The following is a 57256-nucleotide window of genomic DNA, read 5'->3' on the forward strand; positions in this document are numbered from 1 at the left end:
GGATCTGTTCGAAGGCGGCGCCGTAGGTCAGTTCGCGCCAGCCGCCGGTCTGGTCGCGCTCGGCCAGGAACACCCGGTGCGGCGTGACCTTGGCCCAGTGTTCGAGCCGATCGACCAGCGAGGCGGAATAGTGCGGCAGCGGCTTGGCGGAGCGCACGACGATGATGCCGTCGGGGCGGCTCTCGACGACGGGGTCGAGCCTGCCGAAGAGACGCATCGGCGCGATCGCCGGTATCATGGCGTTCATGGTTCCCTCCCCGGAGCGCGCGGGTCCCCGCGTCGGCTCCTCGTTTCCTCGTGCCCCGTTCGGGCATCGACGGCCGGTTCGTCCGGCTCGTCGGGTGTTCCTCCGCGTCCGGTCAGTCCGGACGGGAAACCTTGGCGGCGCGCTTCTCGAGGAAGTCACGGACGCGGCCCTTGGCCTCGCGGTCGCCCTGGGCGACGGCGGAGACGAGACTTTCCATCAGATAGCCGACGCGCGGATCGGCATCGGCGATGCGCGGCAGCGCCTGGATCACCGAGAAGTTGGTGAGGGGGGCGTTGGCGCACATCTTGGTCGCGAGTTCCAAACCGCGCTCGAAGCCCGCGCCGTCCTCGACGAGATACTGCGAGAAGCCGAGCGGCACGCCCTCGGCGGCCGAATAGGTACGGCCGGTCAGCATCATGTCGGCCATGCGGGCGACACCGATCAGCTTGGGCAGGCGGACCGAACCGCCACCGCCGACGAAGATGCCGCGCTGACCCTCGGGGAGCGCGTAGAAGGCGTTCGTCTCGGCGACGCGGACATGGGCGGCGCAGGCGAGTTCGAGGCCGCCGCCGATCACCGCGCCCTTGAGGACCGCGACCACAGGCACGCGGCCGAACTCGATCTTCTCGAAGCAGCGATGCCAGGCACGCGAATGGAACACGCCCTCGGTGACGTCGCGCTCGGAGATCTCCGAGAGATCGAGGCCGGCGGAGAAGTTCGGGCCGATGCCGTGGATCACCACCGAGCGGACGTCGGGGGGAACCGTCGAGAAGGTCTCGTCGAGCGCCTCGATCGTCTCGTCGTTGATGGCGTTGCGCTTGGCGGGGCGATCGAGCCCGACGACGAGCACGTCGCCGCGCCGCTCGACCACGATCGGCGATCCGGCGGCGACCGCCGCCGCCGCGGAGGATTGGGTCACGGGCATCTCGCTCCTCGATGTTCATTTTTGTAATAGTTATTTTCTATAACAATCTCGATCTGTCAAGCGATCCCATCCGGCAAAATGCGGAGAAACACGGATGAGCCCGCGCGAGCCGCGTCAACCGGTACGAGAGGCCGTGCGCGACGACACGCCGCACCTTCGTCCGGACCGGAAAAGGACCGAAGAGACGCTCCGAAGCCCCCGGGCAGCGGGCGAGGACGCCGCCGGCGCGGCAGAGCCGTCGGCGGCCAGCGGATCGGAAGGCCGGGGCAGAACGGACGGACGCCGCGCCGCGAGGGTCGCGCGTGCGGCGGCGCGACGGATCGTCGACGTACGGGGCGGCCTACTCGGCGGCGCCGCGGACCAGCCCGCCGTTGCACAGGGCATCGCAGATCGCCGCCCAGGCGCCACGGTCGGCGGGCGACTGGCCGAGGCCCATGGCGGAGGCGAGAAGGTCGAGCGCCTCCCAATCCCGGCTGCGACGCGCGGCGGAAATGGCGGATTCGGCCGCGATCGCACCACGGCGCCACTCGCTCAGATCGCGATCGTTCATCGTATCGACTTCGTCGTGCATGGCACGCCTCACTCAGTCGTATGGCCGGTGGCGTCGGCAGGTCGGGCGAGAGGTCGCTCGCTCCGGAGATGTCGGCGACATCGACGGAAGGCGATCCGCGTCGGCGGCAATTCGTCGGCGAGATCGGAGACTGTACGAGCGCCCAATCCGCTCGATATCGTACACGATCGCCTCACGACGATCCTTGTCGGCACCTGCGCGTCCGAGCAAGAGCCGATGAATAATACGATCGTATAAGAAACATCGTGACGGCCGGTCGGAAGTCGTCCGCGCCGTCTTCGACGGCAGATCTCGCACGCACGTGTGGCGGACGGCGATCGCGTCCGGGAAGACCTTCGTCCGATGGTCGCAGTGCGCTGCCGCCGGTCGTCGAGCTGGAGTAGACTGACGAGGCGCGACGATCGACCGACTCGTCGGCGACGAGAGCCGTGACGTAGAACGTGTCGGCCGCGAGGGTCGCGCGAGAGAATCCATGGGCCGATCACCCATGGGCCGGGCCGCTGCGCCGCCGCGTGTCGACCGATGCCGGCTGCGACATCCCCGGCCATGGGCGGAGAAGCCGTCGAACGCATGGCCGGCCCGCGAAAATGGCGTGGCCCGTGGCCTTCGTCGAGACCCCGACTGGGGTCTTTACTGATACCAAAGTATTCCTACTTTGGTATCACATTGGCCAAGTCATATGATGAGTAGCGACCCGCTCGGTCGCCTGCCCGAAAGGCCTGTCCATGTCGCAGACGTCACGCCTCGTCCTCGTGGTGAACTCCGGTTCGTCGTCGATGAAGTTCACGCTTCTGCCGGCCGGCGGCGGCGAAGCGCTGGTCTCGGGCATCGCCGAATGCCTCGGGCTTCCCGAGGCCCGCATCGTCGTCAAGGAGAACGGCGCCAAGACCATCGCCGACCTGACGCGCGGCGACCACGCCGGCGCCATCGCCGCCCTCTTCGCCCACCTCGACCACGAGGGCCTGCTCGATCGCATCGCCGTCGTCGGCCATCGCGTCGTCCAGGGCGGCGACATCTTCAAGGAGAGCGTGATCGTCACGCCCCGGGTGATCGCCGACATCGAGAAGCTCGCGCCGCTGGCGCCGCTGCACAATCCGGCCCATCTGATCGGCCTCAGGGCCTGCATCGAGGCCATGCCGAACGTGCCGCAGGTCGTCGTCTTCGACAGCGCCTTCCATCAGACCATGCCGCCGGCCGCCTACACCTACGCCGTGCCGCGCGTCTATGCCCGCGAACACGCAGTGCGCCGCTACGGCGCCCACGGCACGTCGCATCGCTACGTCTCCGCCGAGGCGGTACGCGTCCTCGGCCTCGACCCCGTCGATCACGGCATCGTCGTCGCCCATCTCGGCAACGGCGCCTCGGCGACTGCGGTCGTCAACGGCTGCTCGGTCGACACCTCGATGGGCATGACGCCGCTCGAGGGTCTGGTGATGGGCACCCGTTCCGGCGACATCGACGTCGGCGCCGTCGCCCACATCGCCCGCGTCACCGGCAAGGACATCTTCCAGCTCGACGCCATGCTCAACAAGGAGAGCGGGCTCCTCGGCATCTCCGAACTGTCCAACGACTGCCGCACGCTGGAGGCCGCCGCCGACGAGGGCCACGAAGGCGCCAAGCTGGCGCTCGACGTCTTCGTCCATCGCCTCGCCCGCTACGTCGGCGCGCTGGCGACCTCGCTGCCGCGCTTCGACGCCCTGGTGTTCACCGGCGGCATCGGCGAGAATTCGGCGCGAATCCGTGCGATGACGCTGAAGCATCTCGCGGTGTTCGGCTTCGTGGTCGACGAGGACGCCAATGCGGCGACCTTCGGCGGCAAGGCAGGGGTCATCGGTCGCGGTCGCGCCACCCTCGCCGCCGTGATACCGACCGACGAGGAAGGCCTCATCGCCGCCGACGCCGCCCGCCTCGTCGGCCTCGACATCGAAGACGAAGAGCCGGAACTCTCCGCCGAAGCCGTCTGATCCCCGGAGCCAACCATGAACGCCGCCACCGCCCGTCACACCTTCTACCTCGTGCCGGTCTCGAGCGAGCCGGGCCTCACCTCGATGGCCCTCGGCCTCGTCCGGGCGCTGCAGCTCGCGGGCGTCAAGGTCGGCTTCCTCAAGCCGATCGTGCAGCCCGAGGCGATCGTCGGCGACACCGACCTCGCCTCGCACTTCGCCCGCACGCTCTGCGGCACCCAGACGCCCGAGCCGATCCCCTTCGACCACGCCGCCCAGATGGTGCGCGCCGGCCGGCTGTCGGACCTGATGGAAGAAGTGGTGGCGCTGGCCGAGACGGTGCGCGCGACCCACGACGTGGTGATCGTCGAGGGCCTGATCCCCGACGCCGACTTCCAGATCGCCACCCGCCTCAACATCGAGATCATCCGCTCGCTCGGCGCCGATCTGGTGCCGGTGATGATCGGCCACTCGCGCGATCCCGCCAAGCTCGCCGCCAAGACCGCGGCGGCGATGGAGCAGTACGGCGACGACGGCCGCCGGCCGATCGCCGGTGTGCTGATCAACCACTGCACCACGGCCCATGCCGCGACGCTCGCGTCCGCCCGCCTGCTGAAGCTCGACAGCGGCGCCGAGGTGCCGATCATCGCCGCCGTGCCGACCGCCTCGAAACTGTCGGCGCCACGCATCCTCGACATCGCCGAAGCGCTCGGCCTCGAGGTCTTCCATCGCGGCGACATCGCCACAGCCCGCGCCCAGGCGCATCTGGTGGCGGCGCGCTCCTGCGAGAAGCTGATCGGTCATCTGCGCCCCGACACGCTCGTCGTCACGCCCGGCGACCGTTCCGACGCCATCCTCGCCACGGCGCTGGTCGCCCAGCGCGGCATGCCGCTCGCCGGTCTGCTCTTCACCTGCGGTTCGCGCCCGGCGCCGGAGATGGAGGCACTGCTGCGTCTGCCGCCGCTCGATCGCCTGCCGCAGCTCGGCACCGAGGACGACACCTTCACCACGGCGACGAAGCTCGCCAACCTGTCGAGCCACGTCGGCCGCGACGATGCGGTGCGGATGGAGCGCGTCATCGCCTTCGTCGCCGAGCAGATCGTCGTCGAACCGTTGCTGTCGCGGATGAACCTGCCGGTCGAGGCGCTGATGCCACCGCCGGTGTTCCGCCATCGTCTGGTCGAGGCGGCGCGCGCCGCCGACCGGCGCATCGTCCTGCCGGAAGGCGACGAGCCCCGCACCATCCGGGCGGCGGCGATCTGCGCCGAGAAGGGCATCGCCCGCTGCGTCCTGCTGGGCAAGCCGGAGACGGTGCGTGCGGTCGCCGCCGACCACGGAATCGACCTGCCGGACGGCGTCGAGATCCTCGACGCCGAGACGGCTCGCGGCGCCTATGTCGCCCCGATGGTCGAGCGCCGTAAGGCCAAGGGGCTCACCGCCGTCCAGGCCGAGAAGGGCCTCGAGGACACCGTCGTGCTCGGCACGATGATGCTGGCTGAAGGCGACGTCGACGGCCTCGTCTCGGGCGCCGTCCACACCACCGCCAACACCGTCCGCCCGGCGCTGCAGCTGATCAAGACCGCGCCCGGCTCGTCGATCGTGTCGTCGGTGTTCTTCATGCTGATGCCGGATCAGGTGCTGGTCTACGGCGACTGCGCCATCAACCCCAACCCGAATGCCGAGGAACTGGCGGAGATCGCCATTCAGTCGGCCGATTCGGCCGCCGCCTTCGGCATCGAGCCGCGCGTCGCGATGATCTCCTATTCGACCGGCTCCTCGGGGGCCGGTGAGGACGTGGAGAAGGTGCGCGAGGCGACCCGTCTGGTGAAGGAGCGTCGCCCCGACCTCGCGGTCGACGGCCCGATCCAGTACGACGCGGCCTCCGTCGAGAGCGTCGGCCGCCAGAAGGCGCCGGGCAGCCCGGTCGCGGGACACGCCAACGTCTTCATCTTCCCCGACCTCAACACCGGCAACACCACCTACAAGGCGGTGCAGCGTTCGGCGGGTGTCGTCTCGGTCGGCCCGATGCTGCAGGGCCTCCGCAAGCCGGTCAACGACCTGTCGCGCGGCGCTCTGGTCGACGACATCGTCTACACGATCGCGCTGACCGCCATCCAGGCGGAGGCCGGCGACGGCGCCGCCAAGCGTGCCGCCACGACGCTCGACGCCGCGGCGGAGTGAGGATGGGGATCTCGACTCGCGATCCCTTCTCTGCGACGCTCTTCGGCCGGCTCGCGCCGGCCGACCTCACGACGGAGCGCCCATGACCACGCCCGAGGCCACGGCGGCCGACGCCGATCCCGATCCGTCGGTGCCGGCGCGCCATCGCGATCTCGAGCAGATCGCCAACGCGGCGCTGCGCCTCGGTCGGCTGATGATGGAATGCGGCGCCCGCGTCGGCGTGGTGCGCGAGGGCATCCGCCTCGTCGCCCTCGGGCTCGGCGCCGAGAGCGTCGGGGTGCGCTGCGGCTATGCCTCGCTGGCGGCGACCGTCGGCGTCGGCTCGATCACCATCACCCGCATGTCCGAGGTCGGCCGCCACGCGGTCAACCACCGGCTCGATCTGGCGCTGCGCCGCTATGCCCTCGAGATCCGCGAGACCGGCGGCACCGCCGCCGACGTCCAGGCGGGCCTAGACCGGCTGGTGCGCGAGACGCCGCATCATTCACCGATGGTCATCGCGCTCGCCACCGGCCTCGCCTGCGCCGCCTTCGGCCGGCTGCTCGGCATGGACTGGCTCGGCTTCGTGCCGGTGTGGGTCGGCGGAACGATCGGCCAGCTCGGGCGCCATCATCTGTTGCGGCGTGGCATCAACCTTCACGTCATGGCGGCGCTGGTCGCCTTCACCGCCGGCTCGATCGGCGGCTGGGGCGCGAAGTTGCTCGGCTCCGGCAGCGTCGAGATGGCGCTGATGGCCTCGACGCTGCTGCTCGTCCCCGGCGTGCCGGCGACCAACGCGCAGATGGACATCATGGAGGGCTTCCCGACGGTCGGCTCGGCCCGCGCCGTGGTGGTCGCCATGATCATGGTCTTCTCCACCACCGGCATCTGGTGCGCCAACGCGTTGATGAGGACCTTCTCGTGACCGCGATCCCGCCCCTTCTCCTCACCATCGGCCATCAGGCGTTCTTCGGCGCGGTGGCGGCCGTCGGTTTCGGCGTGCTGTTCAACTTCGGCCGCGCCAACCTGCGCTGGTGCGCGGGGGCGGGCGCTCTGGCGCTCGCGGTGCGCACGGTGTGCCTCTCGGCACAGTGGAGCCTGGAGGCCGCGTCCTTCGTCGCGGCGCTCACGGCGGCGAGCCTCGTCGTCTTCTTCGTGCGCGAACGCGGCGAAGGTGCCGACGCGATCGGGCTGGCCGGCTGCATTCCGATGGTGCCGGGCGCCTTCTTCGGCAAGGCGCTGCTCGGCTTCTTCGCCCTGACGACGCCGGGTGCGGCCGACCCCGGCGCGCTGATGGTCTCCTCGTCGGAAGCGCTGCTGCGCGTCGTCTTCACCCTGGGCGCGATCGGCGCCGGCCTCGCCGTGCCGACCCACATGACGCGCAATCGCGGCTTCTGATCACACCCGCTCGAGCGCCACGGCGATGCCCTGGCCGACGCCGATGCACATGGTGGAGAGCGAATAACGGCCTCCGGTGCGCGCCAGTTCCAGCGCCGCCGTGCCGGTGATGCGCGCGCCCGACATGCCGAGCGGATGGCCCAGCGCGATGGCGCCGCCGTTGGGATTCACATGGGGCGCGTCGTCGGCGATGCCGAGGGCGCGCAGGGTCGCCAGCCCCTGCGAGGCGAAGGCCTCGTTGAGCTCGATCACCGAGAGATCGCCGACCGAGAGACCGAGCCGGGCGAGGAGCTTCTGCGACGCCGGCGCCGGGCCGATGCCCATGACGCGCGGCGGCACGCCGGCCGCAGCTCCACCGAGCACGCGGGCGATCGGCGTCAGACCGTGGCGCTTCGCCGCCGCATCCGAGGCGAGGATCAGTGCCGCCGCGCCGTCGTTGACGCCCGACGCATTGCCGGCGGTGACCGATCCACCCTTGCGGAATGGTGCCGGCAGGGCGGAAAGTGCTTCCAGCGTGGTGGCGCGCGGATGTTCGTCGCGATCGACCACCACCGGATCGCCCTTGCGCTTCGGGATGGTCACGGGCGTGATCTCGGCGGCGAGACGGCCGTTGCCTTGGGCCGCTGCGGCCTTCTCCTGCGAGCGCCAGGCGAAAAGGTCCTGATCGGTGCGGGAGATGCCATGATCCTCCGCCACGTTCTCCGCCGTCTCGGGCATCGAATCGACGCCGTACTGCGCCTTCATCAGCGGATTGACGAAGCGCCAGCCGATGGTCGTGTCATGGATCTCGGCGGCGCGCGAGAAGGCGGTCTCGGCCTTGGGCATGACGAAGGGTGCGCGCGACATGCTCTCGACGCCGCCGGCGATCATCAGATCGGCCTCGCCGGCCTTGATGGCGCGGGCCGCCATGATCACCGCGTCCATGCCGGAGCCGCAGAGCCGGTTGACCGTCGTGCCCGAGACCGCGACGGGAAAGCCGGCGAGCAGCAGGCTCATGCGCGCGACGTTGCGATTGTCCTCGCCGGCCTGGTTGGCGCAGCCGAAGATCACGTCGTCTACGCCGTCGAGATCCAGCCCGGCGTTGCGGGCGGCGAGCGCCCTGAGCGGCACGGCGCCGAGATCGTCGGCCCGAACGGAAGAGAGCGCCCCGCCGAAGCGGCCGATCGGCGTGCGGACGTAGTCACAGACGAAGACCTCGGCCATGTGATGCGTTTCCCTCCTCGGTGGCCGTCCCGCCGGCCTGATGCCGCGCCCCGGTTCGCCGGGGTCGAATGTCTGGTGCAATCGGCGGCGGTCGGAGCGGTCGCGACGGTCGGGCGTCCACCCGATCCGACGCCTCGCGCCTGCTGCCTGCCGGCACCGCCGCGGCGAGACGCCGACGGGCCGCGCCTGCCGATGCCGAAATGGTTCCATGACCGCCGCCCGGCGTCCAATGCGATGTTCGCATCGACGATCAGAGTTCGTATTTCGAACAGCGTGAGGGGACGACACGGGTGGGAGCGGGGGGACGGGGGAAGATTGAGATGGGGGCCGCGGGACGCCGAGCGAGGGGCGCAGGACGCGGAGCCGTCGGACGAGACGCGGGAGGGCGGAAGATCGGCGGATAACGCGGTGAAACCGGGTTCGATGCCGTGCGCGATGCTTCGAGACGGACGCCCGCTGGGCGCCCTCCTCAGCATGAGGCGTTTGTTTTCACTCGGAAATTCAGAGCCTCATCCTGAGGAGCGCCGCAGGCGCGTCTCGAAGGATCGCGCAGGGCATCGATCCGCATCTCTTCCGGGTTGCGCGGAGGTCGAGTCGTCGCGGGATGCCGCCACGACGGGCAGGACTCCGCCTGCCGATCCCCATCCGAAACGTCGAAGGGGCGACACCCTTCCGGGTGCCGCCCCTTCGCATGGTCCCGTCCGACCGATCTCAGCCGAACAGTTCGTAGAAGCCGAGCTTGCGCTGCATCGGGGCGTCGTCGACGACGAAGAGATGGGCCGCCTTGGTGGCCGAGGCGTTCTCGATCTCGACCTCGGCGTGGGTCGGCACGGCCATCGTGTCGAACTGCTCGAAGGCGAGCTCCACCCCGTCGATCCGCGCCGTGCCGGCGCCGTCGACGACGTTGATCACCCCCGAGGCCGAGTGGCGCGGCAGGCGCAGCGTCTCGCCGGGGCGCAGGCGGATCGCCGAGAAGCCGAGGATCGGCATGCATTCCGCCCCCGTCTCCGGGTTGACGTAGGCGAGCCGCACCGCCTCGCCGCGCGGCGTGACGCTCTCCAGATCGGCGAGCGCCGCCTTCACCTCGCGCCAGGGGAAGCGCACCAGCGGATAGTTCGCCCGCGGCCGCGTCACCGCCGAGTACGGCAGCAGGCCGGCGCGGCGATAGCGGGTCTGCGAGCCGTCGGCCTCGTTGCGCGGGGTCTGCGGCGCGCCTTCGGTGCAGTAGGAAGCCTCGAGCGCATAGACCATCGGCAGATCGAGCGCGTCCATCCACACGACCGGGCCGGTGCCGGCATGGCCGTGCTCGTGCCACAGGCCCGAGGGGGTGAGGATGAGGTCACCCGGCTCCATCGGGCACTTCTCGCCCTCGACGATGGTGAAGCCGCCCTCGCCTTCCACCACGAAACGCACGGCGGAGGGGGAGTGGCGATGGTTGGGCGCGGTCTCGCCGGGCAGGATCAGCTGCATGCCGATGTAGATCGACGGCGTCGCCTGCATGTTGTCGAGGCCGAGGCCGGGATTGGCGAGCACCAGCACGCGGCGCTCGGCCTTCTCGATCGGGGTGAGGCGACCGGCCTCCAGCAGTTGCGGCCGCACGTCGGCGTAACGCCACAGGATCGGCTTCGTCCGCCGCGACGGGATGCCGTAGGGCAGTGCCGCCCGCAGCGCCGGCCACAGCGGCACCAGATTGCGCGCCGTCAGGCCCTGGCGGTAGTCGAGCGGCAGGTCTTCCAGCCTTCCGAGTTCGGACATCGTGCGTTTCCTCCGGAGTCTCGTCGTTCTTTTTTCGTTGATCAGCCCGACAGGCCGTTGCCGCCGTAGAGCCAGGCGAGGCTGTCGTAGAATCCGTCCGGCGTCTTGTCGCCGAGCCACTTGTTGCGCACGAGGCGTTCGACGCCCTGCGCGTGGTAGACGCGGCCGAGCTCGCGGCTCGACAGGATGACGCGATAGGCGCGCGGGATGCGCAGCGTCTGGTAGGCGAGGAAGGCGGTGGCGAAGTCCTCGTGGCGGGCGAGCGCGTCACCGAGGCAGACCGCGTCCTCCAGCGCCATGCAGGCGCCTTGCGCGAAATACTGGTGGGTCGGATGGGCGGCGTCGCCGACCAGCACGACGTTGCCGTCGGTCCAGTTCTCGATCGGGTCGCGATCCCCCAGCACCCAGCGCCGCCATGTCTTCGGCACTTCGAGCAGCTTGCGGGCGCGCGGCACGATGTCGCCGAAGCGCGAGAGCACTTCCTCCGAGGTGCCGGGCTCGTTGGTGCCGACATCGGCGATGTCGGTGACGAAGGTGGCGACCAGATTGAAGGTCTTCCAGCCCTGGAGCGGATAGTGGACCATGTGGCACTTGGGGCCGGCCCACAGCGTCGCGGCGTTCCAGCGCAGGTCTTCCGGCATGTCCTCGATCGGCAGCACGGCGCGATAGGCGACGTGGCCGGAGAGCTTCAGCGCGTCGCCGCCGGTCAGCTGTTCGCGGATCTTGGAGCGGACGCCGTCGGCGCCGATCACCGCGTCACCCTCGAAGACGGAGCCCTTCTCGGTCACCACCTTGGCGCCGGTGGCGGTGTTCTCGTAGGCGACGACGCGCTCGTTGTTGACCAGCGTGACGTCGGGATGGGCGACGCAGGCGTCGTGCAGCACGCCGTGCAGGTCGGCGCGATGGATCACCGCATACGGATTCTTGAAGCGGTCGCGGAAGGGCTGGTCGACCGGAATGTGGGCGATCTCCTCGCCCGACATGCCGTCCATCATGATCAGCTTGTCGATGTAGACCGCCTTGGCACGGCCGGCGTCGCCGACGCCCAGCCAGTCCATGGCGTGGAAGGCGTTGGGGCCGATCTGGATGCCGGCGCCGATCTCGCCGAACTGCGCCGCCTGCTCGAGGACGGTGACGCGGAACCCGGTCTTGGCCAGCGACAGCGCCGCCGAGAGACCTCCGATACCGCCGCCCGCCACCACGACGGACCTCTTCGCCTTGCTCATGTCGTTTCACTCCCGGTTGCCGGCCGTCTCGCGCGGCCTCGTTCGATTTTGATATGATGAATAATCATCAGTATACTGTCAATCTGGTGTGCGATCGGCCCGCCGAGGTTTCTTCCATCCGCCGGCACGTCGCGGATCGCACGGCCGATCCGGACGGCGGATCGCGATGCCGCCTCTCTCAAGCCTCCGCGTCGGGCTGCTTGCCCGGCACGGCATTCGCGAAGGCCGGCAACGCGTTGCAGGCCGCCTCGACCTCGACGAGACGCGGATAGGCCGCAAGATCGACACCGAAGCGCCGGGCGCCGCCGAGTTGCGGCGCGAGGCAGATCTCGGCCATGCCCGGCGTGTCGCCGAAGACGAAGCGTCCCTTGCCGGCATGACGCCGCGCGATCGCCTCGAGCGCCTCGAGGCCGAGGACGTTCCAATGGCGATACCAGGCGTCGACCTCGTCCTGGGAATGGCCCATCAGGCCCTTGAGGTGGTTCAGGACCCGCAGGTTGCAGATCGGGTGGATGTCGGCGGCGATCACGAGCGCGAACGCGCGGACCTCCGCCCGTTCGAACGGGTCCTTCGGCAGGAAGGCCGGCTCGGGGATCACCTCCTCGAGCCATTCGACGATCGCCAGCGACTGGGTCAGCGCATGGCCGTCGACCTCGAGGGTCGGGACCAGCCCCTGCGGGTTCAGCGCGCGGTAGGCGGGCGTCTTCTGCTCGCCGCCGCCGCGTCTCAGATGCACCGGCACGAAGTCCGGCGTCACGCCCTTGAGGGCGAAGGCGATGCGGCAGCGCCAGGCCGCGCCCGAACGGAAGAAGCCGTGGAACCGCATCGCCCCCTCCCTCAGACCGCTTCTGCCGGGCCGATCTTCAGTTCGATCGCCGGCAGGCCGTCGATCGAACCGGTGACCGTGTCGCCGGAGACGACCGGGCCGACGCCGGCCGGCGTGCCGGTGTAGATCAGGTCGCCGGGGACGAGGTGGTAGTAGCGCGACAGGTGCGAGACGAGCTCCTCGACCGACCAGACGAGGTCGGAGAGATGGGCGTCCTGCTTGGTCGCGCCGTTGACCGCGAGGGTGATGCGCTGCGGGCCGACGGCGCCGAAGGCCGCCTTGGGCAGGATCGGCGTGATCACGGCGGACTGTTCGAAGTCCTTGCCGAAGTCCCACGGCCGCTGCTTGGCGCGCGCCTCGAGCTGGAGGTCGCGGCGCGTCATGTCGAGGCCGCAGGCATAGCCGAAGACCGCGTCCATCGCCTTTTCGACCGGGACCTGCCAAGCCGGCGCGCCGATCGCCACGACGAACTCCATCTCGTAGTGGAAGTTCGACGTGCCCGGCGGATAGGGGATGGTCGCGCCGGTCGGCACGATCGCGCCGGCCTGCTTGAGGAAGTAGAAGGGCGCCTCGCGGTCGACCTCGACGCCCATCTCCTTGGCGTGGTCGGCATAGTTGCGGCCGACGCAGAAGATGCGGTTGACCGGATAGCGGGCCTCGTCGCCCACGACCGCGACGGTCGGAGCAGAGGCGACGGAAAACAGGAGCTTGGTCACGTCGGTTCGTTCCCTGTGAAGTGGAAGGAGGCATTCGCCGCCCAGACTACCGCATGAGGCGGAGTGGTCGAGACGAAAGTTTCATGTATGATGCACTCATTAATCAGTATACTGATTGATCGATCCGAGTCAAGATGCGGTTCGATTCGCAGAATGGACTTGCGCGCGGAGACACGAGACCGATGATGACCGAGCCCGTTGCCGTCGCTTCGCGCCGACGCACCCGACGAGATCCTTCCATGAGCCTCGACCACGACATCGCCATCTATTCCATGCCGGGCCACGTGATCCGGCGCCTCAACCAGGTCGCCGTGTCGCTGTTCCACGACGAATGCGCCAAGGCGGGTCACGACCTGACGCCGGTGCAGTACGCGGCGCTGAAGGCGTCGCAGAAATATCCCGGCATCGATCAGGTGTCGCTCGCCGGCGCCATCGCCTACGACCGCACCACCATCGGCGGCGTCGTCGGCCGGCTGGAGGAGAAGGGCTACGTCCGCCGCGCCACCGCGCCGGAGGACCGCCGGGTCCGCCGCATCTTCCCGACGCCGGCGGGCGAGGCGCTGATCGCCGAGATCGATCCGATCGTCGCGCGCATCCAGGTCCTGATGCTCGACGGGCTCGACGACGACGAACGCGCGACCTTCGTGCGACTGGCGTCGAAGGCGGCGGAAGCCGGCAACGACCGCTCGCGCGCGCCGCTGCGGCCCTACGAGCCGAAGTGAGGCGTGCGAGGCTCCATAGGATCGGGCGAGGCTGCGTCTCGTCATCGTCGCCTCACACCGAGAGATAGGTTTCCTGGATCGACGCGTCGGCCAGCAGCTCGGGCGTCGTGCCGCGCCAGGCGACCTCGCCCTTCTCCAGCACGACGTGACGATCGGCGAACTCGGCCAGCGCCTCGATCTCCTTGTCGATGACGATCATCGCCAGACCCGTCCCCTTCAGGACGTCGAGCGCCTTCCAGATCTGCTGGCGGATCAGCGGCGCGAGCCCCTCCGTCGCCTCGTCGAGGATCAGGAGATCGGGGTTGGTCATCAGCGCCCGGCCGATCGCCAGCATCTGCTGTTCGCCGCCCGAAAGCTGGTTGCCGCCGTTGGCGAGACGCTCGGCGAGGCGGGGGAAGAAGGCCAGCACGCGGTCGAGCGTCCAGGCCTCCCGAAGACCCGCGCCGGGGCGACCGGCCATCACCAGATTCTCGCGCACCGAGAGATTGGGGAAGATGCCGCGGCCTTCCGGCACCAGACCGATGCCGAGGCGGCAGATTCGATGCGCCGCGGACCCGCCGATCGCCTCGCCCTTGAAGCGAATGGTGCCGGCGGTCGGCTTCAGGAGGCCGGTGATCGACTTCACCGTGGTCGACTTGCCCATGCCGTTGCGGCCGATCAGCGTGACGACCTCGCCCTCGGCGACGTCGAAGGAGATGCCGAACAGCGCCTTCGACGAGCCGTAGCCGGCGTGGAGGTCGGTGACTTCGAGCAGCATGTCCCGCCTCCTCAATGCGAGTGGCCGAGATAGGCGGCGCGGACGTCCTCGTCGGCGCGCACCTCGGCGGGAAGGCCTGTCTTGATGACGCGGCCGGCGACGAGAACCGAGATGCGGTCGGCGAGGCGGAACACCGCCTCCATGTCGTGCTCGATCAGGACGATCGTCGTCAGCCCCTTGAGGCGGGCGACGAGATCGGTCATCGCCGCACCGTCCTGACGGCCCATGCCGGCCATCGGCTCGTCGAGCAGCAGCAGACGCGGCTTCATCGCCAGCGCCATGGCGAGCTCGAGCTGACGGCATTCGCCGTGCGAGAGATCGGCGACGATGGTCGATGCCTTGTCGGCGAGCCCCACCGTCTCCAGCGCCTCGCGCGCCGGCTCGACCAGCGCCGGATCGGTCCAGGCACGGCGGAAGAAGCGGAAGGAATGACCCTCGCGCCCCTGCACCGCCAGCATGACGTTGGCGAGCGCGGTGAAGGAGGGGACGAGCGAGGTGATCTGGAACGACCGCGCCACGCCGCGCCGGGCGCGCAGATGCGCCGACATGCGGGTGACGTCCTCGCCGTCGAGCAGGATGGAGCCGAGGTCGGGCAGGAGCTGGCCCTGGAGCTGGGAGACGAAGGTCGTCTTGCCGGCGCCGTTCGGCCCGATCACGCCGTGGATCTCGCCTTCCACCAGATCGAAGTCGAGATGGTTGGTGGCCATCAGGCCGCCGAAGCTCTTGACGAGGCCCTTCACCTCGAGCAGGCGATGCGCGCTCATCGGGCGGCCCTCCCGTTGGTGGCGAGCTTCACCAGATCGGCGAGGCCGCCGCGCAGCGTCAGCACCACGACGACGATGATCGCGCCGAAGGCGAGCTGCCAATATTGCGTCCACGACGACAGCACCAGTTCGAGGATGACGAAGGCGGCGGCGCCGACGATCGGACCCCAGATGGTCGAGAGCCCGCCGAGCACCGCCATGACGACGAGATCGCCCGATCGCACCCAGCTCATGTCGGCCGGCGAGACGAACTGCTGTCCCGCCGCGAGCAGCGCTCCCGCGAGGCCGCAGACGACGCCGGAGACGACGAAGGCGGTGAGCCTGTAGGCATAGGGCGGGATGCCCGTCACCGTGACGCGGCGCTCGTTCTCGGCCGAGGCGCGCAGCACGATGCCGAAGCGGCTGGAGACGACGCGGCCGAGCAGGAACACCACGAGTGCCAGCACCGTCAGCGCCAGATAGAAGAACGGCGTGCGGGCGGAGACGTCGCGGCCGGCGAAGGTGATCGAAGACAGGATCTGCAGCCCGTCCTCGCCGCCGTATTTCTGCAGCGCCACGGCGCCGTAATAGAGCATCTGGTCGAAGGCCAGCGTGATCATCAGGAAATAGGGGCCGGAGGTGCGCAAGGAGACGACGCCGGTCAGGAGCGCCACGAGGCCGGCGACGAGGCCGGCGAGCGGCAGGGTGATCGCCAGATCCGCCGTGCCGTCCCAGACGAAGGGGCCGAGCGCCAACGCCTCGCCGTTGAACTCGTGGAAGGCGGCGATGCCGACGACGTAGCCGCCGACGCCGAAGAGGCCGGCATGCAGCAGGCTGACGAGACCGGCGAAGCCGACGATCAGGTTGAGGCCGATCGCGGCGATCGCAAAGACCACGACGCGGGTCGCCAGCTTGATCAGGAAGGGGTCGCCGAGCGCATTCGCGACCGGCGGCACGGCGGCGAGGAGCGCGATCGCGACCACGGGCGCGAAGCGGTCGATCGGGGTCGGGCGGTGCGGGTCGAGCTCAGCCATGGACGGGGAACAGTCCCTTGGGTTTGAAGGCGAGGATCAGCGCCATCAAGAGGAAGATCGCCATCGAGCCGAGCGCCGGCGGCAACATGACGCGGCCGAAGGTGTCGACGAGGCCGACGATCAGCGCGGCGACGAAGGCGCCGCGGATCGAGCCGATGCCGCCGATGACGGTGACGACCAGCGCCAGGATGAGGATGGGCTCGCCCATGCCCACCTGCACCGCCAGGATCGGCCCGGCCATCAGCCCGGCGAGCCCGGCGAGCGCCGCACCGAAGGCGAAGAGGCCGGCGAAGACGAGAGAGACGTCGACGCCCATGGCGGACGCGATGGCGCGGTTCGACGAGCCGGCCCGCACCCACATGCCGAGCCGCGTCTTCATCACCACGAGCCACAGGAGACCGGCGACCGCGAGGCCGACGGCGAGCACCACGAGGCGGAAGGTCGGATAGACGAGGCCGGGCGCCAGTTCGATCGATCCGGCGAGCACCGGCGGCAGCGGCATGCGCAGTGGGACGGGGCCGAAGATCAGCCGTGTCGCCTCGTTGGCCATCAACACGATGCCGAAGGTGACGAGCACCTGATCGAGATGGTTGCGGCTATAGAAGCGGCGGAAGAGGCCGAGCTCCAGCACCGCGCCGAGCGCCGCGGTCGCGGGGATGGCGACGAGGATGCCGAGCACGAACGAGCCCGTCGCCGCCTGTACCGACGCGGCGAGGAAGGCGCCCGCCATGTAGAGCGAGCCGTGCGCCAGATTGATGAAGTTCATGATGCCGAAGACGAGCGTCAGCCCGGAGGCCATCAGGAACAGGGTGACGCCGAACTGGATGCCGTTGAGCAGTTGTTCGGCGAAGAGAGCGAAGGTCATCGCGAGGCTCCGGCGATCGGTCGGCTTTCACGAGGGGAGAGCGTCGGGCGAGGCCCGACCCTTCGCCCCTCGCGGGAGAAGAGAGGGACCGCCGCCCCGCGCCGCCTCACTTCATCGCGCACTTCGCGACGTAGGAATCCTGGTGATCGGCAGCGATCAACGAGCGCTTCGCCATCACCGGGCGACCCTTGGCGTCCTTGACGATCTCGGCGAGCCAGAAGTCCTGCACCGGATAGTGGTTGGTGTTGAAGCGGAAATGCCCACGGAGACTGTCGAACTTCACCGTCTCCAGCGCCTTCTGGAAGCCGGCCGCGTCTTCGACCTTGCCGCCGACGGTCTTCAGCGCCGCGTCGAGCGCCATCACCGTGTCGTAGGCCTGCGCCGCGTTGGGCGACGGCAGGCGGCCGTACTTGGCCTCGAAGTCGGCGCGGAACTTCTTCGACGCGGCGTCGGCGGCGTCTTCCGCCCAGTGGGTGGCGGCGAAGGCTCCGACCGCCGCGTCGCCCATGGCGGGCAGCACCGTCTGGTCGAGCGAGAAGGAGGGGCCGTAGAGCGGCACCGTCTTCTTCAGGCCGGCCTGATCGTACTGCTTGACGAAATTGATGCCCATGCCGCCCGGATAGAAGAAGAACACGCCTTCCGGAGCGGCGGCGCGCAGCTGAGCGATCTCGGCGGCATAGTCGAGCTGACCGAAAGCGGTGTAGACCTCGCCCACCACCTCGCCCTTGAAGGTGCGCTTGAAGCCGGCGAGGAAGTCCTTGCCCGCCGGATAGTTGGGTGCCATCAGATACATCTTCTTGATGCCGCGCTTGGTGGCCTCGAGGCCCATGGCCTCCGGCGACGTGTCGTTCTGGAACGAGGCGACGAAGAAGTGCGGATGGCACTGGGTGCCGGCGTATTGCGACGGGCCGGCATTGACCGAGACGACGAAGGCACCGGCGTCGAGCGCGGGCTTGGCCACCGCCAGCATGACGTTGGAGAAGTTCACGCCGGTCAGGATCTGGACGTGATCACGCTCGATCATCTTGTCGGCGACCTGGCGGCCGACGTCGGGCTTGGCCTGATCGTCGCCCTGGATCACCTCGACGGTGCGGCCGCCGAGCTTGCCGCCGGTCGCGGCGAGGCCGAGATCGAAACCGTCTCGCAACTCCTGGCCGAGCTGGCCACCGGGGCCGGAGAAGGTCGACAGGAAGCCGATGCGGATCGGATCCTCGGCGAAGGCCGCCGGCGCGGCGAGCATCGTGCCGGCGACGAGCGCGGCGGCGAAGGGGATGCGGCGATCGATACGCATGGATGCCCTCTCTCGTTTCCTCGGGGGCCTTTTCGGCCCTCTCCTTCGGCATGCGCGGCACTTCCGGCCGCTTGAACCGATTGAGGCTCACGATATAGATCGTCAGCATACTGTCAATATAGTGCAGGCCGATTTCTGCGTGTTTTTTCGTATGCCGGGGCGACGGACGGACGGGCGCGAGCGACCGCGTACCGGCGGGCCGCGGGCGAAACGGCGGATTTCCGCGGTCGGGGATCGAGGATCTCAGTCGAAGCGCGGCGGGCGCTTCTGGGCGAAGGCGGCGAGGCCTTCGGCATAGTCGGCGTGGCGGCCGGAGATCTGCTGCGCCTCGCGCTCGACGACGAGCTGGGCGGAAAGATCGTTGGTCTCGGCGGCGCGCATCACCTGCTTCAGCCGGGCGAGCGCGGCGCGCGGGCCGGCGGCGAGGCGCGTGCAGATCGCCTCGGCGCGTTCCTTCAGCCGCTCGTCGTCGACCGCCTCGGCGACGAGACCGAGGAAGGCTGCCTCTTCGCCGGTGATCGTCTCGGCGAGGAAGACCAGCGCGTTGGCCTTCGCCCGGCCGACGAGGCGGGGCAGCAGCCACGAGCCGCCGGCATCGGGGACGAGGCCGATGCGCGAGAAGGGCTCGGTCAGCTTGGCGCCTCTCGCGGCGATCACCACGTCGCCGTGGAGGGCGACGTTGAGCCCGGCGCCGGAAGCGATGCCGTTGATCGCCACCACGACCGGGATCGGGATCGACCGGATCTTCTCGACCAGCGGCTCGTAGAACTCGGCGAGCGAGCGGCCGAGGTCGAGCGGGCCTTCGGCGATGGCGCGGATGCGGTCGGAGAGGTCCTGTCCGGCGGAGAAGGCGCGGCCCTCACCGGTGAGCAGGATCGCCCGGCAGGCCGGATCGGCCTCCGCCTCGACCAGCGCCGCCATCAGGGCGCGGTGGAGATCCTCGGTGAAGGCGTTGAGCCGGTCGGGACGGTTCAGCCGCAGTACGCGGAACCGATCGCGGATCTCGACGCGGACGAGAGGGGTGTCGCTCATGCGGCGCTCCCGAGATCGACGACGATCTTGCCGACGTGGGCGTTCTCCTTCATCCGCGCGAAGGCGGCCGGCGCCTCGGCGAGGGGGAAGCGGGTGTCGATCACCGGATCGATCGGCGACAGCGCGATCGACCGCAGCATCGCCTCGAAGGCCTCGCGGTCGCCGCAGGTGACGCCCTGCAGGCGGACCTGCCGCATCACCGCGAGCGACAGATTGAAGGTGGCGAAATTGCCGGAGAGCACGCCGATCAGCGCCACCGTGCCGCCGGGGCGGACGAAGCGAACGGATTGATCGAGCGTCTCGGCGCCGCCGACCTCGACCACCAGATCGAGCCGCCCGTCGGCGAGATCGCGCACCACCGGCCCCCATTTCGGTGTCTCGCGGTAGTTCACCACCGCCGAGGCGCCGAGCCGGCGAAGCACCTCGGCGCGCTCCTCCGACGAGGTGATGGCGATCACCTTCGCACCGACGCGGACCGCGAACTGCAGCGCGAAGAGCGAGACGCCGCCCGTGCCCTGGATCAACACCGTGTTGCCGGGGCGGACGCGGCCGAGATCGACGATCGCCGACCACGCCGTCAGTGCGGCGCAGGGGAGCGTCGCCGCGGTCTCGAGGTCGATCGCGTCGGGGAGCTTCACCACGGCCTCGGCGGAGACGATCATCCGGCTGGCGAGCGTGCCGTCACCGCCGGGGCCGCCGAGCGCGGTCGCGAGTTTCTCCGTCGTCGCCTCGCCCGAGAGCCAGCCGGTGAAGAAATGCAGCACGACGCGGTCACCGGGCGCGACGCGGGTCACGCCCGCGCCCACCGCCTCGACGATGCCGGCGCCGTCGGAACAGGGAACCACGGGCAGCCGCTGTTTCGGATTGTAGATGCCTTCGACCAGCAGCAGGTCGCGGCGGTTGAGGCTCGCCTTGTCGAGCCGCAGGCGGATCTCGCCGGGGCCGGGCTCGCCGATCTCGCGGCGGGCGATGCGCAGCCCGTCGAGGCCGAAGGCGGTCAGTTCCAGCACGGTGGCCGCGGCCATGGGCATCTCCTCCGACGGTCTTTTCGAGGAAGATGCCTCAATAGGTCTCGACGTGATAGCGGCCAGCCTCGCGCATGACGCCACGTAGCGCCTCCCAGTCGAGGCCGGCGCCGCGGCAGACGTCGGCGAGCGCCTCGTCGACGCCGGTCTCCATGCCCTTGAGGCCGCACATGTAGAGGTGTGTCCGATCGGACTTCAGGAGATCGGCCATCAGCGCCGCCTCGCGCCGCATCAGGTCCTGGACATAGACCTTGGGCTCGCCGGGCACCCGGCTCCAGGCGAAGAACTTGGTCAGCAGGCTCTCCGGCACCTTCTGCAGGGGGCCGAAATAGGGCAGCTCCTCGGGCCGGCGGGCGCCGAAGAACAGCACCATCTTGCCCGGCGCATTGGGCTGGGTCCGCCGGCGCCATTCGGTCATGCCGCGGAAGGGGGCGGAACCCGTGCCGGTGCAGACCATGACGATGTTGGTGGTCGGATCGTCGGGCATCAGGAAGGTCGCGCCGAAGGGGCCGGTGACGGTCACCTCGTCGCCCTTCTTCAGATCGCAGACCCAGTTGGAACAGACGCCGCCCTCGACGCGCTTGACGGTCAGGGACAGGTTGTTGTGGTTCGGTCGCTCGCCATGGCGGGGGCTGGCGACGGAATAGAGCCGCACCCGGTGGGGCTCGCCGTTCGCATCCACGCCCGGCGGGACGATGCCGATCGACTGGCCCTCGAGGACCGGGAAGGGCGTGTCGCCGAAGTCGAGGATGACGTGGCGGATGTCGGTCGTCGCGTCGTCCGCGGTCAGCCGGTAGATGCCGGTGACGCGCGCGCGCGCCGGATTGGCGCGGTTGAAGAGATTGATCGCCGGCTTTCCCGCCGACTTCGGCGCGACCGACTTGCCGCCGGCGCCGCCGTGGGCGGAGGCGATGATGGCGCCGACCTCGTCGTCGATCGCCTCGAGCGTGGCGAGGCCGCCGAGCTCCGGCTGGGCGGGGAGTTCGCCCCAGGAATGTTGGTCTTCGAGCGACCACGGCGTCGTCACCATGCGCCAGTTGTCGATGGCGCCGGTCGGGCACGGGGCGATGCAGGCCATGCAGAAATTGCAGGTGGCGACGTCGACCACGTAGTTGTCGTCGCCATGGGTGATGGCGTCGACCGGGCACATCTCTTCGCAGGTGTTGCAGCGGATGCAGATCTCCGGATCGATCAGATGCTGCTTCAGGACGGTGGTCGGGGCGTTCATGGGCGGGCTCCGGAGATCGGGACGACGGAGGTACGGTCGCGGCGGAGGGGCGGCCGAGCCGCCCCTCCGCGTCCTGTTCACGCGGCGATCTTCACGTATTCGAAGTCGCCCGGCTTGTTGTCGATGCCGACCTTGGGCGGGTTGATCCAGCCGGCGTAACGGCCCGGCTCGAGTTCCTGGCGCATCAGCGAGTCGAGGAAGGAGAGGTCGTCGCGCGACGGCAGCCACGTGTCGCGCTTCGCCGCCCAGTCGGCGTCCGACAGGATGATGCCCTTCGGCGTCGCCTGCATCGGGGCGAACTCGCCGATCTGGCGGTTGAAGGCCTGATGCGGCAGCTCGAGGCGGAAGTCGATGCCTTCCTTCTGCATGATCTTGTTCCAGCGCTCGACGCCCTTGGCGCAGTCGGCGGAATAGTCGTCGCGCAGACGCATGTTGAGCGCGGTCAGCGCCGGTACGTGCTCCTCGACGATCTTGCCGTCGACGAACTTCATCACCGGATAGGTGGCGTCGGTCAGGACGTGATCGTCGTCGATCTTGGTCTCGCCGAAGCGGCCCTTGAGGCCGGCGTTGTAGTAGTTCGCCGAGTTGGTCGAGATCTCCGCGCCGAACAGGTCCAGCGTCAGCGGATAGTGCATGTTGAGCTTCTTCTGGATCAGCGGCAGGTCGATGACGCCGAGCTCGCGGATCTTCGAAACGTCGTTCGGGTCGGTGATGCCGGCCGCCTTCATCGCCTGACAGGTGCGCTCGATGGTGCGGCCGACGCCGGTCTCGCCGACGAACATGTGGTGCGCCTCTTCGGTCAGCATGAAGCGGCAGGAGCGCGACAGCGGATCGAAGCCCGACTGGGCGAGGCTCTCCAGCTGCATCTTGCCGTCGCGGTCGGTGAAGAAGGTGAACATGAAGAAGGAGAGCCAGTCCGGCGTCGCCTCGTTGAAGGCGCCGAGCATGCGCGGCGTCTCGGCGGAGCCGGAACGGCGGCGCAGCAGCTCGTCGGCCTCCTCGCGGCCGTCACGGCCGAAATACTTGTGCAGCAGATAGACCATCGCCCAGAGGTGACGGCCCTCTTCGACGTTGACCTGGAACAGGTTGCGCATGTCGTAGAGCGACGGGGCGGTGGCGCCGAGGTGGCGCTGCTGCTCGACCGAGGCCGGTTCTGTGTCACCCTGGATGACGATGAGCCGGCGAAGCATCGCGCGATACTCGCCGGGCACGTCCTGCCACGCGGCCTCGCCCTTGTGCTTGCCGAAGTTGACCTTGCGGCCCTCTTCCTTCGGCGCCAGCAGCACGCCCCAACGGTAGTCCGGCATCTTGACGTAATCGAACTTGGCCCAGCCCTGCGGGTCGACCGAGACGGCGGTGCGCAGATAGACCAGCGCGTTCTGGAAGCCTTCCGGCCCCATGTCCTTCCACCAGTCGACGTAGTTCGGCTGCCAGCTCTCGAGCGCGCGCAGGACCTGGCGGTCGTTCACGAGATCGACGTTGTTGGGGACCTTGGTCGAGTAGTCCACGTTGATCGTATCGGCCATGACTTCCTCCCTCGGGGGGGACGGCCCCCGCTCGTTTCGTTCTTGTCGGGATCGAGGACGCCGCCCGGATCGGTCCGGGCGACGGCGCCTCAGACGCGGCGCATGTCGTAGGTCGGGCGCAGGCCGGTGCCGTAGCGGCGCAGCGCGCCTTCTTCGCCGACCGCGTTGGGACGCTGGAAGATCCAGTTCTGCCAGGCGGTGAGGCGCGCGAAGATCTTGGATTCCATCGTCTCGGGACCGGCGAAGCGCAGGTTGGCCTCGAGGCCGGTCAGCGCGTCGGGCGAATAGGACGCCCGCTCCTCGAGATAGACGCGGACCTCGTCGGCCCAGTCGATGTCGTCGAGAGAGAAGGTGACGAGGCCGGCCTTCTCCGCCGCCGCGGCGTCCATCGCCTCGCCCTTGCGGGCGGCGAGCGCGTCGACAGCCTCGGGCGTGGCGAGGAAGCGATTGGCGAGCCGGGTGAGACCATGGCTCATCGGATAGGGGCCGAAGTTGGCCGCGGTCAGCGCCATGGTCGGGGCCGGACGGTTGTCGCCCTCGAAGGTGCCGATCAGCATGTAGGACCGGTCGGCGGCGAGCACGAGCTCGGCGAGCAGGCCGGTGAAGCAGGAATCCGGCTCGACCAGCGCCACCAGGGTGCGCGAGGTGACGTCGACCCGCTTCAACGTCCGCTTCCAATACTGGCGGATCTCGTTGACCAGCCAGTGGCCGGCGTTGGCCTCGAGGAAGGCGTCCCAGGCGGCGACGCGGGTGCCGTCGCCCTTCGACTTGAAGACGAAGGTGCCGATCTCGAAGGCGTTGTTGCGCAGATCGAGGATGGCGTCGTCGAGCTCGCGGGCGAGCCGCAGGATCCAGGCGTCCGACCCTTGCGCCTCGAGGTCGGCGACCGAGGCGGGGGCACCGGCGTCGGGGCCTTCGACGGTGATGGTGGCCGTGCGGCCGGCGCGGTCGATGTCGACGGTGACGAGCGAATAGTCGATGCCGTCGGCGCGGAACGAACGGGAAAGCGGCTTCAGCGTGATGCCCTTGCCGGCGCCGCGGGTGGACTTGGCGGCATAGTCGGCGGCGCGCTCGGCGACGACCTCTTCGAGGCGGGTCGCGGGCACGATCTCGTCGACGAGGCGCCAGTCGACGGCGCGCCGGCCCTTGATGCCTTCCTCGATGGTGCAGAAGACGTCGGCGTGGTCGCGGCGGACCTTGCGCTTGTCGACGACGCGGGTGAGGCCGCCGGTGCCGGGCAGCACCGCGAGCAGCGGCACCTCGGGCAGCGACACGGCGGAGGAGCCGTCGTCGACCAGGATGATGTGGTCGGCGGCGAGCGCCAGTTCGTAGCCGCCGCCGGCTGTCGGGCCGGCCGCGACGCAGATCGTCTTGAGACCGGAGAATTCCGAGGAATCCTCGATGCCGTTGCGGGTCTCGTTGGTGAACTTGCAGAAGTTGACCTTGTGGGCGTGTTCGGAGCCGGCCAGCATGCGGATGTTGGCGCCGGCGCAGAAGACCTTGGGCTTGGCGGAGCGCAGCAGCACCACCTTCACTTCCGGATGCTCGAAGCGCAGGCGCTGCAGCGCGTCGGCGAGCTCGATGTCGACGCCGAGGTCGTAAGAGTTGAGCTTCAGCAGATAGCCCTCGAACAGACCGCCGTTCTCGTCGACGTCCATGGCGAGCGTCGCGACCGGGCCGTCGAAGGCGAGCTTCCAGTGACGATAGCGGGAAGGATCGGTCTGGAAGTCGATCCGCGTGGCGCCGTTCGCCAGCTTGCGTGCCTCGTCGGCCATGTTTCCACCCTCGTTGTGTTTGGTTGACCTGAACTATAATGCACTATTCTGCAGAGTCTAGAGGCTTTCGAAGGATGACATGCATTTTTTTGCATGATCCCGGCGCGCGAAAGCCGGCGGGGCGCGCGGGCGCCCTCGCCTCAGAGCGCGACTTCAGCCGCGTCGGCTGCGATCGCGGCGAGCATCGTCGGCGATCCCTGGAGCGCGGTGCGCTGCATGAAGAAGCGCAGGCCCCTGAGACCGCCCAGTTCCTCGCCGCCGCCGGCGCGGCCGGGGCCGCCGTGGACGCATTGCGGCATGACGATCGCGTGGCCGGTGTGGCCGCGGCCGACTTCCGTATCGACCGTCAGGACGCGGCCGTGGAAGGGCGCGAGGCGGCCGGCGATCTCCGCCGCCTCGGCCGCGTCGTCGCCGTAGACCGACGCCGCGAGCGAGCCCTCGCCGCGGGCGGCGAGCGCGACGGCCTCGTCGAGCGAGGCGTAGGGGATGACCGTCACGACGGGGCCGAAGACCTCGACGTCGTGGACGGCGGCGAGCGCCGCGCCGGTGTCGGCGACCAGCAGCGTCGGGGCGAGGAAGGCGCCCTCGCCGACGTCGGCGCCGTGAACCGCGGCCGGAATGCCGCCACCGCGCACGATGCGGGTCTCAGGCGCCAGTGCGGCGAGGCCGGCGAAGGCGGCGCGCAGCTGCTTCTCGTCGACCAGAGGGCCGACGGTGACCTCGGGAAGCGCCGGATCGCCGACGACGAGGCCGTCGATGCGGGTGGCAAGCGCCGCGACGAAGGCGTCCTTCACGCCCGCCGGCACCAGGATGCGGCGGATGTTGGTGCAGAGCTGGCCGGCCTTGACCGAGACGGCGGCGAGTGCCTGTTCGAGCAGGCGTTCGAAGGCGGCGGCCTCCGGCGTCGCCGAGGGGGCGAGGACGGCGACGTTGACGCTGTCCGCCTCGATACCGACGCGGGGATTGGCGGCGAGCACCGCCGGGTGCGAGCGGATCATGCGACCGGTGTCGGCGGAGCCGGTGAAGGCGATGCAATCGAAGGGTTCGACCGCGTCGAGCAGGCCTTCCGCCGCGCCGCAGACCAGCGACAGCACGCCGACGGGCAGCACGCCCGCCTCGACCACCGCGCGGACCATGGCTTCGGCGAGCCAGGCGGTGCCCGACGCCGGCTTGGCGACGACCGGCATGCCGGCGACGAGCGCCACGGCGACCTTCTCCCACAGGCCCCAGGAGGGGAAGTTGAAGGCGTTGATGAAGATCGCCGCGCCGGGCCGCGTCGTCCAGACGTGGCGGGCCTCGAAGGGGCCCTTGGCGAGGCGGTCGGAACCCGGCTCGATCAGCCGGCGGGCGGCCCCGAGGCCGGCGGCGAGCCTCGCATAATACTTCAGGGTGGCGATGCCGCCGTCGACGTCGATCGACGCGTCGCGGGTCGTGTTGCCGGAGTTCCTGCGCGCGATTTCCAGCCAGTCGTCGCGGCGGGCGGCGAGCGCGTCAGCGATGGCGCCGATGAGCGCGCCGCGCTCGGCGAAGGTCATCGCGGCGAGCGCGGGACCGCCGACGCTGCGGGCATGATCGAGGGCGGCGGCGCAGTCGACGCCGGTCGAATCGACCGTGCCGAGCGCCTTGCCCGTCACGGGGTCGACGAAGGAGCGGCCGGGGGCGGCGCCCGCGACGAAGCGATCTTCGACGTAGCTCTGGAGACGGATCATGCGAAGACCTCTGAAACGGAGAACTCGGGAAAGGCTGCGAAGAAACGGGTGATCGCCGCGACGGTCGCGTCGTGCGCCTCGCGGTGGGGCGAATGCCTCACCCCCGGAAGCATCTCGACGAGAACCGGCGCGGGCGACAGATCGACCGCGGCCTCGGGCTGGAGGCGCGTGCCGTACTGGTCGTCGACGCCCTGGATCACCAGCATCGGCCGCGACACGGTCTCGAGGCTCGACCGGATGTCCCAATGCCGAAATTCGGGATCGAGCCAGGCACCGTTCCAGCCGAGAAAGGCGACGTCCGGATCGGCATGCCAGCGGGCGAGCTTCGCCCTGAGATCGGTCGTCTCCCAGGCGGTCTTCGCCTCGGCGATCGCCGCGACGCACATGTCCTCGACGAAGAAATGCGGCGCGATCAGCACCGCCGCCTCGACGCGGGGATCGTGCACGACCCCCAAGTGATGCGCGGCGATCGAGGCGCCGTCGGAATGGCCGACGAGGACGCCGCGGCGAAAACCGATGGCATCGAGGAGGGCCGGCAGCATCTCCTCGGCCTCGCGCTGCATGTAGTCGAGCGGGCGCGGCAGCGGCACGGGGTCCGACTTGCCGTAGCCGGCGCGCGAGAAGACGAAGACGCCGCAGCCGGTCGCTTCCTGCAGGGCCTGCGGAAAGTCGAGCCACAGGCCGACCGAACCGAGCCCTTCGTGGAGCAGCACCAGCGTCGGCGCCGTATCGGGCGCAGGCCCGAGATGGACGAACTCCAGGCGCCGGCCGGCGACCTCGACGAAGCCGTCGCGGGGGAGGGTCATCACCCCTCCTCGCGCAGCTTGAAGCGCTGGATCTTGCCGGTGGCGGTCTTGGGCAGGCCGTCGACCACCTCGATCCAGCGCGGGTACTTCCACATGCCGATCGACGCCTTGACGTGGTCCTTGAGCCGTTGCTCCAGGTCGTCGACCGCGGCGCCGTCCTTGAGCACGACGAAGGCCTTGGGCTTCAAGAGCCCCTCCTCGTCGGCATGCGACACCACCGCCGCCTCGAGCACGTCGGGGTGAGAAGCGAGCGCCGCCTCGATCTCGAAGGGCGAGACCCAGATGCCGGAGACCTTGAACATGTCGTCGGCGCGGCCGCAGTAGGTGTGCCGGCCGGTCTTGTCGCGGATGTATTTGTCGCCGGTCTTGGTCCATTCGCCGCGGAACGTCGCCCGGCTCTTCTCGCGCTGGTTCCAGTAGCCGTCGGCTGCGGAGGGCCCGCGCACGAAGAGTTCGCCGATCTCGCCGTCGTCGACCTCGCGGCCGCTCTCGTCGAGCAGCTTCAGCTCGTAGCCGGGGACCGCCGTGCCGGAGGTGCCGTAGACGATCGAGCCCGGTGCGTTCGACAGGAAGATGTGCAGCATCTCGGTCGAGCCGACGCCGTCGAGGATGTCGGCGCCGAAGCGCTTCGCCCAGGCCTCGCCGATGTGCTCGGGCAGCGCCTCGCCGGCCGAGGCGCAGATGCGGAGCCGCGGCGAACCGGCGTGGTTCGCATGGTCGCGGTCGTGCAGCATGGCGGCGAAGAGCGTCGGCACGCCGAAGAAGATCGTCGGGCGATGCGTCTCCAGCATGGCGAAGACCGCGGCGGGCGTCGGGCGGCCGGGGTTCAGCACCGCCGTCGCTCCGACCGACATCGGGAAGGACAGCGAATTGCCGAGCCCGTAGGCGAAGAAGAGCTTCGCCGCGGAGAAGCCGACGTCGTCCTCGCAGATGCCGAGGATCGCCTGGCCATAGAGCTTCGCCGTCGCCATCAGCGAGGTGTGGACGTGACGGGTGCCCTTGGGCGCGCCGGTCGAGCCCGAGGAATAGAGCCAGAAGCAGGTCTCGTCGGGATGAGTCGGCACCGTCTCGAAGACGTCGGAGGCAGCGGCGAGTTCCGCCGTCAGACCGCGATGCGGCGCCTTCGCCTCACCACCGGCGACCAGCACGTGGCGCAGCGAGGCGATGCCCGGCAGGACGGGCACGACCACCGGCAACAGCGCGTCGGAGACCACCAGCACCTTCGCCCGGCTGTCGTCGAGCATGTAGGCGTACTGATCGGCGGCGAGCAGCGTGTTGAGCGGGATCGGCACGATGCCGGCGCGGATGGCGCCGAGGAAGACGACCGGCCAGTCGACCGTGTCGAGCATGATCATCGCCACCCGGTCCTCGCGGGAGAGCCCGAGCGAAGCGAGCACGTTGGCGAAGCGGCGGGTCTCGGCGGCGAGACCCGAATAGGTCAGCCGGCGGTCGGGGTCGACGAAGGCGAGCTTGTCGCCGCGCCCGGCGCGGAGGTTGCGATCGAGCAGGTCGTCGACGGCGTTGTAGACGCGGCCCGCGGCGGCGATGTCGGACATGGGTGCGGTCATGGCGGATCTCCTCGGGGACGTCAGCGGCCGGTGAACTCGATCGCGCCGTCGGGCAGCAGATAGAGGACGTAGGCCGAGCCGTCGGTGACGGTCGGGTGATGCGCCGAGCCGGGGCCGTAGACGTACCAACCCTCGGGGTGGCCATCGAAATTCGGTTCGGCCACGACCGGCATGATCATGCCGATCTCGCCCTTGGGATGGACGTGATGGGGGCCGCGGATGCTCTCCATCATCACCACATCGACCGAGAAGGACCCGGCCTCGGCACCGGGCGCGATCACCCGGCCCCAGCGGATGCCGCCGTTCTCGCGTGGACAGATCCAGCCCTCGGCGTCGCCGGTCTCGATCAGGTCGGCGATGCGGCGGAAGGTCGGGCCGTTCGTCGGAAACTCGGCCTCGAGCCGGGCGGCGAGGGTGTCGTCGAGCGGGTGTCCGTCGATCGCGCGCGCCACGGCGCCGATCTCGGCGGCGAAGGCTCGCCGCGCCTCGGTGTCTTTCTCGGTCATCGGATCGTCTCCCTCGGCGTCCGCTCTTCGGCCTCGAAAGGGGAGCGGAACTATATTGCATATTTTCATGCCGCGTCGGGCGGCTTGCCGTCAAGGGGGCACTGTACTATTTTTCATGAATTCCAATTCGAGACCGCTCATGACCGTAGCCGACGACCTCCCCGCGCCCCCTGACGACGCTTCGCCGGTTTCCCCCGAGGCGACGGCCGGTACGGACGCGACCCGCGCCGGGCGGGCGGCGGCCCGCGAGGACGCCGACGAGGCGTTTCTGGTCGAACTCGGCCAACGGGTGCGGCGGATGCGGGCGCTGCGCGGCATGTCGCGCAAGGTCCTCGCCAAGGTCTCCGGCATTTCCGAGCGCTACATCGCCCAGCTCGAGGGTGGGCAGGGCAACGTCTCGATCATGCTGCTGCGCCGCGTGGCCGAGGCGATCGGCGCGCCGCTCGAGGATCTCGTGGTCGCCGACGAGGGCGGCGACTGGCGGTTGGTACGCGATCTCCTGCGCGGCGCCTCACCGGCAGTGGTCGCGGAGGTGCGGTCGCTGCTCTCGGGCGAGAAGCTGCCGAGCGGGCCGAGGCCGGTCGGCGAACAGCACATCGCCGTCGACCGCGTCGCCCTGATCGGCCTGCGCGGCGCCGGCAAGTCGACCCTCGGACGCATCGTCGCCGAGCAGCTCGGCTGGCCCTTCGTCGAGCTCAACAAGGAGATCGAGGCCGAACACGGCTTTTCGATCAACGAGATCCTCAATCTCTACGGCCAGGACGGCTATCGCCGGCTGGAGCGGGTGACGCTGCAGCGGCTGGTCGAACAACCCGGCCCGATGCTGCTCGCCACCGGCGGCGGCATCGTCGGTGAGCCGGTGACCTTCGAGCTGCTGCTCGCCTCGTTCTTCACCGTCTGGGTCCGCACCTCGCCGGCCGAGCACATGAGCCGCGTCCGCCAGCAGGGCGACCTCCGGCCGATGGCCAACGACAAGGCGGCGATGGCGGAGCTGATCACCATTCTTTCGAGCCGCGAGCCGCTCTATGCCCGCGCCCGCGTGCAGATCGACACGTCCGGCGTCGGCGTCGAGGCGAGTGCGGCGCGGCTCTACGGGCTGGTCCAGTCCTACTGCGTCAACGGCTGCCCGTGGCAGTCGCGCAATCGCGGCGCCAAGGGGTGAGCGAGCCGACCGATCCCTCAGGGTTCGTCGGCCGGCCGCTCGCGGCGCTTCTCGCCGCCCGCGCGGGCCTGCCCGACGAGCCGATGCTGGCGCTGCGCGTCACGCTCGACCCGCGCGACGCCATCGACGAGCACCGCACCACCGCCGATCTCGTCCGCCTCGGCCATCTCGTCACCTATGCCCGCATGCAGGACGGGATGAAGCTCGGCTCCGGCCGCGCTGTCCTGTGTTTCGCCGGAGAGGCGGGTGGACGGGCACGGTTGGTCGGGTTCCATCGTTTCTTCGCGCGCCGGCCCGGCATCGTGCCGGGCGACATCGTCTACGACTACGACGTCGCCGATCTCTTCCATCAGTTCGCGTCCCGCGCCCGCAGGCCGGTGTTCCACGACGCGATGGAGCTGCCCGGTCTCGGCGATCTCGCCGGCCGCCTCGTCGTCGCCTGGCCGCGCCCGGCGATGATCGCGGTGCGCCCCGCCGACCATCCGGCGCTGACGGTCGCGGCCGTCGACCCGATCGAGCAATGAACAATATTGCATGTTCGGCTTGACCTTCGAATGAGATGAAATAAAGTTCCACTCGTGAGGGAGTGGCGCGCGGGGCCGACAGAGCCCACCGAAAAACGAACGCGCGCCGAAACGTCCAGTCCGGGAGGGATCACGATGACGTCGTCGCGACGCGAATTCCTGTTGTCCGCCGGTGCGCTCGGCGCCACGGGGCTCTTGGGGGGCGTCGCCCCCTTCGTCCGCCCCGCCGCTGCCGCCGGCGCACTGAAGATCGGCCTTCTCCTGCCGGCGTCGGGCACCTATGCCCCGCTCGGCGAGGCGATCCGGCGCGGCGCCGAGCTCTACGTCAAGGAAAAGGGCGGCTCGCTCGCCGGCCGGGCGATCGAGTTCACCGCGCTCGACGACGAATCCGCGCCGCCCAAGGCGACCGAACTCACCAACAAGCTGGTGTTCGGCGAGAAGGTCGACGTGCTGGTCGGCACCGTCCATTCCGGCGTCGCCGCCGCCATGGTCAAGATCGCCCGCGAGGCCGGCGTCACCACGCTGGACCCCAACGCCGGCGCCGACGCCATCACCGGCGGCCTCTGCGCCCCCAACATCTTCCGCACCTCCTTCGCCAACGGTCAGGTCGGCGTCGCCACCGGCAAGGCGATGCTGGCGGCCGGCATCAAGGAGGCGGTCACCTGCACCTGGCGCTACGCCGCGGGCGAGGAGATGGTCGCCGGCTTCAAGCAGGCCTTCGAGGCGGGCGGCGGCAAGATCGTCAAGGACATCGCCCTGCCCTTCCCCGACGTCGAGTTCCAGTCGGCGCTGGCGGAGATCGCGGCGGCCAAGCCCCAGGCGGTCTACTCCTTCTTCGCCGGCGGCGGTGCAGCCAAGTTCATCAAGGACTTCGCGGCGGCAGGCCTCCAGGGGCAGGTGCAGCTGTGGGGTCCGGGCTTCCTTACCGACGGCGTCGAGCAGGCGGTGGGCGAGGCCGGCGACGGGGTGAAGACCGTGCTGCACTATGCCGACGGGCTGAAGAACCCCGAGGACGCCGCCTTCCGCAAGGCGTTCCAGGCGGCCTACGGCATCGCGCCGGACGTCTACGCGGTGCAGGGCTGGGACGCCATGCACGTGCTCGACATCGGCCTGACCGCCGTCGGTGGTGACGCGACGAAGAAGGACGCGCTGCACAAGGCGATGGCGGCGGCGAAATTCGCCTCGCCGCGCGGGCCGTTCGAGTTCTCCGCCTCGCGCAACCCCAAGCAGACCTTCTATCTGCGCGAGCTGAAGGGGGGCAAGAACGGGCTCGTCGGCGTCGCCGCCGAGAGCCTCGCCGACGCGGCCAAGGGCTGCAAGGCCTGATCCCGCCTCGCCTTCGAAACCGTCCGAGGGGCGCGCGGCGGAAGACGCCCGCGCCCCTCCCGGTCCGTCACGAGAAGGTTTGCCCGCGATGGAGCTCGTGCTCGTCCAGATCTTCAACGGAATCCAGCACGGGTTCCTGATCTTCCTCGCCGCCAGTGGCCTGACGCTGGTCTTCGGCATCCTCGGCGTGATCAATCTCGCCCACGGTTCGTTCTACATGCTGGGCGCCTATCTCGCGCTGACGCTGACCGAGGCGACCGGCGACGTCTTCCTCGCGGTCGGCCTCGGCGTGCCGCTGGCGGTCGGCTTCGGCTGGGCGATCGAGCGGGTGTTCATCCGCCATCTCTATGCCCGCGACCACCTGCAACAGGTGCTGCTGACCTTCGCGCTGATCCTGATCTTCAACGAGCTGCAGCGCACGATCTGGGGCAACTACCCGCACGGCGTGCCGGCGCCGGCCTATCTCTCCGGCTCGATCGCGCTCACTTCGACGCTGTCCTATCCGGTCTATCGGCTGGCGCTGACGGCGATCTGCGCCGCGCTCGCCGCCGCCATGTTCTTCGTGGTGCAGAAGACGCGGGTCGGCCAGCTCGTCCGGGCGGGCGAGAGCAATCGCGAGATGACCGAGCTCCTCGGCTTCGACGCGACGCGGCTCTACGCCATGGTCTTCGCCGTCGGCTGCGCGCTCGCCGCACTCGCCGGCATGCTCGCCGCGCCGGTCGAGAGCGTCTACCCGGGCATCGGCGAGCGCATCCTGATCATCTCCTTCGTGGTCGTGGTGATCGGCGGCATCGGCTCGATCAAGGGCGCCTTCGTCGGCGCGCTGGCGATCGGCGTCGCCGACGCGCTCGGCAAGGTGTTCCTGCCGAGCTTCGCCGGCGTGCTGGTCTATGCGTTGATGGCGACGGTGCTGGTCGTCCGTCCCGCCGGCCTCTACGGGAGGGCGATCCGATGATCCGCCTGCCCTCCGCCGCGGTGATCGTGCTGCTTCTGGCCATTGCCCTCGCCTTTGCGCTGGTGCCGGTCCTCGCCGGTCCCTTCGAGGTGAAGTTCGCCACCCGGGTGATCGCCACGGCGATCTTCGTGATCGGCCTCGATCTGCTGATCGGCGTCACCGGTCTCGTCTCCTTCGGCCATGCCGCCTGGTTCGGCCTCGGCGCCTATGCGGTGTGGTTCGTCACCCCGCCGGACTACGAGCCGGCGAACCTCGCCGTGGCGCTCGGCGCCGGCGTCGCGCTGCCGGCGGCGGTCGCCGCCGTGGTCGGCGCCTTCGCGGTCCGCACGCGCGCCTTCTACTTCATCATGGTGACGCTCGCGGCATCGCAGATGCTCTTCGCGCTGTTCCACGACACCAAGATTGCCGGCGGCTCCGACGGTGCCTCGATCGACACCAAGCCGCTGCTGGAGATCGCCGGGCGGACGGTGCTCGACTTCTCCGGCCGCAACACGCTGCTGTGGTTCGCGCTCGCCGCCCTCGCCGTCGTCTACGGCGCGACGCTGGCACTCGCCCGCTCGCGCTTCGGCCGCGTGCTCCAGGGCACGCGCGCCAACGAGACGCGGATGAACGCCCTCGGCTTCGACGCCACCCGCTACAAATGGGCGAGCTTCGTCGTCGCCGCCGGCATCGCCGGGCTCGGCGGGGCGATCTTCGCCTCGATCGACGGATTCGTGCCGCCGGAGATCATGAATTGGCGCGAATCCGGCCTCGCCATCATGATGGTGGTGCTCGGCGGTGTCGGCTCGATCTGGGGCTCGATCGTCGGTGCGCTGGTGTTCTCGCTGGCGGAAGAGGTGCTGAAGAGCCCGAAATTCGTCGGCGCGATGGTCTCCGACCACTGGCCGATCGCCATGGGCCTCTTCCTCATCGCCGTGGTGCTCGGCGCGCCGAAGGGCATCGCCGGCTGGCTGCCGCAGCGCGTCGCTCGGCCCTGGACGGCGCCGGCCGCGAGCGATCTCGAGCCGGCGAAGGAAATCGCGCATGCCAAACCGCCGAAGCTCGATGTCGCCGGTCTGCGCCGCACCTTCGGCGGCCTGACGGCGGTCGACGGCGTCACCGTCGCCTTCGAACCCGGCCGCATCCATGCGGTCATCGGGCCGAACGGTGCCGGCAAGACCACCTTCACCAACCTCCTCACCGGCACGCTGCCGGTCTCCGCCGGCACCATCCGGCTCGACGGCGTCGACGTCACGGCGATGTCGGCGGCGAGCCGGGCGCGGCGGGGGATCGGGCGATCGTTCCAGCGCACCAATGTCTTCACGGGCTTCACCGTCGCCGAGAACTGCGCCGTGGCGGCGCAGGCGCGCGGGCTGGCAGGTAGCAGTCGGGCCGAGGAGGCGCGCGCCGTCGCCGAGGCGCTGGAGGCGACCGGTCTCGTCGACCGCGCCGATCGGGTGGTCTCGTCGCTGTCGCACGGCGAACAGCGCCAGCTCGAGATCGCCATGCTGATCGCCTCCGGCGCCCGGCTGCTGGTGCTCGACGAGCCGCTCGCCGGCATGGGGCCGGAGGAGACGGTGCGGGTGACGGCGCTCCTGAAGGATCTCGCGCGCGATCACACCATTCTTCTCATCGAGCACGACATGGACGCGGTCTTCGCCTGTGCCGACACGGTGTCGGTGCTGGTCGGCGGCCGCCTCGTCGCCCATGGCACGCCGGACGACATCCGCCGCGACGCCACGGTGCGCGAGGCCTATCTCGGCCGTTTCGCCGGACTGGAGGATGCCGCATGACACCCGCTCTCGCGCTCGCCCCCCGCCCCACCCCCGCTCCCGTGGCGGCCGAGCCGCTGCTCGCGGCGACCGGCATCGCCACCGCCCACGGCCGCGTGCCCTGCCTGCGCGACGTCGCCTTCGCCGTCGCACCCGGCGAGACGATCGGTCTCCTCGGCCGCAACGGCATGGGCAAGACAACGCTGCTCAGGACGATCTGCGGCCTGATGTCGGGCGGGCCGACCGCCTCGATCCGCTTCCGCGGACGCGAACTCTCGGGCGCCAAGCCCGCCGCAATCGCGCGGGCCGGCATCGCGCTGGTACCGGAGGGGCGCGGCATCTTCCCCAATCTGACCGTGCTCGAGAACCTGACGCTGCCGCATCGCGCCGGTCCCGGCGGGCGGCGCGACTGGACGCTGGAGCGGGTCTTCGACCTCTTCCCGCGGCTCGCCGAGCGGCGCGGCAACTGGGGCGACCAGCTGTCGGGCGGCGAACAGCAGATGCTGTCGATCGGCCGGGCGCTGATGACCAACCCGGAACTGCTGATGCTCGACGAGGCGACCGAGGGCCTCGCACCCAAGGTGCGCGACGAGATCTGGAAGACGCTGTCGATCGTCGCGGCGACCGGCATGGCGATCGTCGTGGTCGACAAGAACCTCGAGGATCTGTTCCAGCTCGCCGATCGCCACTTCATCCTCGCCAAGGGCGAGATCGTCTTCGAAGGCACCACCGCGGCGCTGACCGCCGACGCCGACCTCGTCCACCGCTGGCTCGGGGTCTGATTTCTCGAGCAAACCCGATCGGGCGGCGAGAGGGGTCTACCCTCGCCCGGAGGTCGCCGCCGCGTCTCGCGGATCACACGCGAAGACGCCGACGGGCCGGATCGATCTCCCCGATCCGGCCCGTCGCGTATTCGTCGTCCCGGATCTTCAGTGGGCGAAGAGCACCGGCAGCGTCATGTGACGCAGGATGTAGCGCGTGCCCGAGCCGCGGCCGAAGAAGGCGAGGCCGGCATTGTCGAAGGCGCCGATCGCCATCAGGTCGGCGGAATGGTCGGCCGCCTGATTGAGCAGCGTGTCCATCAGCTTGATCTCTTCGACGACGACCGTCTGGAAGCGTGCGCCGATGCGATGGGCGGCGAGCCCTTCGACGACCAGATCGGCGAATTCGTCGGTGGCGTCGCCCGGCCGGCCGGCCTCCACCACCAGTGCGTCGGCGCCGGGGGCGACCAGCGGCAGGGCGTCGTGCAGCGCCCGGGCGGCGCCGCGCGAACGGTGCCAGGCGAAGAGCGGGCGATGGCCGAGATCCTCGTAGGTGCCGGCATAGGGCACCATCAGCACCGGACGGCCGCTCTCGAGGATGATCTGCTCGGGCAGATCGGTCGGGGCGCGGCCGCCTTCCTCGCTCTGGCCGAGGACGACGAGATCGAAGGTGCGGGCGATGTCGGTGGTCCGCGACAGGATCTCCTGCTCCGAACCGCGGTTGATGTCGACGAAGGTCGCCTTGTCGCCGAGTGCCGCGGTCGCGGCCTCGAAGGCCGCGCGCACTTCGGCGACGGCGGTGACATATTCGGCCGGAGGCCAGGAGGCGACGACGCCGACACGGTGGGCGGCCAACTGTTCGGCAAACAGGCCGGTCAGGCGGGCGCCGTCGCGCGCCGCCAGCTTCACTGCGAGCGCGAGGCGGACAGCGGTGCGCGGAGAGCGGTCGAGATGCACCAGAATGTTCGCGAGAGCCATGGTCGTTCGTTCCTCGTCCTGGTCGGCGTACGGCCGTTCGTTTATTGGGCTCTTTCGCCCGAAAAGGGCTCGAGACGTCGTCCCATCGTAGGGGCGATCGGGCTGCTTCGGAAGCGGGAAAATCAGTATTGTTCGCAATTCGGACAGCTGTCCGCATTGATCCGGAGCGCCGGTCGCGACGGCGTGACCGCCCGGCCGGCAGGCAAGCGCCGGCGGGCCTTTCCCCGCACGGCTTTTCCGGCTAGAAGTGCCGCCGATTTCCCTTGCGACGCATCCTTCGGAACACGGATCCATGAGCGACATCGACGATCTCGAAAAGTCCCTGAGCACGGCCATCGCGGACGCCTCCGACGAGGCGGCTCTGGAAGCGGTGCGCGTCGGCGCGCTCGGCAAGAAGGGGACGGTGTCGGACCTCCTGAAGACGCTCGGCGCCATGGACCCGGAGGAGCGCAAGACGCGCGGTGCCGCCGTCAACGCCCTGAAGGAGCGCATCGGCGAGGCGCTTTCCGCCCGCAAGACCGTGCTGAAGGCCGCAGCGCTTTCCGCCCGTCTCGCCGCCGAGACGGTCGACGTGACGCTGCCCCTGTGGTCGAGCCCGGCCAACGAGGGCCGCATCCACCCCATTTCCCAGGTCACCGACGAACTGTCGGCGATCTTCGCCGACATGGGCTTCGCGGTGGCCGAGGGGCCGGATGTCGAGAGCGACTTCTACAACTTCACCGCTCTGAACTTCCCCGAGGGCCATCCCGCCCGCGAGATGCACGACACGTTCTTCTTCGAGCCGAAGGAGGACGGCAAGCGTCAGCTGCTGCGCACCCACACCTCGCCGGTGCAGGTGCGGACCATGCTGTCGCAGACGCCGCCGATCCGCATCATCGCGCCGGGCCGCACCTATCGCTGCGACAGCGACCAGACCCACACGCCGATGTTCCATCAGGTCGAAGGCCTCGTCATCGACAAGACCTCGACCATCGGCACGCTGAAGTGGGTGCTCGAGGAGTTCTGCAAGGCCTTCTTCGAGGTCGAGAACGTCGAGATGCGCTTCCGTCCGTCGTTCTTCCCCTTCACCGAGCCGTCGATGGAGGTGGACATCCGCTGCGATCGCTCCGGGCCGGAGATCAAGTTCGGCGAGGGCGACGACTGGCTGGAGATCCTCGGCTGCGGCATGGTCCATCCGAACGTGCTGCGCAACTGCGGCCTCGACCCGGACGAGTATCAGGGCTTCGCCTTCGGCATGGGCATCGACCGCATCGCCATGCTCAAGTACGGCATGCCGGACCTGCGCGCCTTCTTCGACGCCGACGTGCGCTGGCTGAAGCACTACGGCTTCCGCCCGCTCGACCTGCCGACGCTGTTCGGCGGCCTCAGCGTCTGAACCCGACCATTTCGCATCATTCGTCGCGCGCCGTTCGCGCCGACGCACCGACGGGACCGATCCCATGAAGTTCACGCTCTCCTGGCTGAAGGACCACCTCGACACCGAGGCCACGCTCGACGAGATCGTCGCGATGCTCACCCGCATCGGGCTCGAGGTCGAAGGCGTCGAAGACAAGGGCGCGGTCCTGAAGCCCTTCGTGGTCGCCCGCGTCGTCTCCGCCGTGCAGCACCCCAACGCCGATCGCCTGCGCGTCTGCATGGTCGACTTCGGCGGCCCGGCGCCGATCCAGGTGGTCTGCGGCGCGCCCAACGCCCGCGAGGGGCTGCGCACCGTCTTCGCGCCGGCCGGAACCTACATCCCGGGCAAGGACATCACGCTCGGCGTCGGCCAGATCCGCGGCGTCGAGAGCCACGGCATGATGTGCTCGGCGGCCGAACTCGAGCTCTCCGAGGATCACGACGGCATCATCGAGCTTCCCGGCGACGCCCCCGTCGGCACTGCTTACGCCGACTATGCCGATCTCGACGATCCGGTGATCGACGTGTCGCTGACGCCGAACCGGGCCGACTGCACCGGCGTGCGCGGCATCGCCCGCGACCTCGCCGCGAGCGGCATCGGCACGCTGAAGCCCGACGCGGCGCGCAAGACGCCCGGCCGTTACACCTCGCCGGTCGCGGTGTCGCTCGACTTCGCCGCCGGCGACGTCGTCGCCTGCCCGGCCTTCCACGGCCGCCACATCCGCGGCGTGAAGAACGGCCCGGCGCCGGACTGGATGCAGCGTCGCCTCAAGGCGATCGGCCTGCGCCCGATCTCCGCGCTGGTCGACATGACCAACTACGTCTCGATCGATCGCGGCCGGCCGCTGCACGTCTTCGACGCGGCCAAGCTCACCGGCGACATTGTCGCCCGCTACGGCAAGAGCGGCGAGAGCCTCGAGGCGCTCGACGGCAAGACCTATGCGATCGACGAGCGCATATGCGTCATCGCCGACGCCTCCGGGCCGCTCGGCCTCGGCGGCATCATGGGCGGCGAGGCGACCGGCTGCTCCGACGAGACCACCGACGTCTTCGTCGAATGCGCCTGGTTCGACCCGGCCCGCACCGCCGAGACCGGCCGTCGCACCGGCATCGTCTCCGACGCGCGCTATCGCTTCGAGCGCGGCGTCGATCCGGCGGGCCTCGAGAACGGCCTCGACTACGCCACCCAGATCATCCTCGACCTGTGCGGCGGCGAGCCCTCCGAGCCGGTGGTGGTCGGCGAGGCGCCGATCACCGAGCGGATCATCGAGTTCCCGATCGCCGAAGTGAAGCGCCTGACCGGCCTCTCGCTCCATCGCGCCGAGATCCGCGACATCCTCGAGAAGCTCGGCTTCTTCGTCGTCGCCCCCGACGACACGTTCCGCGTGGCGGTGCCGTCGTGGCGTGCCGACGTGACGCAGAAGGCCGATCTGGTCGAGGAGGTGATGCGCATCCACGGCCTTGAGAACGTCGTCTCGACGCCGCTCGACGCCACCGGCACCGTCGGCAAGAAGGTGCTGACGTCGCTGCAGATCCGCCGCTCCAAGGCGCGCCGTCTGCTCGCCACGCGCGCCATGCTCGAGGCCGTGACCTGGTCCTTCGTGTCGAAGGCCCAGGCCGAGCATTTCGGCGGCGGCAAGGCGGAACTGGCGCTCGCCAACCCGATCGCCTCCGATCTCTCCGACATGCGCCCGTCGCTGCTGCCCGGCCTGATGACCGCGGTCGGCCGCAACGTCAAGCGCGGCACCGCCGACGTGGCGCTGTTCGAGGTCGGTCAGGTCTTCAAGGGTGATCGCCCCGAGGACCAGAAGCTCGAAGCCGCCGGCCTGCGCCGCGGCACCGCGTCGTCGACCGGTGCGGGCCGTCACTGGCTCGGCGCCGCGGGCGCGGTCACCTGGACGGTCGCCAAGGCCGACGCGCTCGCCGTGCTGGAAGCGCTCGGCGTGGCGGTCGACCGCCTGCAGATCGCCCGCACCGCGCCGGCCTGGTACCACCCCGGCCGTTCCGGCACGCTGCAGATGGGGCCGCAGAACGTGCTCGCCCACTTCGGCGAGATCCATCCGGCCACCCTCGAGGCGATGGACGTGACCGGGCCGCTGGTCGGTTTCCAGGTCTATCTCGACGCCATCCCCGAGCCGAAGGCCAAGGCGACCAAGTCGAAGGGCGCTCTGGTTCTGCCCGAGCTGATGGCGCTCTCGCGCGACTTCGCCTTCGTCGTCGACGAGAAGGTCGAGGCCGAGAAGATCCTCAAGGCGGTGCGCGGCGCCGACAAGGCGCTGATCACCGACGTGCAGGTCTTCGACGTGTTCCGCGGGGCGGCGCTCGGCGAGGGCCGGAAGTCGGTCGCGGTGGCGGTCCAGCTGCAGCCGCGCGAGGCGACGCTGACCGACAAGGACCTCGAGGCCGTCGCCGCCAAGGTGGTGGCCGCCGTGACCAAGGCGACCGGCGCGACGCTCCGCGCCTGAGGTCGACCACGTCGACGAAGACCTGAAACGGCGCCGCGGGCGCCGTTTCGCGTTTCGGGCGTCGATCGGACACATGATGCGCATTCCCCGGGGAGGAGCGCGATCCGAGCTTGTCCCGTCGTCCGGGGTCGCTACCATGCGCCCCATGAACACGATCCTCCCCAACGGCGCTTCCGCCCGTCCGGTCGAGGCCGGCGACCATCTCTTCCTGGTCGACGGCTCGTCCTACGTCTTCCGCGCCTATCACGCGCTGCCGCCGCTCACCCGCAAGTCGGACGGCGTGCCGGTCGGCGCGGTCTCCGGCTTCTGCAACATGCTGTTCCGCCTCCTCAAGGAGGCGAAGAAGACCGGAAGCGTCGTGCCGACCCATCTGGCGGTGATCTTCGACGCCTCGGGCGTGACGTTCCGCAACGCGATCTACGACCAGTACAAGGCCCATCGGCCGGAGGCACCGGAGGATCTCAGGCCGCAGTTCGGCCTGATCCGCGAGGCGACCCGCGCCTTCAACGTCGCCTGCGTCGAGCAGATCGGCTTCGAGGCGGACGACCTGATCGCCACCTATGCGACGCAGGCGCGCGCGCTCGGTGCCGACGTCACCATCGTCGCCTCCGACAAGGACCTGATGCAGCTGATCGAGCCGGGCGTCGTCATGCTCGACACGATGAAGGACAAGCGCATCGAGACGCCGGAAGTCTTCGACAAGTTCGGCGTCACGCCGGACAAGGTCGTCGACGTGCAGGCGCTGGCCGGTGATCCGGTCGACAACGTGCCGGGTGTGCCGGGCATCGGCATCAAGACGGCGGCGCAGCTCGTCAACGAATACGGCGATCTCGAAACGCTGCTCGCCCGCGCCGCCGAGATCAAGCAGCCGAAGCGGCGCCAGTCGCTGATCGACCACGCCGAGGCGGCGCGCCTGTCGCTGCGCCTCGTCACGCTCGATCGCGCCGTGCCGGTCGAGACGCCGATCGAGGATCTCGCCGTCGCCGAGATCGACGGGCCGCGCCTCGTCGCCTTCCTCAAGGCGATGGACTTCGGCTCGCTCACCCGCCGGGTGGCGGAGGCGACCGGGGCGGTTCCGGAAGCGATCGAGAAGGCGAGCGTGCCGGTGTTGCACTGGCCGCCGGCGAGTGCCAGCGGCGAGGGTGCGGCCCTTCCTCCGCCTGCACGCCCGCAGGCGGCCACAGACCTCTTCGCCGACGACGCGGCTGAGACCCCCTCCCCGACCCTCCCCCGCGAGGGGGGAGGGAGCGCCGCCGATTCCGCCTCGATCGTCGGCACGCCGGCCGCGCTCGCCGCCGCCCGCGCCGTGCCCTGCGGGCCGATCGACACGTCGGCCTACGAGACCGTCGGCACGCTCGAACGGCTCGAGGCGTGGATCGCCGAGGCCCGCGAGGCGGGTGTCGTCGCCTTCGACACCGAGACCACCTCGCTCGACGCCATGCAGGCGGAGATCGTCGGCTTCAGCCTCGCCACCGCGCCGGGCAAGGCCTGCTACGTGCCGCTCGCCCATCGCTCGGGTGACGGCGGCCTCTTCGATGACGGGCCGGCGCCGGGGCAGATCCCGATCCGCGCAGCACTCGCCGCCCTCGGGGGACTGCTGGCCGATCCCGCCGTGCTCAAGGTCGGGCAGAACCTCAAATACGACGCGTTGGTGGTCGGAAACCACGGGCTCGCGATCGTCAACTTCGACGACACGATGCTGATGTCCTACGCGCTCGACGCCGGGCGCGGCGGGCACGGCATGGACGAGCTCTCCAAGCGCCATCTCGAGCACACGCCGATCGCCTTCAAGGAGGTGGCCGGTTCGGGCAAGTCGTCCGTCACCTTCGACCGCGTCGCCATCGACAGGGCGACGGCCTATGCGGCCGAGGACGCCGACGTGACGCTGCGCCTGTGGCGCCTCTTGAAGCCGCGGCTGGCGGCGGAAGGCCTCACGACCGTCTACGAGACGCTGGAACGGCCGCTCGTCCCCGTCATCGCGGCGATGGAACGGCGCGGCATCGCCATCGACCGGCAGATGCTGGCGCGTCTGTCGGGCGACTTCGCGCAAGGGATGGCGCGGCTCGAGGCCGAGATCGAGACGCTCGCCGGCGAGCCCTTCAACGTCGCGAGCCCGAAGCAACTCGGCGAGATCCTCTTCGGCAAGATGGGCCTGCCCGCGCCGAAGAAGACCGCCACGGGCGCCTGGGCGACCGGCGCCGACGTGCTGGAGGATCTCGCGGCCCAGGGCCACGACCTGCCGGCGCGCGTCCTCGACTGGCGTCAGATCGCCAAGCTCAAGTCGACCTATACCGACGCGCTGCCGAGCTTCGAGAACCCGACGACGAAGCGCGTCCACACGTCCTTCGCGCTGGCGGCGACCACGACCGGGCGGCTCTCCTCGTCCGAGCCCAACGTGCAGAATATTCCGGTCCGCACCGAAGAGGGCCGCAAGATCCGCCGAGCCTTCGTGGCGACGCCGGGCAACCTTCTGATCTCGGCCGACTACAGCCAGATCGAGCTGCGCGTCCTCGCCCATGTCGCCGACGTGCCGGCGCTGCGTCAGGCCTTCGCCGACGGCATCGACATTCACGCCATGACGGCGTCCGAGATGTTCGGCGTGCCGGTTCAGGGCATGGACCCGTCGATCCGCCGTCGCGCCAAGGCGATCAACTTCGGCATCATCTACGGCATCTCGGCCTTCGGGCTCGCCAACCAGCTCGGCATCGGGCGGGGGGAGGCCGCGGCCTACATCGACAAGTATTTCGAGCGCTTCCCCGGCATCCGCGCCTACATGGAGGCGGCGAAGCGCGAGGCGCGCGACAAGGGATATGTCACGACGCTGTTCGGGCGGCGGGCGCACTACCCCGGCATCACCGACAAGAACCCGGCGATGCGTGCCTTCAACGAGCGCGCGGCGATCAATGCGCCGATTCAAGGCTCGGCCGCCGACATCATCCGCCGGGCGATGATCCGCATGGATGCCGCTCTGAGCGATGCCCGGCTCTCGGCCCGGATGCTGCTGCAGGTGCACGACGAACTGGTGTTCGAAGTGCCGGAGGGGCAAGTCGAGGCGACCATCCCGCTGGTCAAGCGCGTCATGGAGAGCGCGGCGGAACCCGCCGTGCGCCTCGCCGTGCCGCTGGTGGTCGAAGCCCGCGCCGCTGCGAACTGGGAAGAGGCGCACTGAGGGGGCGGAGGCGCCGCACGCTCCTCCCTTCTCCCCCTGCGGGAGAAGGTGCCCCCGTCAGGGGGCGGATGAGGGGTGGCGCGCGGCACGCGCGCAGCCGCCGCGACCGCTCGGCTCGTCGTGAGGGAATGCCCCCTCATCCGGCCCTTCGGGCCACCTTCTCCCGCGAGGGGAGAAGGGGAGCCGGTCGCGCCGCCCTCACTTTCTCACCGGCTCGGGGATCGCCTTGACGATCTCCCGCGCGCCGGCGAGCGTCAGGTGGCCGTAGTCGAAGTGCATCGGCCCGCCCTCTGGGTCGAAGAGGCGGCACTTGTCGGCCGGGCATTCGGCGTCCCAGGCGGAGACCCAGACGGCGCCGGCGGCCTTCACGATCGGCGCCATCGTCCGATCGCGGGCGCGGCGTTCCATCAGGCGCTTCTTCGCCGCCAGTTCCGGGTCGCCGCGCATCATCGCGTCGGCGAGGATCGCCGGCATCTCGCCTTCGTATTCGACCGTCGGGCCGATCACCGTGAGGGGCACGCCGCGCGCCACCAGCCGCGTGACGGTGTCCTTGACCAGATCGTCCTCGCCGTCGAGCCAGCGGCCGGCGAGGATGATGGCGTCGACGTGGTTCTTCACCAGCCAGTCGTCGAGGATCCACGGCATGAAGCCGAGGCAGTGGCTCTCGGCGCGGACGTTCCACAGGCCGCGACAGGCCGCACCCGTCGCCTGCATCACGTTCCAGGCCGGGAAACGCTCCTCGATCGCCCTCCAGTACTGCGCCGCATGGCTGTCGCCGAAGACCAGCATGTTGGGCTTCGTCGTCGAGAGCTTCAGGCAGGCGTCGCGTTGGAAGACCTCGCCGAGCGAGACGAAGCAGGTGCCGTCGAGGAACTGCGCCCTGTGGTCGGCGGTCGCGGTGTAGTCGGCATAAGCCGCGACCTTGCGCACCTCCGGCGGATAGGTCCGCCAGTTCTCGGCATTGAGGTGCACGACGCCGGCCGTCGCCACGATCAGGCCGACGCCGACGAGGCCACCCGCCACCAGCCGGCCGGGGCGGAAGCCGCGGAAGCCGTCGATCGTCGGGCGCTCGACGAAGCGATAGGAGAGCACGGCGGCGGCGAAGGACAGCGTCACCACGATCGCCGTGTCGGCCGGCGTCAGCACCATGTCGTGGCGCAGGCGCCAGAAGGTGATGATCGGCCAGTGCCAGAGGTAGAGCGAATAGGAGATCTTGCCGATGAAGCGGACGGGCCCGGCGGCGAGCAGCCGCGCGGTGATCGCGCCGTCGCCATAGGCGATGATCAGCGCCGTGCCGAAGGCCGGCAGCGCGCCCCAGGGCACGGGGAAGAGGCTCGTCGGGCGGATCAGCAGGTAACCCAGCGCGATCAGGCCGGCGCCGCCTAGCGCCGCCATGTCACGGGCGCGCTGCGAGGCGAGCAGAGGCGCCGCACCGGCGGCGACCAGCGCGCCGAGCGCCAGTTCCCAGACGCGGCCGGGCAGGCCGTAGAAGCCGTGCACCGGCATCGACAGGCAGAGCCACAGGCCGAGCGCGAACGAGGCCAGCGCCGTCACCACCAGCACCGGCTTCAGCCGGTCGGACGCGAAGCGGTGGACGACGGCGATGAGGAGCGGGTGGACGATGTAGAACTGGTCCTCGACGCCGAGCGACCAGGTGTGGAGCAGCGGCAGAGTCTCGGCCGCCGGGCCGAAATAGCCGGTGGTGAACTCGAACCAGATGTTGGAGACGAAGGCGGCCGCCGCCGCGGTCGAGAAGGCGAGCGCCCGGAGATCGCCGGGAAAGAGGAAGAGGCAGCTCGCGACCATCACACCGGTGAGCATGACGAAGAGCGCCGGGAAGATGCGGACGATGCGCTTGCCCCAGAAGCCGACGACCGAGAAGCGACCGGCCTCGATGTCGCCGAGCATGATCGAAGTGATCAGGAAGCCGGAGATGACGAAGAAGACGTCGACACCGATGAAGCCGCCGGAAATCTGCGACACCCCGGCGTGATAGAGCACGATCGGCACCACCGCGACCGCACGCAGACCGTCGATGTCGTTCCTGTAGCGCAGCATGCCGTCGATCCCCGTTTCGTTCGGGATCCGGCAGATCGCTCCGCGATGCCGGATCCGGCTCGTCGAAAGGGCCTTGTCCGGACACGGCCCTTTCGACGAACGGAAAACGAAGCTCCGATCGTGTCGATCGGACTTCGTTTCGCCGCCCCTCGATGCACCGGGGGGCCGGCGCGAGCAAGAGGGGGCGAAGGCGGCGGAAAAAAGAAAAGCCCCGCGCGGAGTTCGCGCGGGGCCTTTCGAACCGTCCGGGTCGGGCGATCAGGCGGCGAGAGCGGCCTGGGCCTTCTCGACGAGGGCCTTGAAGGCCTCCGGCTGGGTGATCGCGAGATCGGAGAGGACCTTGCGGTCGACTTCGATGCCGGCCTTGTTGAGGCCGTCGATGAAGCGCGAATAGGTCATCGTCTCGGCGACCTGACGGACACCGGCGTTGATGCGCTGGATCCACAGGGCGCGGAAGTTGCGCTTCTTGTTCTTGCGGTCGCGGTAGGCATAGATCATGCCCTTCTCGACGGCCGCCTTGGCGGTACGGATGGTGTTCTTCCGGCGGCCGTAGTAACCCTTGGCGGCCTTCAGAACCTTCTTGTGCTTGGCGTGCGAGGTGACACCGCGCTTGACACGAGCCATGGCTGGTAATCCTTACGAATGGTGGGGTCTGGCGGTGCGGCTCAGCCGTAGGGCAGGAACTGCTTGACGATCTTCGCGTCGCATTCGGCGAGCACCGTGGTGCCGCGCGCGTCGCGAATGAACTTCGTCGTCCGCTTGATCATGCCATGGCGCTTGCCGGCCTGAGCGACCTTCACCTTGCCGGTGGCCGTGAGCTTGAAGCGCTTCTTGGCGCCGCTCTTGGTCTTCATCTTGGGCATTTGGCTCTCTCGAGTTTGGGGACGCGAATACGGCGGCGCCCGAAAGCACCACCGGCCACGCGATCGGCAGACCGCATGTGAACCCTCGTGTCCCGAATTGACTTTGGGTTCGAGCCTTCATGAACCGCCTCGGCATGCCCTTGGATCAGCCGGCCGGTTCGCGAGACCGCGGGGTTATAGGCGCAAGATGTCGGAAATGCAACGGGGAACGAACCGCGCCGAGCCTCAGGCGAGCGCGATCACCTCGCCATGGCGGGTCGGGGTCGCCTCGTCGTCGAGTTCGACCTCGAAGGCGCTCTCGCCGACGGTGACGGCGAGCTTCTTTCCCCCGTCGAGCGGCTTCAGCGCGACCGTCGCCTTGACCGGCTCGAGGGCGGCGACGTCGACGACGATCGCCTCGAGGCTCTGCGCCTTCTCCGCCTTCTTGCCGAGCCGCTTGACCATGGCCATCAGGCCGAAGGGCGAGCCGGCGACGAGACAGTCCTGGAGACCGGCGAACTCCTTGCGCGGCTTGCCCTCGCCGTCGGACCAGCCGCCGTAACCGTCGTGGCGCAGCGCCAGCGTCGGACCGCCGAGGCGGGTGAGGTGGAGGGAGCGGACGCAGGCCCATTCGGCATCGACGACGATGCGCCAGCGGGCGCCGAAGGCCGCCTCGCCGGCCCCGCCGATCGCCACGCCCTCGGCGGCGATCTGGCTGTCGGAGATCTTCAGCTCGACGTGTTCGAGGCCGGTGACGGCCGCATCGTCGCCGATGGTGCGCCAGCGCAACTGCCGAAGAGTCGTGCTCATCAGACGGTCCCCGTCATCGTCCGGCCGCGTCGCGAAGAGGGGCCGGATGGAAAACGCCCCGCCGAGGCGGGGCGTCGAAGGCTGTGCCGGCAGGGTCGCCGGCTGCTCCGGCACCGCTCAGCGCGGCGCCAGAATCATGATCATCTGCTTGCCTTCGAGGCGCGGATCGGCCTCGACCTTGGCGATGTCGGCGGTGTCGTCGCGGAAGCGGGCGAGAACCTGCAGACCGAGATCCTGATGCGCCATCTCGCGGCCGCGGAAGCGCAGGGTCACCTTGACCTTGTCACCTTCCTCGAAGAAGCGGCGGGACTGCTTCATCTTGGTGTCGTAGTCGTGGTCGTCGATGCCCGGACGGAGCTTGATCTCCTTGATCTCGACCACCTTCTGGTTCCTGCGCGCCTCGGCGGCCTTCTTCTGGGCCAGGAACTTGAAGCGGCCGTAATCGAGCAGCTTGCAGACCGGGGGAACCGAGTTCGGGGCGATCTCGACGAGATCCAGGCCGGCTTCTTCGGCACGATCGAGCGCGTCGTAGAAGGCGACGACGCCGACGTTGGTGCCTTCTTCGTCGATCAGCTGGATTTGCGGAACGCCACGGATCTCTCGGTTGATGCGCGGCCCTTCCTTGGGCGGCGGCGGAGCGCGGAACGGACGGCGAATGGTCGTGATCTCCTCTGATGACGTCGACAGACCGGCGACCGCGCTCGATGACGATGCGGTCCCCTCGCGTGTTGCACGGAAAGCCCCGCGCGCGATGCGCCGAGGCTTTCGGCCGACGAGGGTCGGTGCGTCGAACCGTTGCTCGACAATTCGCCGAAATCGCCGGGAAGTCAACGCCCGAGACCACCCGCGGGCGTGGCGAGGCGTCGCGAAGCCACCCGATCGCCGCGACGCGGTGAAGAAAATGCTTCCCACGCACGCGGTCCGCCGATAGGAGCGACGACGTCGGATGCGAGGAGAGAGCGCGATGGTCGAGAGGCTGACGGTCGGTACGGGCGATGCGGCACGCGACGTCGCGATCGAGCGGCGAGCGGGTGCCGCGCCCGGCCTCTTCTGGCTCGGCGGCTTCCGTTCCGACATGGTCGGCTCCAAGGCGCTGGCGCTCGACGCCCACGGCGCGGCGCGCGGCCTCGCCGTCACCCGCTTCGACTATTCCGGCCACGGCGTCTCCGGCGGCCGCTTCGTCGACGGCACGATCTCGCGCTGGCAGGAAGAGGCGAGCGCCGTCTTCGCCACCACGCAAGGTCCGCAGATCCTGATCGGCTCGTCGATGGGCGGCTGGATGGCGCTGCTGCTCGCCCGCGCCGAACTCGCCCGCGTCGGCCGCACCGGCACGCGCGTCGCCGGCATGGTGCTGATCGCACCGGCCCCCGACTTCACCGAAGAGCTGATGTGGGCGGGATTCTCGGACGAGATCCGCCGCACCATCCTGGAGGAAGGCGTCTACGCCGAGCCGTCCGAATACTCCGACGAGCCCTACATGATCACCCGCGGGCTGATCGAGGACGGGCGGCGGAACCTGCTGCTCGGCGGCACGATCGAGACCGGCTGCCCGGTCGCCATCCTCCAGGGCAAGCGCGACGCCAGCGTGCCGTGGCGCCACGCGCTGCGGATCGGCGAACGTCTGGCGCTGGACGATGCGACGATCACCTTCGTCGACGACGGCGACCATCGCCTGTCGCGGCCTGAGGACATCGATCTGATGCTGAAGACGATCGACGAGCGGGTCGCGGCCGCGTGACCACGCGGAGGAACTGACCCTCCACGGGGCCGTCCGTCCCGTCTCACTGGCGGACCGCGCCCTCGACCGCCTCCAGGCGGAAGGCGGCGGCCATCAGGGCCTTGGTGTAGTCGGTCGTCGGCCGTTCGAAGATCTCGATCGCCGGGCCGGATTCCACCACCTTGCCGTCCTTCATCACGATCACCTCGCCGGCGAGCGCGCGCACGACCTTGAGATCGTGGCTGATGAAGAGATAGGCGAGGCCGTGTTTCGCCTGGAGGTGGCGCAGCAGGTCGACGACCTGCGCCTGCACCGACATGTCGAGCGCCGAGGTCGGTTCGTCGAGCACCACCACCGCCGGCTCGAGCACCATGGCGCGGGCGATCGAGATGCGCTGGCGCTGGCCGCCGGAGAACTCGTGCGGGTAGCGATGCCGCGTCTCGGGGTCGAGGCCGACCTCCTCCAGCACGCGGATCACCCTGGCCTCGCGCTCCCGCGGCGACAGTTTCGGCATGTGGACCTCGAGGCCCTCCGCCACGATCTCGCCGACGGACAGGCGGGGCGACAGCGAACCGAACGGGTCCTGGAAGACGATCTGCGCCTGGCGCCGCATCGGCCGCATGGCCTTGGCGTCGAGCCCCTCGACCGAGCGACCGAGCACGACGATACGGCCGGTCGAGGGCAGGAGGCGGAGGAGGGCGAGGCCCAGCGTCGTCTTGCCGGAGCCGGATTCACCGACGATGCCGATGGTCTGGCCGGCACGCAGCGTCAGCGACACGCCGTCGACCGCCTTCACGTGATCGACGGTGCGGCGGAAGAAGCCCTTCCTGATCGGGAACCAGACCTTCACGTCCTCGGCCTCTGCCACCACCGGGGCGGTGAGATCGACGGCCGGCGGCGCCCCCTTCGGTTCGGCGGCGAGCAACTTCTTCGTGTAGTCGTGGCGCGGCGCGGCGAAGATCTCGGCCGTCGGTCCGGCCTCGACGATCTTGCCAGCGGTCATGACGCAGGTGCGATCGGCGAATTTGCGGACGATGCCGAGATCGTGGGTGATGAAGAGGACGGACATGCCCATCCGCCCCTTGATCTCGGAGAGGAGCTTGAGGATCTGCGCCTGGACGGTGACGTCGAGCGCCGTCGTCGGTTCGTCGGCGATCAGCAGATCCGGCTCGTTGGCGAGCGCCATGGCGATCATCACGCGCTGGCGCTGGCCGCCGGAGAGCTGGTGGGGATAGGCGCCGAGCCGATCGGCGGCGCGCTGGATACCGACGGCCTCGAGCAGTTCGAGCACGCGGCTGCGGGTCGACTGCCCACGCGAGAGGTCGTGCAGCTCGATGATCTCGGCGACCTGCCGCTCGATGCTGTGGAGCGGATTGAGCGAGGTCATCGGCTCCTGGAAGATCATGGTGACGTCGGCGCCGCGAACGCCGCGCAGCGTCCGCTCGTCGGCCTTCAGGAGGTCGACGCCCTTCAAAAGGATTTCGCCCGAGGGGTGGGAGGCCGCCGGATAGGGCAAGAGGCGCGGGATCGACAGGGCGGTCACCGACTTGCCGGACCCGGACTCGCCGACCAGCGCCAGGGTCTCGCCGCGCGCGATGTCGAAGGAGATCCGATCGACGGCGAGGCTCGTCCGCCCCCCCTGATGGAAGGCGACGGAGAGATCGCGGACGGAGAGGAGGGGTGAGGTCAAGCCAGTCCGCCCAGTTCTTCGAGAGAGACTTTCCGCATGCCGCTCGGAACGCGCAGCTTGCGATCGGAGGAGACGAAGACGTCGCAGTCCGCTTCCATAGCGGTGGCGACATGGATGGCGTCCGGCGTCTTGTCGTGCAGCGTGACCCGGACTTCCGCCGCCCGTCGGAGGACGCGCCGGTCGATGGGACGAACGTCGAGAGGAGATCCTCCCGGCGCCAGAATGTCCTCGTAGGCGGCGATCTCGCGCTCGTCCCCGTCCCGGATCGATCCGGTCAGCGTTTCCAGCAAGGTCATCTCGCTGGTGATCAACGCATGGTCGCCGTCGATCGCCCGGGCGAGGAAGTCCGCCGTTTCGGTGGCGTCGCCCTCGATCAGCCGAATGAAGAAGTTCGCGTCGAGGTAGATCCTCATCAGGAATCCCACTCGTCCCGGATTTCGCGGATCTTGGCCACCGCCTGCTCGACGGTCGTGTGCTTGTGTTTGGAGAGACCGGCATAGCGCAGGATCCGTTCGGCCGCAGCGATCCGCTCGGCCTTGCGGTCGCCGAGGTCCTCGACCACCACCCGCACGGTGTGCGACGGATCGATGTCGCCGCGCAGATCGGCGGGAAGCTCCGAGGCGACGATCTCGCGATGCACGGTCTTGTTCATGACGCTCTCCTCGCCCCCGATCCTAGCACATCTCACGAGAAGGTCTTTCGCGGGTCGAAGGCGTCGCGCACGGCTTCGCCGACGAAGATCAGGAGGCTCAGCATCAGCGAGATCAGGAAGAAGCCGGTGAGCCCCAACCAGGGAGCCTGAAGGTTGTTCTTTCCCTGAGCCAGCAGTTCGCCCAGCGACGGCGAGCCGGGCGGCAGGCCGAAGCCGAGGAAGTCGAGCGAGGTCAGGGTGGTGATCGAGCCGTTGAGGATGAAGGGCATGAAGGTCAACGTCGCCACCATCGCGTTGGGCAGCAGGTGGCGCCACATGATGCGGGCATTGCCGACGCCGAGTGCCTTCGCCGCGCGGACATATTCGAAGTTGCGCGCGCGCAGGAACTCGGCCCTGACCAGGCCGACGAGGCTGACCCAGGAGAACATCAGGAGGATGCCGAGCAGGATCCAGAAGCTCGGCACGAACATCGAGGAGACGATCAGGAGCAGGTAGAGATGCGGCAGCGACGACCAGATCTCCATGAAGCGCTGGAAGGCGAGGTCGAGCCAACCGCCGAAATAGCCCTGCACCGCACCGGCGGCGATGCCGACGATCGAGGAGACGACGGCGAGCGCCAAGCCGAACAGAACCGAGATGCGGAAGCCGTAGAGGAGCCGGGCGGCGACGTCGCGGGCCTGATCGTCGGTGCCGAGCCAGTTCCAGTTGCCGATGGTGCAGCCGGGATCGTTCACGCCGCCGGGATAGCGCTCGCAGCGCTTCTCCTTGCCGTACATCCACGAGGGCTTCGCAGGCGCCGGCTCGGGGATCTCGTTGTTGGGCGTGTTGTAGGCGTAGCGGATCGGCGGCCAGACCATGAAGCCGTGCGCCTCGATCTCGTCGCGGATGACCGGATCGCGATACTGCGTCTGCGGCAGGAAGCCGCCGAACTTCTCCTCCGGATAGTCGGTGAGGAGCGGCGACAGGATCTCGCCCTTGTAGACGATCAGGATCGGCCGGTCGTTGGCGATGAGCTCGGAGACGAGCGACACGCCGAAGAGTACCAGGAAGACGACCAGCGACCACGCCCCGCGGCGGTTGGCTTTGAAATTGGCGAGGCGCCGGGCGTTGAGCGGCGAGAGGGGGGCGAAGAGTGCCATGGTCACGCCTCCCGGCTGTCGAAGTCGATCCGCGGATCGATCCAGGTGTAGGTCAGGTCGGAGACCAGGTTCACCACCAGCCCCATCAGCGAGAAGACCCAGAGCGTGCCAAAGACCACCGGATAGTCGCGATTCACCAGGCTCTCGAAGCCGAGGAGGCCGAGGCCGTCGAGCGAGAAGATGGTCTCGATCAGCAGCGATCCGGCGAAGAAGGCGCCGATGAAGGCGGCCGGGAAGCCGGCGATCACCAGCAGCATGGCGTTGCGGAAGACGTGGCCGTAGAGCACGCGGTGCTCGGTCAGGCCCTTCATCCGCGCCGTCACCACGTATTGCTTGCGGATCTCGTCGAGGAACGAGTTCTTGGTGAGCAGCGTCGTGGTGGCGAAGGCGGCGAGCGACATGGCGGTCAGCGGCAGCACCAGGTGCCAGAGATAGTCGACGATCCGCGCCGGCCAGGACATCCCACTCCAGCCCTCCGACGTCAGGCCGCGCAAGGGGAAGAGATCCCAGAACGAGCCGCCGGCGAAGAGCACGATCAGCAGGATGCCGAAGAGGAAGCCCGGAATGGCGTAGCCCACCACGATGGCGGCCGAGGTCCAGACGTCGAAACGCGAGCCGTCGCGCACCGCCTTGGAGACGCCGAGCGGAATCGAGATGCCGTAGGAGATCAACGTCATCCACAGCCCGAGCGAGATCGAGACCGGCATCTTCTCCTTGACCAGATCGATCACCGAGATCGAACGGAAGTAGCTCTGGCCGAGGTCGAAGACGGCGTAGTTCTTCATCATGATCCAGAAGCGCTCGAGCGGCGGCTTGTCGAAGCCGAACTGCTTCTCGAGCCTCTTGATGAACTCCGGATCGAGGCCACGGGCGCCGCGGTACTTCGACGACACGTCGGCACCGCCGCCGCCCGCCTGGACGCCGCCGAAGTCGCCGCCGCCGCCGGAGACGCGGGCGGTGGCGCCGACGTCGGTGCCGGTCACCTGGGCGATGACGCGCTCGACCGGACCACCGGGGGCGAACTGCACGATGGCGAAGGAAATCGCCATGATGCCGATCAGCGTCGGGATCATCAGCAGGAAGCGGCGCAGGACATAGGCGGCCATCGGGCGTCTTTCCTCACAGGCCCTTGCCGAGGGCTTTGGCGCGGGTCTCGTCCACCCACCAGGTCGATTCGATGGCGCGATCGTAACGCGGTTTCACCATGGGTCGATCGAAGACGTCCCAGACGGCGATCCAATGGTTGGCCTTCATCCATTGCGGCACCCACCATCGCCCGGCCCTGAGCACCCGGTCGAGGGCGCGAGCCGCTGCGACCTGGGCCTCGCGCGAGGGGGCTGCGAGCATCGCCTCGATCAGCGCGTCGGCGACCGGGTCGGCGATGCCGGAGAGATTGGACGAGCCGACGGTGTCGCGCGACGAGGAGTGCCAGAAGCGGCGGCTGGTCTCGTCCGGCGTCGCCTCGACCGAGAAGCGGCGGGAGACGACGTCGAAGTCGAACTCGAGCATGCGCTTCTCGTATTGCGACGGGTCGACGATGCGCTCGGCGGCTAGGATGCCGAGGGCCTGCAGGTTCTTGACGAAGCCGCCGACCACCTTGGAGAAGGCGCCGTCGGCCTCGAGGAACTCGATCTCGAAGGGGCGGCCGACGCCGTCGACGAGACGGCCGTCCTTGCGCATCCAGCCGGCGGCGGCGAGCAGTTCCGAGGCCCGGCGCAGCGGCGTGCGGTCCTGCCCGGTGCCGTCGGTCACCGGCGGCCGCCACGCCTCGCCGAAGACCTCGTCCGGCACCCGCCCGCGGAAGGGCTCGAGCAGCGCGAGTTCGGCCGGCGACGGTCGGCCCGTCGCCTCGAGGTCGGAATTGACGAAGAACGAGGCGGTGCGGGTGTAGGAGCCGAAGAAGAGATTGCGGTTGGTCCATTCGAAGTCGAAGGCGAGGCCGATCGCCTCGCGCACCCGCACGTCGGCGAACTTGCCCCGTCGCGCGTTGAGGAACCAGCCCTGCGCGCCCGAGGGCGAGCGATCCTCGAGCTCGATCTTCTTCACCCGCCCGTCGGCGACGGCGGGGAAATCGTACTGCTTGGCCCAGGTGGCCGAGGTGAACTCCTCGCGCAGCGTCGTCTCGCCGGCCTTGAAGGCCTCGAAGGCGACCGTGCGTTCGCGATAGACGTCGAAGCGGATGCGGTCGAAGTTCCAGCGGCCGCGGGCGACCGGCAGATCGGCGCCCCACCAGTCCTTCACCCGCTCGTATTCGACGAAGCGGCCGGCCTCGAAACGGCCGACCCGGTAGGGGCCGCAGCCGAGCACCGGCTCGAGCAGCGAATTCTCGAAGTCGTGCTTCGCCCAGAAGGCCCTGGAGAAGATCGGCTGGGTCGCGACGATGCCGGGAAGGGCGCGGCCACGCTTCTCCGACAGGCGCACGACGAGGCGATGCGGGTCCTCGGGCGTCGCCGAGACCATCTCGCGCAGCAGTTCGGCGGCGAGCGGGTGACCCTTCTCCTTCAGCGTCACGAGCGAGAAGGCGGCGTCTTCCGCCGTCAGGGGCGAACCGTCGGAGAAGCGCGCCGCAGGGCGCAGGTGGAAGATCAGCGTGGCGCCGTCGTCGCGGATCTCGAGACTCTCGGCGATCATGCCGTAGACCGCGTCGGCCTCGTCGAAGGCGCGCTCCATCAGGCTCGTCCGCGTCAGACCGAGGCCGATGGCGCCGTCGCCCTTGAGGATCAGGTCGTGCAGCGAATTGAAGGTCGACGGGTTCTGATTGTAGCCCCAGGTCGAGGCCTGGGTCGCCAACGTGCCGCCCTTCGGCGCCTTCGGGTTCACCCAATCGAAATGGGCGAAGTCGGGCGGATACTTCAGATCGCCCCAGACCGAGAAGCCGTGGCGCGGCCCTTCGGCGGCGCGCAGGCTCGCCGGAACGGCGCAGGCCGCGAGGCCTGCGACGCCGGCCGCCAACGCCTCGCGCCGGGTGAGACCGGCATGTCCCGACCGGGTCGCCCCGGCACGGTTCCTCACTTCGGCACCCCGGTCTTGGCCGCGGCGGCGGCGTCGAACCACCAGATGGCCGGGAAGCCGGTCGACTGAGAGGGCAGCGGATCGGGCCGGCCGAAGCGGTTCCAGCGCGCCATGCGGGTATTGGCCGAGGTCCAGCCCGGGATCACGTAGTGGTTCCACAGGAGGACGCGGTCGAGTGCGCGGGTGGCGGCGACCAGCTCGCCGCGGTCCTTGGCGTAGAGGATCACCTTGATGATCGCGTCGATCGCCGGGTTCTCGATGCCGCCCCAGTTCTGCGACCCCTCCTGGCGGGCGGCCGCGGAACCCCAGTAGTTCAGTTGCTCGTTGCCGGGCGACAGCGACTGGGCCCAACCGGTGTAGATCATGTCGAAGTCGCGGGCGCGGACGCGATTGACGTATTGCGAGGAGTCCACCACGCGGAGCGAGAAGTCGATGCCGATCTTGGCGAGGCTCTCGCGATACCGGACACCGACGCGCTCGAAGGTCGGTCCGTTGTTCAGGAACTCGATGCGGAAGGGTTCGCCGGTGTCGGCCTTGGTCATGACACCGTTCCTGATCACCCAGCCGGCTTCCTGGAAGAGCCGCAACGCCTCGCGCAGATTGTTGCGCGCGGCGACGGCATCCTTGGCGACCGGATTGGCGAAGGGCTTCTCGAAGACGTCCTTCGGGATCGGTCCGGCCTTCTCCGCCTCGTGCAGGATCTCGAGCTCGCGGCCCTGCGGCAGACCGGAGGAGGCGAGCTCGGTCGGGAAGAAGTAGCTCGGGATACGGTCGTATTCGCCGAAGAACAGCGTCCGGTTCATCTCCTCGTAGTCGAGGGCGTAGGACAGCGCGAGGCGGATGCGCGGGTCGGCGAACTTGGCCCGGCGAAGGTTCGGCACGAAGCCCGCCATGATGCCGCGGCCGGCGACCGGGATCTTCTCCAGCACGACACGCCCCTCCGCGCGGGCGGGGAAGTCGTAGGCGGTCGCCCAGTTCTTGGCGATGTTCTCGAAGCGGGCGTCGTAGCCGTCGCCCTTGAAGGCCTCGAGTTCGACCGTCTCGTCGCGGAAATACTCGTAGCGGATCTCGTCGAAGTTCCACATGCCGACATGGGTCGGGAGGCCCGCACCCCACCAGTCCTTGACCCGCTCGTAGACCACGGTGCGGCCGGCATCGAAGCCCTTCAGCCGGTAGGGACCGGAGCCGAGCGGCATCTCGAGCGTCGTCTCGGTGATCGACCGCTTCTTCCCGTCGGGGCCGGTGCCCTCCCACCAGTGCTTCGGCAGAACCATGAGCTGGCCGACGATCTGC

50 protein-coding genes (2 of these 50 running past the window's edge) are annotated in these 57256 nt (G+C 69.2%); 15 read left to right on the forward strand and 35 right to left on the reverse strand.

The window, feature by feature from the left end:
- The 3 genes from ACT53U_RS18640 to ACT53U_RS18650 all read right to left on the reverse strand — a co-directional run.
- Window positions 1–247 carry the start of a feruloyl-CoA synthase gene (locus tag ACT53U_RS18640; RefSeq protein WP_476157346.1) on the reverse strand. The gene continues 1607 nt to the left of window position 1, outside the view, so 247 of the gene's 1854 nt are visible here — the first part of the coding sequence; the start codon lies at window positions 245–247; its stop codon lies beyond the left edge, outside the window.
- Between the two features lie 112 nt (window positions 248–359).
- On the reverse strand, window positions 360–1166 hold the full coding sequence (locus ACT53U_RS18645) for a crotonase/enoyl-CoA hydratase family protein (RefSeq protein WP_476157348.1): 807 nt from the start codon (window positions 1164–1166) through the stop codon (window positions 360–362).
- A 346-nt stretch (window positions 1167–1512) separates the two neighbouring features.
- Window positions 1513–1722, reverse strand: a complete 210-nt coding sequence (locus tag ACT53U_RS18650) for a hypothetical protein (protein ID WP_476157350.1) — start codon at window positions 1720–1722, stop codon at window positions 1513–1515.
- Between the two features lie 746 nt (window positions 1723–2468).
- Between ACT53U_RS18650 and ACT53U_RS18655 the strand changes: the two genes are divergently transcribed.
- The 4 genes from ACT53U_RS18655 (at window position 2469) to ACT53U_RS18670 (ending at window position 7244) form a co-directional block, all read left to right on the forward strand.
- Entirely contained in the window at window positions 2469–3707 is a 1239-nt protein-coding gene (locus ACT53U_RS18655; protein ID WP_476157351.1) for an acetate/propionate family kinase, read from the forward strand.
- A 15-nt stretch (window positions 3708–3722) separates the two neighbouring features.
- Entirely contained in the window at window positions 3723–5867 is a 2145-nt protein-coding gene (gene pta / locus ACT53U_RS18660) for a phosphate acetyltransferase (RefSeq protein WP_476157353.1), read from the forward strand.
- 82 nt (window positions 5868–5949) lie between these two features.
- Window positions 5950–6771 carry a threonine/serine exporter family protein gene (locus tag ACT53U_RS18665; protein WP_476157354.1) on the forward strand — a complete coding sequence of 274 codons (822 nt, stop codon included), beginning with the start codon at window positions 5950–5952 and terminating at the stop codon, window positions 6769–6771.
- The gene (locus ACT53U_RS18670; protein WP_476157355.1) at window positions 6768–7244 is read left to right on the forward strand and encodes a threonine/serine exporter family protein; all 477 of its coding nucleotides are present in this window, start codon (window positions 6768–6770) and stop codon (window positions 7242–7244) included. Before ACT53U_RS18665 ends, ACT53U_RS18670 begins: the two co-directional genes overlap by 4 nt.
- Here ACT53U_RS18670 and pcaF read toward each other — a convergent pair whose 3' ends face one another.
- From pcaF to ACT53U_RS18695, 5 genes are all read right to left on the reverse strand, one after another.
- Complete coding sequence (gene pcaF, locus ACT53U_RS18675) at window positions 7245–8447, reverse strand: 3-oxoadipyl-CoA thiolase (protein WP_476157356.1); 1203 nt, start codon at window positions 8445–8447, stop codon at window positions 7245–7247.
- A 711-nt stretch (window positions 8448–9158) separates the two neighbouring features.
- Complete coding sequence (locus tag ACT53U_RS18680; RefSeq protein ID WP_476157357.1) at window positions 9159–10202, reverse strand: cupin domain-containing protein; 1044 nt, start codon at window positions 10200–10202, stop codon at window positions 9159–9161.
- Window positions 10203–10243: 41 nt separating this feature from the next.
- Window positions 10244–11428: a 3-hydroxybenzoate 6-monooxygenase gene (locus ACT53U_RS18685; RefSeq protein WP_476157359.1), complete on the reverse strand. Its 1185-nt coding sequence runs from the start codon at window positions 11426–11428 to the stop codon at window positions 10244–10246.
- A 178-nt stretch (window positions 11429–11606) separates the two neighbouring features.
- Window positions 11607–12254, reverse strand: coding sequence for a maleylacetoacetate isomerase (gene maiA, locus ACT53U_RS18690; protein ID WP_476157360.1), 648 nt, complete (start codon window positions 12252–12254; stop codon window positions 11607–11609).
- A gap of 11 nt (window positions 12255–12265) precedes the next feature.
- On the reverse strand, window positions 12266–12970 hold the full coding sequence (locus ACT53U_RS18695; protein WP_476157361.1) for a fumarylacetoacetate hydrolase family protein: 705 nt from the start codon (window positions 12968–12970) through the stop codon (window positions 12266–12268).
- Window positions 12971–13209: 239 nt separating this feature from the next.
- Between ACT53U_RS18695 and ACT53U_RS18700 the strand changes: the two genes are divergently transcribed.
- Window positions 13210–13692, forward strand: a complete 483-nt coding sequence (locus ACT53U_RS18700) for a MarR family winged helix-turn-helix transcriptional regulator (protein ID WP_476157362.1) — start codon at window positions 13210–13212, stop codon at window positions 13690–13692.
- Window positions 13693–13744: 52 nt separating this feature from the next.
- On the opposite strand, the gene ACT53U_RS18705 is transcribed toward ACT53U_RS18700, so the two are convergent.
- The 14 genes from ACT53U_RS18705 to ACT53U_RS18770 all read right to left on the reverse strand — a co-directional run bounded on the left by ACT53U_RS18705 (window position 13745) and on the right by ACT53U_RS18770 (window position 29557).
- Window positions 13745–14449, reverse strand: coding sequence for an ABC transporter ATP-binding protein (locus ACT53U_RS18705; RefSeq protein WP_476157364.1), 705 nt, complete (start codon window positions 14447–14449; stop codon window positions 13745–13747).
- 11 nt (window positions 14450–14460) lie between these two features.
- Window positions 14461–15213 (reverse strand): ABC transporter ATP-binding protein, encoded by a 753-nt coding sequence (locus ACT53U_RS18710; protein WP_476157366.1) that lies wholly within the window; start codon window positions 15211–15213, stop codon window positions 14461–14463.
- Window positions 15210–16226, reverse strand: a complete 1017-nt coding sequence (locus ACT53U_RS18715; RefSeq protein WP_476157368.1) for a branched-chain amino acid ABC transporter permease — start codon at window positions 16224–16226, stop codon at window positions 15210–15212. The genes ACT53U_RS18710 and ACT53U_RS18715 overlap by 4 nt, the downstream gene beginning before the upstream one ends.
- Window positions 16219–17091 (reverse strand): branched-chain amino acid ABC transporter permease, encoded by an 873-nt coding sequence (locus ACT53U_RS18720; RefSeq protein WP_476157370.1) that lies wholly within the window; start codon window positions 17089–17091, stop codon window positions 16219–16221. Before ACT53U_RS18720 ends, ACT53U_RS18715 begins: the two co-directional genes overlap by 8 nt.
- A gap of 106 nt (window positions 17092–17197) precedes the next feature.
- Complete coding sequence (locus ACT53U_RS18725) at window positions 17198–18382, reverse strand: ABC transporter substrate-binding protein (RefSeq protein ID WP_476157371.1); 1185 nt, start codon at window positions 18380–18382, stop codon at window positions 17198–17200.
- Between the two features lie 243 nt (window positions 18383–18625).
- A complete protein-coding gene (locus ACT53U_RS18730; RefSeq protein ID WP_476157373.1) occupies window positions 18626–19414 on the reverse strand; it encodes an enoyl-CoA hydratase-related protein in 789 nt (262 codons plus the stop codon).
- Window positions 19411–20439, reverse strand: coding sequence for a zinc-dependent alcohol dehydrogenase family protein (locus ACT53U_RS18735; RefSeq protein WP_476157374.1), 1029 nt, complete (start codon window positions 20437–20439; stop codon window positions 19411–19413). Before ACT53U_RS18735 ends, ACT53U_RS18730 begins: the two co-directional genes overlap by 4 nt.
- Window positions 20440–20476: 37 nt before the next feature.
- On the reverse strand, window positions 20477–21667 hold the full coding sequence (gene boxA / locus ACT53U_RS18740; protein WP_476157375.1) for a benzoyl-CoA 2,3-epoxidase subunit BoxA: 1191 nt from the start codon (window positions 21665–21667) through the stop codon (window positions 20477–20479).
- Window positions 21668–21744: 77 nt separating this feature from the next.
- A complete protein-coding gene (boxB, locus tag ACT53U_RS18745) occupies window positions 21745–23193 on the reverse strand; it encodes a benzoyl-CoA 2,3-epoxidase subunit BoxB (RefSeq protein ID WP_476157376.1) in 1449 nt (482 codons plus the stop codon).
- 89 nt (window positions 23194–23282) lie between these two features.
- A complete protein-coding gene (gene boxC, locus ACT53U_RS18750; protein WP_476157377.1) occupies window positions 23283–24968 on the reverse strand; it encodes a 2,3-epoxybenzoyl-CoA dihydrolase in 1686 nt (561 codons plus the stop codon).
- 140 nt (window positions 24969–25108) lie between these two features.
- Window positions 25109–26677 (reverse strand): 3,4-dehydroadipyl-CoA semialdehyde dehydrogenase, encoded by a 1569-nt coding sequence (locus tag ACT53U_RS18755; RefSeq protein ID WP_476157378.1) that lies wholly within the window; start codon window positions 26675–26677, stop codon window positions 25109–25111.
- Entirely contained in the window at window positions 26674–27483 is an 810-nt protein-coding gene (locus tag ACT53U_RS18760) for an alpha/beta fold hydrolase (RefSeq protein WP_476157380.1), read from the reverse strand. The genes ACT53U_RS18755 and ACT53U_RS18760 overlap by 4 nt, the downstream gene beginning before the upstream one ends.
- Entirely contained in the window at window positions 27483–29051 is a 1569-nt protein-coding gene (locus tag ACT53U_RS18765; RefSeq protein WP_476157381.1) for a benzoate-CoA ligase family protein, read from the reverse strand. Before ACT53U_RS18765 ends, ACT53U_RS18760 begins: the two co-directional genes overlap by 1 nt.
- Before the next feature lie 20 nt (window positions 29052–29071).
- Window positions 29072–29557 carry a 4-hydroxylaminobenzoate lyase gene (locus ACT53U_RS18770; protein ID WP_476157382.1) on the reverse strand — a complete coding sequence of 162 codons (486 nt, stop codon included), beginning with the start codon at window positions 29555–29557 and terminating at the stop codon, window positions 29072–29074.
- A 139-nt stretch (window positions 29558–29696) separates the two neighbouring features.
- Between ACT53U_RS18770 and ACT53U_RS18775 the strand changes: the two genes are divergently transcribed.
- The 6 genes from ACT53U_RS18775 (at window position 29697) to ACT53U_RS18800 (ending at window position 36057) form a co-directional block, all read left to right on the forward strand.
- Window positions 29697–30719 (forward strand): helix-turn-helix transcriptional regulator, encoded by a 1023-nt coding sequence (locus ACT53U_RS18775; protein WP_476157384.1) that lies wholly within the window; start codon window positions 29697–29699, stop codon window positions 30717–30719.
- A complete protein-coding gene (locus ACT53U_RS18780) occupies window positions 30716–31243 on the forward strand; it encodes a hypothetical protein (RefSeq protein WP_476157386.1) in 528 nt (175 codons plus the stop codon). Before ACT53U_RS18775 ends, ACT53U_RS18780 begins: the two co-directional genes overlap by 4 nt.
- A 135-nt stretch (window positions 31244–31378) precedes the next feature.
- Window positions 31379–32569 carry an ABC transporter substrate-binding protein gene (locus ACT53U_RS18785; RefSeq protein WP_476157387.1) on the forward strand — a complete coding sequence of 397 codons (1191 nt, stop codon included), beginning with the start codon at window positions 31379–31381 and terminating at the stop codon, window positions 32567–32569.
- Between the two features lie 88 nt (window positions 32570–32657).
- Entirely contained in the window at window positions 32658–33524 is an 867-nt protein-coding gene (locus ACT53U_RS18790) for a branched-chain amino acid ABC transporter permease (protein WP_476157389.1), read from the forward strand.
- Entirely contained in the window at window positions 33521–35296 is a 1776-nt protein-coding gene (locus ACT53U_RS18795) for a branched-chain amino acid ABC transporter ATP-binding protein/permease (protein ID WP_476157391.1), read from the forward strand. The genes ACT53U_RS18790 and ACT53U_RS18795 overlap by 4 nt, the downstream gene beginning before the upstream one ends.
- Window positions 35293–36057 (forward strand): ABC transporter ATP-binding protein, encoded by a 765-nt coding sequence (locus ACT53U_RS18800; protein ID WP_476157393.1) that lies wholly within the window; start codon window positions 35293–35295, stop codon window positions 36055–36057. The genes ACT53U_RS18795 and ACT53U_RS18800 overlap by 4 nt, the downstream gene beginning before the upstream one ends.
- A 147-nt stretch (window positions 36058–36204) precedes the next feature.
- On the opposite strand, the gene ACT53U_RS18805 is transcribed toward ACT53U_RS18800, so the two are convergent.
- Window positions 36205–37014, reverse strand: a complete 810-nt coding sequence (locus ACT53U_RS18805; protein ID WP_476157394.1) for a universal stress protein — start codon at window positions 37012–37014, stop codon at window positions 36205–36207.
- A 292-nt stretch (window positions 37015–37306) separates the two neighbouring features.
- On the opposite strand from ACT53U_RS18805, the gene pheS reads away from it, so the two are divergent.
- The 3 genes from pheS (at window position 37307) to polA (ending at window position 44043) form a co-directional block, all read left to right on the forward strand.
- Complete coding sequence (pheS, locus tag ACT53U_RS18810; RefSeq protein WP_476157396.1) at window positions 37307–38389, forward strand: phenylalanine--tRNA ligase subunit alpha; 1083 nt, start codon at window positions 37307–37309, stop codon at window positions 38387–38389.
- A 64-nt stretch (window positions 38390–38453) separates the two neighbouring features.
- Window positions 38454–40874 (forward strand): phenylalanine--tRNA ligase subunit beta, encoded by a 2421-nt coding sequence (gene pheT / locus ACT53U_RS18815; RefSeq protein WP_476157398.1) that lies wholly within the window; start codon window positions 38454–38456, stop codon window positions 40872–40874.
- 145 nt (window positions 40875–41019) lie between these two features.
- Window positions 41020–44043, forward strand: coding sequence for a DNA polymerase I (gene polA, locus ACT53U_RS18820; RefSeq protein ID WP_476157400.1), 3024 nt, complete (start codon window positions 41020–41022; stop codon window positions 44041–44043).
- 198 nt (window positions 44044–44241) lie between these two features.
- Here the strand turns inward: polA and ACT53U_RS18825 are convergent, their stop codons facing one another.
- The 5 genes from ACT53U_RS18825 to infC form a co-directional block, all read right to left on the reverse strand.
- Window positions 44242–46101: an acyltransferase family protein gene (locus ACT53U_RS18825; protein WP_476157401.1), complete on the reverse strand. Its 1860-nt coding sequence runs from the start codon at window positions 46099–46101 to the stop codon at window positions 44242–44244.
- Window positions 46102–46359: 258 nt separating this feature from the next.
- Window positions 46360–46725, reverse strand: a complete 366-nt coding sequence (gene rplT, locus ACT53U_RS18830) for a 50S ribosomal protein L20 (RefSeq protein WP_476157403.1) — start codon at window positions 46723–46725, stop codon at window positions 46360–46362.
- A 41-nt stretch (window positions 46726–46766) separates the two neighbouring features.
- Window positions 46767–46964: a 50S ribosomal protein L35 gene (gene rpmI / locus ACT53U_RS18835; protein ID WP_476157405.1), complete on the reverse strand. Its 198-nt coding sequence runs from the start codon at window positions 46962–46964 to the stop codon at window positions 46767–46769.
- Between the two features lie 225 nt (window positions 46965–47189).
- Complete coding sequence (locus tag ACT53U_RS18840; protein WP_476157406.1) at window positions 47190–47753, reverse strand: putative glycolipid-binding domain-containing protein; 564 nt, start codon at window positions 47751–47753, stop codon at window positions 47190–47192.
- 117 nt (window positions 47754–47870) lie between these two features.
- The gene (gene infC / locus ACT53U_RS18845; protein WP_476136017.1) at window positions 47871–48410 is read right to left on the reverse strand and encodes a translation initiation factor IF-3; all 540 of its coding nucleotides are present in this window, start codon (window positions 48408–48410) and stop codon (window positions 47871–47873) included.
- Between the two features lie 289 nt (window positions 48411–48699).
- Between infC and ACT53U_RS18850 the strand changes: the two genes are divergently transcribed.
- A complete protein-coding gene (locus tag ACT53U_RS18850) occupies window positions 48700–49491 on the forward strand; it encodes an alpha/beta hydrolase (RefSeq protein ID WP_476157407.1) in 792 nt (263 codons plus the stop codon).
- A gap of 43 nt (window positions 49492–49534) precedes the next feature.
- Here the strand turns inward: ACT53U_RS18850 and ACT53U_RS18855 are convergent, their stop codons facing one another.
- The 7 genes in view from ACT53U_RS18855 to ACT53U_RS18885 are tightly spaced (at most 32 nt apart) and all read right to left on the reverse strand, a layout consistent with a single transcriptional unit that may run on beyond the window.
- Window positions 49535–51160, reverse strand: coding sequence for an ABC transporter ATP-binding protein (locus tag ACT53U_RS18855; RefSeq protein WP_476157408.1), 1626 nt, complete (start codon window positions 51158–51160; stop codon window positions 49535–49537).
- A complete protein-coding gene (locus ACT53U_RS18860; RefSeq protein ID WP_476157410.1) occupies window positions 51157–51585 on the reverse strand; it encodes a type II toxin-antitoxin system VapC family toxin in 429 nt (142 codons plus the stop codon). Before ACT53U_RS18860 ends, ACT53U_RS18855 begins: the two co-directional genes overlap by 4 nt.
- Window positions 51573–51812 carry a hypothetical protein gene (locus ACT53U_RS18865; protein WP_476157412.1) on the reverse strand — a complete coding sequence of 80 codons (240 nt, stop codon included), beginning with the start codon at window positions 51810–51812 and terminating at the stop codon, window positions 51573–51575. Before ACT53U_RS18865 ends, ACT53U_RS18860 begins: the two co-directional genes overlap by 13 nt.
- A 32-nt stretch (window positions 51813–51844) precedes the next feature.
- Entirely contained in the window at window positions 51845–52951 is a 1107-nt protein-coding gene (locus tag ACT53U_RS18870) for an ABC transporter permease (protein WP_476157414.1), read from the reverse strand.
- Between the two features lie 2 nt (window positions 52952–52953).
- Window positions 52954–54057, reverse strand: a complete 1104-nt coding sequence (locus tag ACT53U_RS18875) for a microcin C ABC transporter permease YejB (RefSeq protein WP_476157415.1) — start codon at window positions 54055–54057, stop codon at window positions 52954–52956.
- Window positions 54058–54070: 13 nt separating this feature from the next.
- Complete coding sequence (locus tag ACT53U_RS18880; RefSeq protein WP_476157416.1) at window positions 54071–55963, reverse strand: extracellular solute-binding protein; 1893 nt, start codon at window positions 55961–55963, stop codon at window positions 54071–54073.
- A protein-coding gene (locus tag ACT53U_RS18885) for an extracellular solute-binding protein (protein WP_476157417.1) crosses the window boundary here: on the reverse strand, window positions 55960–57256 show its 3' portion. Its footprint extends 560 nt past the window's final position; the window shows 1297 of its 1857 coding nt (coding positions 561–1857); its start codon lies beyond the right edge, outside the window; its stop codon occupies window positions 55960–55962. Before ACT53U_RS18885 ends, ACT53U_RS18880 begins: the two co-directional genes overlap by 4 nt.

The sequence above is a fragment of the Pinisolibacter sp. DMC19 genome (genome assembly GCF_056313985.1).

Bases quoted from the DNA above. Each gene is read 5' to 3' on its own strand.
- ACT53U_RS18650 (WP_476157350.1), bottom strand. From the start codon at position 1,722: ATGAACGATCGCGATCTGAGCGAGTGGCGCCGTGGTGCGATCGCGGCC.
- ACT53U_RS18655 (WP_476157351.1), top strand. From the start codon at position 2,469: ATGTCGCAGACGTCACGCCTCGTCCTCGTGGTGAACTCCGGTTCGTCG.
- pta (WP_476157353.1), top strand. From the start codon at position 3,723: ATGAACGCCGCCACCGCCCGTCACACCTTCTACCTCGTGCCGGTCTCG.
- ACT53U_RS18665 (WP_476157354.1), top strand. From the start codon at position 5,950: ATGACCACGCCCGAGGCCACGGCGGCCGACGCCGATCCCGATCCGTCG.
- pcaF (WP_476157356.1), bottom strand. From the start codon at position 8,447: ATGGCCGAGGTCTTCGTCTGTGACTACGTCCGCACGCCGATCGGCCGC.
- ACT53U_RS18680 (WP_476157357.1), bottom strand. From the start codon at position 10,202: ATGTCCGAACTCGGAAGGCTGGAAGACCTGCCGCTCGACTACCGCCAG.
- ACT53U_RS18685 (WP_476157359.1), bottom strand. From the start codon at position 11,428: ATGAGCAAGGCGAAGAGGTCCGTCGTGGTGGCGGGCGGCGGTATCGGA.
- maiA (WP_476157360.1), bottom strand. From the start codon at position 12,254: ATGCGGTTCCACGGCTTCTTCCGTTCGGGCGCGGCCTGGCGCTGCCGC.
- ACT53U_RS18700 (WP_476157362.1), top strand. From the start codon at position 13,210: ATGAGCCTCGACCACGACATCGCCATCTATTCCATGCCGGGCCACGTG.
- ACT53U_RS18705 (WP_476157364.1), bottom strand. From the start codon at position 14,449: ATGCTGCTCGAAGTCACCGACCTCCACGCCGGCTACGGCTCGTCGAAG.
- ACT53U_RS18710 (WP_476157366.1), bottom strand. From the start codon at position 15,213: ATGAGCGCGCATCGCCTGCTCGAGGTGAAGGGCCTCGTCAAGAGCTTC.
- ACT53U_RS18715 (WP_476157368.1), bottom strand. From the start codon at position 16,226: ATGGCTGAGCTCGACCCGCACCGCCCGACCCCGATCGACCGCTTCGCG.
- ACT53U_RS18720 (WP_476157370.1), bottom strand. From the start codon at position 17,091: ATGACCTTCGCTCTCTTCGCCGAACAACTGCTCAACGGCATCCAGTTC.
- ACT53U_RS18725 (WP_476157371.1), bottom strand. From the start codon at position 18,382: ATGCGTATCGATCGCCGCATCCCCTTCGCCGCCGCGCTCGTCGCCGGC.
- ACT53U_RS18730 (WP_476157373.1), bottom strand. From the start codon at position 19,414: ATGAGCGACACCCCTCTCGTCCGCGTCGAGATCCGCGATCGGTTCCGC.
- ACT53U_RS18735 (WP_476157374.1), bottom strand. From the start codon at position 20,439: ATGGCCGCGGCCACCGTGCTGGAACTGACCGCCTTCGGCCTCGACGGG.
- boxA (WP_476157375.1), bottom strand. From the start codon at position 21,667: ATGAACGCCCCGACCACCGTCCTGAAGCAGCATCTGATCGATCCGGAG.
- boxB (WP_476157376.1), bottom strand. From the start codon at position 23,193: ATGGCCGATACGATCAACGTGGACTACTCGACCAAGGTCCCCAACAAC.
- boxC (WP_476157377.1), bottom strand. From the start codon at position 24,968: ATGGCCGACGAGGCACGCAAGCTGGCGAACGGCGCCACGCGGATCGAC.
- ACT53U_RS18755 (WP_476157378.1), bottom strand. From the start codon at position 26,677: ATGATCCGTCTCCAGAGCTACGTCGAAGATCGCTTCGTCGCGGGCGCC.
- ACT53U_RS18760 (WP_476157380.1), bottom strand. From the start codon at position 27,483: ATGACCCTCCCCCGCGACGGCTTCGTCGAGGTCGCCGGCCGGCGCCTG.
- ACT53U_RS18765 (WP_476157381.1), bottom strand. From the start codon at position 29,051: ATGACCGCACCCATGTCCGACATCGCCGCCGCGGGCCGCGTCTACAAC.
- ACT53U_RS18770 (WP_476157382.1), bottom strand. From the start codon at position 29,557: ATGACCGAGAAAGACACCGAGGCGCGGCGAGCCTTCGCCGCCGAGATC.
- ACT53U_RS18775 (WP_476157384.1), top strand. From the start codon at position 29,697: ATGACCGTAGCCGACGACCTCCCCGCGCCCCCTGACGACGCTTCGCCG.
- ACT53U_RS18785 (WP_476157387.1), top strand. From the start codon at position 31,379: ATGACGTCGTCGCGACGCGAATTCCTGTTGTCCGCCGGTGCGCTCGGC.
- ACT53U_RS18790 (WP_476157389.1), top strand. From the start codon at position 32,658: ATGGAGCTCGTGCTCGTCCAGATCTTCAACGGAATCCAGCACGGGTTC.
- ACT53U_RS18795 (WP_476157391.1), top strand. From the start codon at position 33,521: ATGATCCGCCTGCCCTCCGCCGCGGTGATCGTGCTGCTTCTGGCCATT.
- ACT53U_RS18800 (WP_476157393.1), top strand. From the start codon at position 35,293: ATGACACCCGCTCTCGCGCTCGCCCCCCGCCCCACCCCCGCTCCCGTG.
- ACT53U_RS18805 (WP_476157394.1), bottom strand. From the start codon at position 37,014: ATGGCTCTCGCGAACATTCTGGTGCATCTCGACCGCTCTCCGCGCACC.
- pheS (WP_476157396.1), top strand. From the start codon at position 37,307: ATGAGCGACATCGACGATCTCGAAAAGTCCCTGAGCACGGCCATCGCG.
- pheT (WP_476157398.1), top strand. From the start codon at position 38,454: ATGAAGTTCACGCTCTCCTGGCTGAAGGACCACCTCGACACCGAGGCC.
- polA (WP_476157400.1), top strand. From the start codon at position 41,020: ATGAACACGATCCTCCCCAACGGCGCTTCCGCCCGTCCGGTCGAGGCC.
- ACT53U_RS18825 (WP_476157401.1), bottom strand. From the start codon at position 46,101: ATGCTGCGCTACAGGAACGACATCGACGGTCTGCGTGCGGTCGCGGTG.
- rplT (WP_476157403.1), bottom strand. From the start codon at position 46,725: ATGGCTCGTGTCAAGCGCGGTGTCACCTCGCACGCCAAGCACAAGAAG.
- rpmI (WP_476157405.1), bottom strand. From the start codon at position 46,964: ATGCCCAAGATGAAGACCAAGAGCGGCGCCAAGAAGCGCTTCAAGCTC.
- ACT53U_RS18840 (WP_476157406.1), bottom strand. From the start codon at position 47,753: ATGAGCACGACTCTTCGGCAGTTGCGCTGGCGCACCATCGGCGACGAT.
- ACT53U_RS18850 (WP_476157407.1), top strand. From the start codon at position 48,700: ATGCGAGGAGAGAGCGCGATGGTCGAGAGGCTGACGGTCGGTACGGGC.
- ACT53U_RS18865 (WP_476157412.1), bottom strand. From the start codon at position 51,812: ATGAACAAGACCGTGCATCGCGAGATCGTCGCCTCGGAGCTTCCCGCC.
- ACT53U_RS18870 (WP_476157414.1), bottom strand. From the start codon at position 52,951: ATGGCACTCTTCGCCCCCCTCTCGCCGCTCAACGCCCGGCGCCTCGCC.
- ACT53U_RS18875 (WP_476157415.1), bottom strand. From the start codon at position 54,057: ATGGCCGCCTATGTCCTGCGCCGCTTCCTGCTGATGATCCCGACGCTG.